Source organism: Oerskovia sp. Root918 (assembly GCF_001428945.1).
In the GTDB taxonomy this organism is placed as follows: Bacteria; Actinomycetota; Actinomycetes; order Actinomycetales; family Cellulomonadaceae; genus Oerskovia; species Oerskovia enterophila.
The window spans coordinates 57,216-98,979 of record NZ_LMJG01000003.1 but is presented as its reverse complement, the minus strand read 5'-3'; the positions used below and the strand labels follow the sequence as shown (position 1 = coordinate 98,979).

40 protein-coding genes (1 of these 40 running past the window's edge) are annotated in these 41,764 nt (G+C 72.6%); 21 read left to right on the top strand and 19 right to left on the bottom strand.

All coding sequences use genetic code 11. The features are described from left to right. Positions 1-253 precede the first annotated feature (253 nt). From ASE27_RS06055 to ASE27_RS06045, 3 genes are all read right to left on the bottom strand, one after another. Positions 254-1,525: an alpha/beta hydrolase gene (locus tag ASE27_RS06055; protein WP_082608602.1), complete on the bottom strand. Its 1,272-nt coding sequence runs from the start codon at positions 1,523-1,525 to the stop codon at positions 254-256. Next, positions 1,522-2,481 (bottom strand): zinc-binding dehydrogenase, encoded by a 960-nt coding sequence (locus ASE27_RS06050; protein WP_056647535.1) that lies wholly within the window; start codon positions 2,479-2,481, stop codon positions 1,522-1,524. The genes ASE27_RS06055 and ASE27_RS06050 overlap by 4 nt, the downstream gene beginning before the upstream one ends. Positions 2,482-2,599: 118 nt before the next feature. Then, complete coding sequence (locus ASE27_RS06045) at positions 2,600-2,905, bottom strand: hypothetical protein (protein ID WP_056647532.1); 306 nt, start codon at positions 2,903-2,905, stop codon at positions 2,600-2,602. A gap of 118 nt (positions 2,906-3,023) precedes the next feature. Between ASE27_RS06045 and ASE27_RS06040 the strand changes: the two genes are divergently transcribed. The 14 genes from ASE27_RS06040 to ASE27_RS05975 all read left to right on the top strand — a co-directional run bounded on the left by ASE27_RS06040 (position 3,024) and on the right by ASE27_RS05975 (position 17,256). After that, on the top strand, positions 3,024-3,536 hold the full coding sequence (locus ASE27_RS06040; protein WP_056647529.1) for an Rrf2 family transcriptional regulator: 513 nt from the start codon (positions 3,024-3,026) through the stop codon (positions 3,534-3,536). A 326-nt stretch (positions 3,537-3,862) separates the two neighbouring features. Further along, complete coding sequence (locus tag ASE27_RS06035) at positions 3,863-5,764, top strand: FAD-binding protein (RefSeq protein ID WP_200955900.1); 1,902 nt, start codon at positions 3,863-3,865, stop codon at positions 5,762-5,764. After that, positions 5,761-6,312: a ferredoxin family protein gene (locus ASE27_RS20575; protein ID WP_200955899.1), complete on the top strand. Its 552-nt coding sequence runs from the start codon at positions 5,761-5,763 to the stop codon at positions 6,310-6,312. The genes ASE27_RS06035 and ASE27_RS20575 overlap by 4 nt, the downstream gene beginning before the upstream one ends. Further along, positions 6,309-7,316: an ABC transporter substrate-binding protein gene (locus ASE27_RS06025; protein ID WP_056647526.1), complete on the top strand. Its 1,008-nt coding sequence runs from the start codon at positions 6,309-6,311 to the stop codon at positions 7,314-7,316. Before ASE27_RS20575 ends, ASE27_RS06025 begins: the two co-directional genes overlap by 4 nt. Continuing rightward, positions 7,313-8,218, top strand: coding sequence for an ABC transporter permease (locus ASE27_RS06020; protein ID WP_200955898.1), 906 nt, complete (start codon positions 7,313-7,315; stop codon positions 8,216-8,218). Before ASE27_RS06025 ends, ASE27_RS06020 begins: the two co-directional genes overlap by 4 nt. Next, positions 8,215-8,955, top strand: coding sequence for an ABC transporter ATP-binding protein (locus tag ASE27_RS06015; RefSeq protein WP_056647523.1), 741 nt, complete (start codon positions 8,215-8,217; stop codon positions 8,953-8,955). Before ASE27_RS06020 ends, ASE27_RS06015 begins: the two co-directional genes overlap by 4 nt. Before the next feature lie 312 nt (positions 8,956-9,267). Next, positions 9,268-9,909 (top strand): hypothetical protein, encoded by a 642-nt coding sequence (locus ASE27_RS06010; RefSeq protein ID WP_056647519.1) that lies wholly within the window; start codon positions 9,268-9,270, stop codon positions 9,907-9,909. A 65-nt stretch (positions 9,910-9,974) separates the two neighbouring features. Further along, a complete protein-coding gene (locus tag ASE27_RS06005) occupies positions 9,975-10,595 on the top strand; it encodes a hypothetical protein (protein WP_056647516.1) in 621 nt (206 codons plus the stop codon). Next, the gene (locus ASE27_RS06000; RefSeq protein WP_157257404.1) at positions 10,588-11,205 is read left to right on the top strand and encodes a hypothetical protein; all 618 of its coding nucleotides are present in this window, start codon (positions 10,588-10,590) and stop codon (positions 11,203-11,205) included. The genes ASE27_RS06005 and ASE27_RS06000 overlap by 8 nt, the downstream gene beginning before the upstream one ends. Next, positions 11,202-11,825: a hypothetical protein gene (locus tag ASE27_RS05995; protein WP_056647512.1), complete on the top strand. Its 624-nt coding sequence runs from the start codon at positions 11,202-11,204 to the stop codon at positions 11,823-11,825. The genes ASE27_RS06000 and ASE27_RS05995 overlap by 4 nt, the downstream gene beginning before the upstream one ends. Continuing rightward, positions 11,822-13,147 (top strand): hypothetical protein, encoded by a 1,326-nt coding sequence (locus ASE27_RS05990; RefSeq protein WP_056647509.1) that lies wholly within the window; start codon positions 11,822-11,824, stop codon positions 13,145-13,147. Before ASE27_RS05995 ends, ASE27_RS05990 begins: the two co-directional genes overlap by 4 nt. Then, positions 13,144-13,926: a hypothetical protein gene (locus ASE27_RS05985; RefSeq protein ID WP_056647506.1), complete on the top strand. Its 783-nt coding sequence runs from the start codon at positions 13,144-13,146 to the stop codon at positions 13,924-13,926. The genes ASE27_RS05990 and ASE27_RS05985 overlap by 4 nt, the downstream gene beginning before the upstream one ends. Next, positions 13,923-14,561, top strand: coding sequence for a signal peptidase I (locus ASE27_RS05980; RefSeq protein ID WP_082608600.1), 639 nt, complete (start codon positions 13,923-13,925; stop codon positions 14,559-14,561). Before ASE27_RS05985 ends, ASE27_RS05980 begins: the two co-directional genes overlap by 4 nt. Positions 14,562-14,685: 124 nt before the next feature. Next, on the top strand, positions 14,686-17,256 hold the full coding sequence (locus ASE27_RS05975) for a LuxR C-terminal-related transcriptional regulator (protein ID WP_056647501.1): 2,571 nt from the start codon (positions 14,686-14,688) through the stop codon (positions 17,254-17,256). 8 nt (positions 17,257-17,264) lie between these two features. On the opposite strand, the gene ASE27_RS05970 is transcribed toward ASE27_RS05975, so the two are convergent. From ASE27_RS05970 to ASE27_RS05960, 3 genes are all read right to left on the bottom strand, one after another. Beyond that, entirely contained in the window at positions 17,265-17,684 is a 420-nt protein-coding gene (locus ASE27_RS05970; protein WP_056647499.1) for a pyridoxamine 5'-phosphate oxidase family protein, read from the bottom strand. A 38-nt stretch (positions 17,685-17,722) separates the two neighbouring features. Next, a complete protein-coding gene (locus tag ASE27_RS05965) occupies positions 17,723-18,652 on the bottom strand; it encodes a carbohydrate kinase (RefSeq protein WP_056647496.1) in 930 nt (309 codons plus the stop codon). Positions 18,653-18,806: 154 nt separating this feature from the next. Further along, entirely contained in the window at positions 18,807-21,803 is a 2,997-nt protein-coding gene (locus tag ASE27_RS05960; RefSeq protein ID WP_056647493.1) for a carbohydrate binding domain-containing protein, read from the bottom strand. A gap of 193 nt (positions 21,804-21,996) precedes the next feature. On the opposite strand from ASE27_RS05960, the gene ASE27_RS20185 reads away from it, so the two are divergent. Then, complete coding sequence (locus ASE27_RS20185; protein ID WP_157257403.1) at positions 21,997-22,143, top strand: hypothetical protein; 147 nt, start codon at positions 21,997-21,999, stop codon at positions 22,141-22,143. Positions 22,144-22,198: 55 nt separating this feature from the next. Here ASE27_RS20185 and ASE27_RS05955 read toward each other — a convergent pair whose 3' ends face one another. Further along, positions 22,199-23,245, bottom strand: a complete 1,047-nt coding sequence (locus ASE27_RS05955; RefSeq protein ID WP_056647490.1) for a 5'-3' exonuclease — start codon at positions 23,243-23,245, stop codon at positions 22,199-22,201. 271 nt (positions 23,246-23,516) lie between these two features. Between ASE27_RS05955 and ASE27_RS05950 the strand changes: the two genes are divergently transcribed. Further along, complete coding sequence (locus ASE27_RS05950) at positions 23,517-24,572, top strand: 2,3-butanediol dehydrogenase (protein WP_056647487.1); 1,056 nt, start codon at positions 23,517-23,519, stop codon at positions 24,570-24,572. Positions 24,573-24,679: 107 nt separating this feature from the next. Here ASE27_RS05950 and ASE27_RS05945 read toward each other — a convergent pair whose 3' ends face one another. Beyond that, positions 24,680-25,858: an epoxide hydrolase family protein gene (locus tag ASE27_RS05945; RefSeq protein WP_056647484.1), complete on the bottom strand. Its 1,179-nt coding sequence runs from the start codon at positions 25,856-25,858 to the stop codon at positions 24,680-24,682. Between the two features lie 194 nt (positions 25,859-26,052). Here ASE27_RS05945 and ASE27_RS05940 point away from each other — a divergent pair, with 194 nt between their 5' ends. After that, positions 26,053-26,529, top strand: coding sequence for a hypothetical protein (locus ASE27_RS05940; RefSeq protein WP_056647481.1), 477 nt, complete (start codon positions 26,053-26,055; stop codon positions 26,527-26,529). Positions 26,530-26,580: 51 nt separating this feature from the next. Here ASE27_RS05940 and ASE27_RS05935 read toward each other — a convergent pair whose 3' ends face one another. The 8 genes from ASE27_RS05935 to ASE27_RS05900 all read right to left on the bottom strand — a co-directional run bounded on the left by ASE27_RS05935 (position 26,581) and on the right by ASE27_RS05900 (position 35,498). Beyond that, positions 26,581-27,261: a response regulator transcription factor gene (locus ASE27_RS05935; protein WP_056647478.1), complete on the bottom strand. Its 681-nt coding sequence runs from the start codon at positions 27,259-27,261 to the stop codon at positions 26,581-26,583. After that, complete coding sequence (locus tag ASE27_RS05930) at positions 27,258-29,348, bottom strand: sensor histidine kinase (protein WP_235535367.1); 2,091 nt, start codon at positions 29,346-29,348, stop codon at positions 27,258-27,260. Before ASE27_RS05930 ends, ASE27_RS05935 begins: the two co-directional genes overlap by 4 nt. A gap of 236 nt (positions 29,349-29,584) precedes the next feature. Further along, positions 29,585-30,277: a hypothetical protein gene (locus tag ASE27_RS05925; protein ID WP_056647475.1), complete on the bottom strand. Its 693-nt coding sequence runs from the start codon at positions 30,275-30,277 to the stop codon at positions 29,585-29,587. A 208-nt stretch (positions 30,278-30,485) separates the two neighbouring features. After that, positions 30,486-31,541 (bottom strand): alpha/beta hydrolase, encoded by a 1,056-nt coding sequence (locus ASE27_RS05920; RefSeq protein WP_157257402.1) that lies wholly within the window; start codon positions 31,539-31,541, stop codon positions 30,486-30,488. A gap of 95 nt (positions 31,542-31,636) precedes the next feature. Next, complete coding sequence (locus tag ASE27_RS05915; protein WP_056647467.1) at positions 31,637-32,077, bottom strand: universal stress protein; 441 nt, start codon at positions 32,075-32,077, stop codon at positions 31,637-31,639. Between the two features lie 141 nt (positions 32,078-32,218). Further along, positions 32,219-32,749: a GNAT family N-acetyltransferase gene (locus tag ASE27_RS05910; protein WP_056647464.1), complete on the bottom strand. Its 531-nt coding sequence runs from the start codon at positions 32,747-32,749 to the stop codon at positions 32,219-32,221. Positions 32,750-32,874: 125 nt separating this feature from the next. Further along, positions 32,875-34,173 carry an AI-2E family transporter gene (locus ASE27_RS05905; RefSeq protein ID WP_235535366.1) on the bottom strand — a complete coding sequence of 433 codons (1,299 nt, stop codon included), beginning with the start codon at positions 34,171-34,173 and terminating at the stop codon, positions 32,875-32,877. A 98-nt stretch (positions 34,174-34,271) separates the two neighbouring features. After that, the gene (locus ASE27_RS05900; RefSeq protein WP_056647463.1) at positions 34,272-35,498 is read right to left on the bottom strand and encodes a sodium:proton antiporter; all 1,227 of its coding nucleotides are present in this window, start codon (positions 35,496-35,498) and stop codon (positions 34,272-34,274) included. 151 nt (positions 35,499-35,649) lie between these two features. Here ASE27_RS05900 and ASE27_RS05895 point away from each other — a divergent pair, with 151 nt between their 5' ends. From ASE27_RS05895 to ASE27_RS05880, 4 genes are all read left to right on the top strand, one after another. Beyond that, entirely contained in the window at positions 35,650-36,075 is a 426-nt protein-coding gene (locus ASE27_RS05895; RefSeq protein WP_056647460.1) for a hypothetical protein, read from the top strand. Positions 36,076-36,103: 28 nt separating this feature from the next. Continuing rightward, positions 36,104-36,532, top strand: a complete 429-nt coding sequence (locus ASE27_RS05890; RefSeq protein ID WP_056647457.1) for a DUF6325 family protein — start codon at positions 36,104-36,106, stop codon at positions 36,530-36,532. Positions 36,533-36,606: 74 nt separating this feature from the next. Continuing rightward, positions 36,607-36,948 carry an SHOCT domain-containing protein gene (locus ASE27_RS05885; protein WP_056647454.1) on the top strand — a complete coding sequence of 114 codons (342 nt, stop codon included), beginning with the start codon at positions 36,607-36,609 and terminating at the stop codon, positions 36,946-36,948. Positions 36,949-36,958: 10 nt separating this feature from the next. Next, complete coding sequence (locus tag ASE27_RS05880) at positions 36,959-37,441, top strand: DUF1269 domain-containing protein (protein WP_056647451.1); 483 nt, start codon at positions 36,959-36,961, stop codon at positions 37,439-37,441. Positions 37,442-37,507: 66 nt separating this feature from the next. Here the strand turns inward: ASE27_RS05880 and ASE27_RS05875 are convergent, their stop codons facing one another. From ASE27_RS05875 to ASE27_RS05865, 3 genes are all read right to left on the bottom strand, one after another. After that, entirely contained in the window at positions 37,508-38,521 is a 1,014-nt protein-coding gene (locus tag ASE27_RS05875) for a sigma-70 family RNA polymerase sigma factor (RefSeq protein WP_056647448.1), read from the bottom strand. A gap of 43 nt (positions 38,522-38,564) precedes the next feature. After that, positions 38,565-40,751: a SpoIIE family protein phosphatase gene (locus ASE27_RS05870; RefSeq protein WP_056647445.1), complete on the bottom strand. Its 2,187-nt coding sequence runs from the start codon at positions 40,749-40,751 to the stop codon at positions 38,565-38,567. 192 nt (positions 40,752-40,943) lie between these two features. Then, positions 40,944-41,764, bottom strand: partial view of an RICIN domain-containing protein gene (locus ASE27_RS05865; RefSeq protein WP_082608597.1) — the 3' portion only. It continues 2,713 nt past the right edge of the window; only the last 821 of its 3,534 coding nucleotides appear in the window; the start codon falls outside the window, past its right edge; its stop codon occupies positions 40,944-40,946.

The window sequence follows — 41,764 nt, the reverse complement described above, 5'->3', positions numbered from 1 at the left end:
GCGCCGATGGTACTGCCCTGGAGACGGGGTGGGAGAGTAGGTCGCCGCCGGACAACCATTCACCAAAGGCCCACCCCACACGGGGTGGGCCTTTGGCACACCCCCGAACACCCAGCCCCGAGCACACCTGTGCCCGGGGCATCTCCATGCTCAGGCGTTCTCACGACCAACAGGCGCGCCTTCGCCGCCCGGGTGTCACCAGCGTTTCGAGGCTCGTCGAGCGCCCGGCGCGGCCGCGCGTCACCGAATCCGCTCAGCTCCACCCGTAGCCTGCGAGCCACCTCGTGATCTCGCGGTAGAAATGTGCCCGTGGCGCGTGACCTGACAGCGTGAGGTCATGGATCCCGCCGGCGATCCGCGCGATCGTCACCACGGGACCGAGGTGTGGAGCGCGTCGGGCGAGGAGCTCGACGTCGAGCACGATGTCCGCCTGGCGCATGTCCTCGCTCCAGCGAGGGCTGATGATGGTCCGGTCGGACATGAGGACGATGATCGGACAGCTCACGGCAAGTCCCGCCGCCACCGTCGCGTGCCCCTCGATGATCCCTCGGAGCCATCCCGCCCGCACCGGGAAGGACGGGACAGGACGCCACTCGGGGTTGAACTCCCACCCGCCGCTCTCGAGATCCCGGAGCGTCCTGGCGTAGTAGCCCGCGTCGATGTTCGGCAGCGGGGCCTTGGGCTGGAAGCGTGCGAGCTGCCGGATCGCCGGCGCCGACACGGTCCGCACGGTCGACGAGCCCTGCAGCTCGAGCCACGGGCTGTTGAGGACGAGACCACGGAGCCGTCCGGGGTTCCGGTTCGCCCAGAGGACGCCCGTCAGTCCGCCGGTCGAGTGTCCCAGCAGCATGACCGCCGCATGGGCCCCGAGCTCGGCATGGATCGTCGCGAGCGCCGTCTCGAGGTCCTCGTCGTACTCGGAGAGGTGCTCCATGTACCCAGGGGTCTGGTGGGGCCGCAGGCTGCGCCCGTACTTGCGCAGGTCGACGGCATAGAAGGCGGCTCCCTGGCCGTGCCAGTACTCGGCGAGCTCGGTCTGGAAGAAGTAGTCGCTCCACCCGTGCACGTACAGCACGGCGCGCGCAGGGCGCACGGCCTCCTCGGTCGGTGGGTCGTAACGGACCAGGGTCGCGACGACCTCGCCCTCGTCGTCGGGCGTGAGCTGGAGGGTGAGCTGCCGGTAGTCCGGCCCGAGGACGTCCTCCTGCCAGCGCCCGCGCTGCGGCCGGAAGCGCGGCTTCCGTGCTGTCGCGCCGCCGCGGCCGGCCAGGGGGGCAGGAGGTGAGGCGACGACCTCCGCCGCCTGGCGGAGCGCACCCAGGGAGACGGTCCGAGAGCTCACCGCCCGGGTGCGGCGTCGGACCGCGGCGATGCGTGGGGACCCTGTCCAGGCCTGGTCGCCGGCCGACCCGGACACCGCCCGTCCGGACTCCGCGCGCCCCTCGGCGGGCGTCCCGCCCCCCGACGTCGCGCCCGCGTCGCCGCTCGGAACGCTGCCCGAGCCGCCCCCGGCCTCGTCGCTCATGTCGTCAGCACGATCTTCCCGTACTGCTCCCCGGCGTCGAGCCGTGCGAGGCCGACAGCGGCCTGCGGCAGGGGAAGGACCTCGTCGATCGTCGGACGCACGTCGGTCCGCGCGAGGAACCGCAGCAGGGCGGCGAGGTCCTCGCGCGAGCCCATCGTGACGCCTCGGACGGTGATCTCCTGGAAGAAGATACGCGAGAGCTCGGCGGGGCTCGCGTCCCCGGAGGTGGCCCCCGCGACGACGACCGTCCCGCCCGGTCGGACCGAACGCATCGAGTGCGACCACGTGGCCTGACCGACGGTCTCGATCACGGCGTCGACCCGCGCGGGGAGCCGTGCCCCGGGTTCGAAGACCGCAGAAGCACCGTTCTGCAGGGCTCGCGCCCGCTTGGCCGACGAGCGCGAGGTCACGAACACCTCGACCCCGGCCGCGCTCGCGAGACGCGTCGCCGCGCTCGCGACGCCGCCGCCCGCTCCTTGCACGAGCACCCGGTCGCCCGGCGCGAGCCCCGCGACCGTGAAGAGCATGCGGTACGCGGTGAGCCACGCCGTCGGGAGGCACGCCGCCTCGACGAACGTGAGCTCGGGCGGCTTGGGGACCAGGTTCTTGGTGGGGACCACGACCTGCTCGGCGAGGGTCCCCGCGTACTTCTCCGACAGGAGCGTCCGGGACTCGGACGGCCCCACACCGTGACCGTCGGCGCCGATCACGCCGTGGACGACGACCTCGGTCCCGTCGGGCGCGATGCCTGCGGCGTCGGTGCCGAGGATCATGGGCAGCTGCTCGGCCCGGAGCCCGACGCCCCGCAGGGACCACAGGTCGTGGTGGTTGAGGCTCGCGGCCCGGACGTCCACCACGGACCAGTTCTCCCGCGCCTCGGGGGCGGGCAGGTCTCCCACGGTCAGTCCTGCGAGCGGGTCCTGCTGGTCGAAGTGCGTCACGTAGGCGGCAAGCATGTGTCCAACCTACGGTCTCCCCGCGTGGAGCGCGTCCGAGCCCGGGGCGGGTCCGCTCTCCGTCCGCCCCGTGAGAAGGCGGGGCCCCGCGCGGCGTGGCGCGAGGCGGCGGTGCAGGTCAGCGGTGGATGCCGCCCGGCACAGGATGCCACCGGGGCCCGTAGCGCCGGGTGAAGACCGCGCCGCTCACCTCGACGAGAGACCCCGCCGCTGCCCGCACGGCGCGGGCGGTCTCGGCGGCCTCGTCGTCGTCCTCGGCGAGGTAGCGCACCGTGACGCGGGCCTCGCCGCTCACGATCCCCAGGTCGTAGGACTCGACCTCGGTCCGCTCGCGCGCCGCGGCGGCGGCCGCCGGCAGCACGGCTTCCGGGGAAGCGCCTGGACGCAGCATCCCGACGACGAGGCTCACCCGGTACGAAGTCACCGCTGCACCTTCGCACAGGCGGGGCCCGGGGGCCGAACCCGCGGCCGGTGGCGTCGCGCACGTCACTTCACCCGATAATCCTGCGGGATCGGAAACACGGCCTCGGCATACTGTGCCCATGCGCATCACCGCCAAGATCGACTACGCCGTCCGTGCGTGCGTGGAGCTCGCCGTCGCCTACGACGAGGGTTTCGTGACCGCCGAGCGGGTCGGGAAGGCGCAGGGCATCCCGGGGTCGTTCCTCCTGGGCATCCTCAACCAGCTGCGCAGGTCGGGGCTGGTCGAGAGTCGCCGAGGTGCGGACGGCGGCTTCCATCTCGCGGCGGACCCGGCGCGGATCGCGGTCGCGGACGTCATCCGCGCGATCGACGGTCCGCTCGCGAACATCGCGGGGGTCCAGCCCGAGGACACGTCGTACGCGCCGTCCGCGGCGACGCTCCAGCAGACGTGGGTCGCGCTGCGCGTCGCGATGCGTTCGGTCCTGGAGCAGGTCACCATCGCGGACATCGCGTCGGGCGAGCTGCCCGACGACGTCGCGCGCCTCGTCGGGGACTCGGAGGCCTGGGTCACGCGCCCGTTCGGTGACGAGGTCGAGCTGCGTGGTGGGGGAGAGGCCGAGCATCGTGGGTGATGCACGCGCCTGCCGGGGGTGACGAGCAAGGCCGCCGGGGGTGACGGGTATGGCCGCCGGGGGTGACGAGCCGTCACCGTCGGCGGTTCGCGCGTTAACACTGCGCAACCTTGTCTCAGCCACCAGCCCAATCTGGACCGTTTCGGTCTAGTTCAGCTACCGTCGGTCTCATGCACACCGAGCTGACGCACCGCGCGCTCCGCGCCGCCGCGCCGGGCTGTTGCTGTCGTCCCGTCTGACCCGACGACACAGCCCCCGCGCCGACCCCACCGGCGCCCCGTGCACCCGCGACCACGTCGCGGCCCCCGAAAGCGACCCTCATGGTTGTGCCCTCTTCCGCACCCGCCACCGTGCGCGCCACCGCACCCGCTGGCCCGCCGTCCCCCCGGCCCCGAGCGACCCAGCGCGCCCCCCGTCCCACGCTCGTCGAGGACTCGGCCGAGCACCTGCTCCTGCACGCCGACGTCCTCGTGATCGGCGGCGGCCCGGCCGCGACCTGGTCCGCGATCGCCGCGACCGAGCAGGGCGCGAGCGTCGTCCTGGTCGACAAGGGCTACTGCGGCACGAGCGGCGTCGCGGCGACGGCCGGCGTCGGGCACTGGCTCGTCCCGCCCGACGCCGACCGCCGCGACGAGGAGATCACGCCGCGCGAGGAGCAGGGCGGCTACCTCACCGACCGCGACTGGACCAACGACGTCCTCGACGAGGCCTGGTACCGCACCGCGCTCATCGACGGCTGGGGGTACGAGCGCACGCGCCGCTCGCGCCCGGCGAGCACCGGCACCCGCGGCGGGGCCGGCGGTCCCGCACCCGCCCCGAACCCCTTCGCGCGCCGCCCCGGCGAGCGGTCCTTCTCGGGATCGTCGCCCGACTACCTGCGCTTCCTGCGCGGCAAGGTCAAGAAGAACGGCGTCACGGTCCTCGACCACAGCCCCGCGCTCGAGCTCCTGGTCGACGGCGCGGGCGTCGTCTCGGGCGCCCAGGGCTACCAGCGCCAGACCGGACGCGCCTGGCGGGTGGCGAGCGGCGCCGTGGTGCTCGCGACGGGCGGCACCACCTGGAAGTCCCACTCCCTGGGCGGCGACGTCGACACGGGCGAGGGCCACCTGATGGCCGCCGAGGTGGGCGCTCACCTGTCGAGCATGGAGTTCTCCAACTTCTACGGCATGGTCCCGTTCGGGACCTCGATGGACAAGAACGGCTTCTTCGTCACGGCCTCCTACTGGGACCACGAGGGTGTGCCCATCGCCTACGAGAACCTGCACAAGAGCCGCGCCGAGCTGCTCGGCGCCTCGCTGCGCGGCACGATCACGGCACAGTTCACCCAGTTCCCGCCCGAGGTCCGCTCGACCCTGCGCGCGGCCATGCCCAACTTCTTCATGGTCACGGACAAGCTGGGGGTCGACCCGTTCACCGAGCGCTTCCCCATGGACTGGGTCCAGGAGGGCACGGTGCGTGGCACGGGCGGGGTCCACGTGCTCGACCGCGACGCGTGGACGGGCGTCCCGGGCCTGTTCGCGGCGGGCGACGTCGCGGCGCGAGACCGTGTGGTCGGTGCGGCGACCGGCGCGGGCGGACCCAACCTGGCGTGGGCCGTGGCGTCGGGCACGTGGTCCGGCCGGGCGGCGGCCGCCCTGGCGGCGGACCGCGGCCCGTCGTCCCGCGGGCAGCGCCTCGAGCCCACGGGCACGGTGGGGCTGCGTCCCGACGACGGAGCGCACCTCCCACGGTCGACCCCGGCCGGGGAGGGGGCATGGCGCGAGATCACGGCCGCGGTCCGCGACGAGATGCTCCCGATCGACAAGTCGGTCTTCCGTCACCACCAGGGGCTCGTGCGGTCGCTCGACACGCTCGACGACCTGTGGGACCGCGCGGGCGCCGAGCTCGTGCCTCCGGACGTGCGGGGCGCCACGGCGATCCGCACGCGCGAGACCGCGGGGATGCTCGCGATGGCGCGCTGGGCCAACCGCACCGCGCTGCACCGCACGGAGACTCGCGGCATGCACACGCGCACCGACTTCCCCGACACCGACCCGCAGCAGGCCCGACGCCTGCTCACGGGAGGGCTGCGCGACCTGTGGGTGCTGCCGGACCCGGAGCCGCCCGTGACGGGCGCCGCCGGGGCGCCCTACCCGGGCAGCACGAGCGCCGGGGCGCCCGGGAGCGCGGTCGGCGCCGGTGCGCCCGGCCGGACCACCCCACCGACCAGGACCGAGGAGGCGTCATGATCGAGATCCTCAACGCCGCGCGCTGCACGTCGTGCGACATCTGCGTGCGGATCTGCCCGACCAACGTCTTCGAGTCCGTCGACGGCGGGGTGCCGACCATCGCGCGGCACTCGGACTGCCAGACCTGCTTCCAGTGCGAGGCGTACTGCCCCGAGGACGCGATCTTCGTGTCTCCGTCGCGCACGCCCGAGCCGGCCGGGTCGCCGTTCCTCGACGAGGCCGACCTGCTCGACCGCGACCTCCTGGGTCTCTACCGGGACCGGGTCGGGTGGCGGCGGGCGCCGCGCGGGAGCAGCTCCGGTGCTGCAGAGAGCGCCGACGCGCCGACCGACACCGTGGCCGGCGCCACCGCGCAGACCGTCCTGTCCTCCGACGTCGACTACCACCGCGCGGCCGCGCTCGCCCCGACCGCGCTCGCCCCGACCTCGGGGTCGCGCGACCACGCCGACGGCACGACACCAGCCGGCACCCCCGCCGACGGTGCACGCCCCCACACCTCCGTCCACACCGACAGCACCACGACCCACCTCCAAGGAGCCCCCTCATGAGCCGGAACCGCACCTTCGCCGCCCTGGCGTCCGTCGCCCTCGTCGCCGCGCTCGCGGCCTGCTCCACGTCCGAGGCCGCGACGCCGTCGGGCGACGGTGCGAGCGCGGGCGCAGAGCTCGCACCCCTCACGACGGGCGGCCCCTGGAACGGCGTGGCAGGCAAGACGCCCGTCGCGACCGGGCCGTTCGGGTACGCGGTCGAGACCGGGATCGCCGACGCGATCCTCGCCGAGCACGGGTACGAGTACGAGGGGTTCGTCGGGTTCAACAACGGGCCGCCCGTGGTCCAGGCCCTCCAGACGGGCGACATCCAGGTCGGCTTCATCGGCGACACCCCGGCGACGCAGGCCAAGGCGAGCGGCCTCGACGTCCCGGCGCTCGTCATCGCCAAGCCGTCCTCCGACATCTGGTTCCTCACCCGGACCGGCGGCGTCACGACGATCGACCAGCTCGCGGGCAAGAAGGTCGGGCTCCAGTTCGGCTCCAACTTCGACAAGTACGGCCGCGCGGTCCTCGAGCGCGCCGGGGTCCTGGGCGACGTCGAGCTCGTCAACCTCCTGTTCGCCGACGCCCTGCCCGCTCTCCAGCGCGGCGACATCGACGCCGTGCCGGTGCCCGCGACCACGGCCGGGATCTGGCGCCTGCAGAACGACTTCCCGGTCCTGTCCAAGGCGAGCGTCGACGACCCCGACCTGCTCGCGACGAGCGTCTCGCTCACCTCGCGCGAGACCTACGAGGCGAACCCCGAGCTCGCCGCGGCGGTCTGGGAGGTCACCGAGGCCGGCGTGGCCAAGATCGAGGCCGACCACGACGCCTACGCCCAGTGGGTCTTCGAGGCCACGGGCTCGCCCGTCGAGGTCGTCAAGGAGGCCGAGCTCTGGCAGTACGGCACGCAGGCGATCGACCCGGACGGGCTCAAGACCGTGCAGTCGACGCTCGACTTCCTCGTCAGCTCCGGCGCCGCCCCGAAGGCGTTCGACGTCAGCACGTGGGGTGTCGAGTGACCACCGGCACGACGACGTCGCGCGCCCGCGCGGAGGCGTCCCCGGTCAGTACAGCGACAGCCGTCGGTACGGTGCCGACCACGGCCCCGGGGGCGGCCGGCGCGCGGACCGGTGCGACGTCGTCGGGCAGGAAGCGGCGCTCGCCGCGCGACGTCCTGCTGCGCGCCTCGGTGCCCACCGCGATCCTCGCGCTCTGGTTCCTCGGCTCGGCCCAGGGGTGGATCGACGAGAAGCAGTTCCCCGCGCCCTGGCAGGTCGCCGACGCGTTCGTCGAGCTCGTGAGCACGGGCGTGCTGTGGGAGAACCTGTCGGTCTCGCTCGGGCGCGTGGCCGTGGGCTTCGCGATCGGCGGGCTGCTGGGGCTCACGCTCGGCGTCGTCGCCGGGTTGTTCCGCCTGGGCGACCAGCTCCTCGACCCCACGCTCCAGATGCTGCGCACCATCCCGTTCCTCGCGATCGCGCCGCTCCTCATCCTCTGGTTCGGGATCGACGAACGACCCAAGATCATCATCATCGCGGCCGCCGCGCTGTTCCCGCTCTACCTCAACACCCACAGCGGCGTGCGCAACGTCGACCGCAAGATCCTCGAGGCGGGCAAGGTGTTCGGGCTGCGCGGGCTGGGGCTCGTGCGGCACGTGATCCTGCCCGAGGCCATCCCGTCGGTCCTTGTCGGGCTGCGAGTGTCCCTGTCGGTGTCGCTGCTCGCGCTGATCGTCGCGGAGATGTCCAACGCGCCGCGCGGCATCGGGTTCCTCATGGTCTCCGCGCAGCAGTACTTCCAGATGGACGTGCTCGTCGTGTGCGTGCTGATCTACGCGGTGTGGGGGCTGTCGGTCGACCTGGTCGTGCGGCTCCTCGAACGCGTCCTGCTGCCCTACAAGCGACTCGGGAGAAAGCCATGAGCGTCCGGACCGTGCACGACCCTGCCGCGCCGACCGTCCGGGTGCAGGACGTCACCAAGTCGTACGGCGACCGGACCATCCTCGAGGACTTCTCCCTGACGCTGCGTCCGGGCGAGTTCGTCGCGCTGCTCGGGGCCAGCGGCTCCGGCAAGACGACGCTGCTGCGCATCCTCGCCGGGCTCGAGGAGCACGACACCGGGACCGTCGAGGCCCCCGCCGAGCGGACCGTGGTGTTCCAGGAGCCGCGGCTCGTCGCGTCCAAGCGGGTCGGGTCCAACGTGATCCTCGGGCAGCGCTCCACGCGCGACCGGCGCGCCGCGGCGTCGGCCGCGCTCGCCGAGGTGGGCCTCGGGGGCCGTGAGGCCGCCTGGCCCACGACGCTCTCCGGAGGAGAGGCGCAGCGCGTCGCGCTCGCCCGGGCCCTCGTGCGCAACCCGCGCCTGCTCCTGCTCGACGAGCCGTTCGCGGCGCTCGACGCCCTGACCCGCATCAGGATGCAGGCGCTCGTGGCCGAGCTGTGCCACGAGCACCAGCCCGCCGTGCTGCTCGTGACGCACGACGTCGACGAGGCGATCCTGCTCGCCGACCGCGTGGCCGTGCTCCAGGACGGGAAGGTCGGGGTCGAGCTCGAGGTGCCGTTCGACCGGCCGCGACGGCGTGGGGTGCCGGGTTTCGGGGACTTCCGGCGGCGGCTGCTGCTCGAGCTGGGCGTCGAGGAGGCGATCGGGACGGCGTGAGGCCGGCGCCCGGGCCCGGCGTCCGGGTGCCGGCCCCCGGGCCCAGGCCCGTGTCGCCCGGCCGTCCCCGAGGTCCACCGCAGGGCGCTCGAGGGGGTGCTCAGGGGCGTGCGTCCGCAGTACCCAGGGCGCTACTCAGGCGGTGCGTCCACCGGGCTGGGGGCCGGGTGAGAAATTGCTCAGCACCTCATCCTTACCGCGTGGTGAGTATTCAGTGCACTCCTAGCGTCGTCGTCATCAGCCCCCGGGACACCTCCCGGGACGACCCACGGGTCGACTGGCGACCACCCCGTTCCTGGAGGAGCACCCCTCGTGAGCACCACGGCCAAGAGCAGCACCCGGAAGAAGACCCTCTACTCGATCGGCGCCCTCGTCGGCATCGGCGCGCTCGCCACCACGGCGGCCTTCACCGACTTCGCCAACCTGAACCTCGGCGGCGGCACGGACGGTTCCGGGATCGGCGCCGGTGCGTTCAACATCCAGGTCGTCGGCACCGACGTGGACGGCATCCCCGTCCCGGGCACCTGGCAGGAGGCCGACACGGCCGAGGGCGTCGACATCGCCGTGCCCGGCGCCGACACCATCACGCCCGGCGACACGATCTCGGTCGCGCTGCCCTACAGGAACGACTCGGAGAAGCTCGGGGCCGACCTCCGGCTCTGGGTCAACGAAGTCCCGGGCAAGACGTCCGACCCCGCCTATCTTGCCGCGCTCCGCTTCTCGGTCGCGGGAAGCGACGGCGTCGCGATCGTCAGCGACCTGACGTTCGACCAGTTCGACGAGCTGGCCGAGTCCGCGGCCCTCACCCCCGTGACCCTGGCACCGGGCGCGTCCGACCAGCTGACGCTCTCGATCACGCTGGCCGACCAGGGCACGGAGGCCAACGCCGCGCTCAACGGCGGCGTGGCCTACGTGCAGGCGCACTTCGACGCCGCATCCGTCGTCCTCCCGTAGCGAGCCCGCACGACCGGCCGGTGGCGCAGGCCACCGGCCGGTCCGCTCTCGGAAGGAGGGTCACGATGCACCGCAAGATCTGGTCCTGGGGCGCGCTGCTCGGCGTGGTGACCCTTGCGACGTCCGCCATGGTCGTCGACTCCGACACGGTCGACGTCCGGTTCGCCCAGGGCGACGACTTCGACATCATGGTCGCGGGTTCGCTCGAGCCCGGCTGGACGCCCCACCCGGCAAGTTGGGGGCACGGCAACCCCGACGCGTACGACGTGGTCCTGGGGGCCGACCCCGGCTCCGGCGCACGTCCCGGTGGCCCGCAGGTCATCGGGCCGGGCGGGCAGCTGACGTTCCGCGTCGCAGCGCTCAACACGTCTCCCGGGCTGCCGGCCCGTGTCGCTCTCACGGTCACCGACCCCGACGACCGCTCGGGCGCGACGGACCCGGCGACGGGCCGCCCGGTCGAGCTCTTCAGCCAGCTCCGCTTCACGATCGTCGAGGACGGCGAGGTGCTGGTCGACGACCTCGACGGCCCTGCCCTGGCGGCCGCCACCCACGAGTGGACCGAGTCCTGGGCCCCCGACGAGATGCACCTCCTGGAGGTGACGGTCGCGCTGCCCGCCGACCTCGACAACCAGTGGCAGGACGCGACGTCCGCCATCCAGCTCCGATTCGAGGCCCAGAATGACTGACCGGAACGCATCAGGCGCGCACCGGGCCGCCGGTCGTCCGACCCGTCGTCCGCGTCCCGCCCTGATCGCGTTCGTGGGGGCCGGAGCCGGCGCGGTCCTCGTGGGCTCGATCGGCGGGACCGTCGCGGGCTTCACGGACGAGGCCTCGGCCGTGATCGAGACCGGCGGCTCCTACGACATCTCGCTCGAGACCCTCAGCCCCACGGGCGACGTGACCACCGGCCAGGGCAGCCCCGACGCGCTCGTGGTCGAGACCACGCACGGCACGTTGAGCCGGACGGTCCCTGTCGAGTGGCGCGTCGACGTCGTGAACGACGCGGCGCCCGGCGCGGTGCACCTCACGCTGTACGACCCCCTCGACGAGCCGTTCGTGCTGGGCGCCCAGCAGTACCCGGACGTGTACTCCCGCCTGCTCGTGACCGTCACCGTCGCGGGGTCCGTCGTGGCTCGCGACGTCCCTGCGGCCGACCTCGCGGTCGACCTGGGAGCGCTCGGGACCGACGAGCACCGCACCGTGCACGTCTCCGCAGTCCTGTCCCCCGACACCCGATCGGTCTACCACGGTAGGTCGACCAGCGTGGGCATGGCCTTCACCGGGAGCACCTCATGACCGGCAGACCTCACCGCACGATCCTCCTCGCCGTGCTCGCGTTCGTCCTCACCACGCTGTGCCTCGCCGTGACGTCGCAGCCCGCGGCCGCAGCCGGCGACCTGATCGAGGTCGACCCGGACAGCGTGGTCGTCGAGGCCCCTGCTCCGGGCCGCTCGGTCGAGTGGACCATGACCGCCCGGAACGTGACCGACCGCGCCGTACCGCTGACCCTCACGGCGGCCGGCCTCGGGGGAGCGCTCTTCGAGGGCGAGCACCCGCTCGACGTCCTCGTGGTCGGGCCCGAGGGCGACGTGCTCCTCGAAGGAGGCGACGTCGTCGGGCAGGGCGACCTGACCGTCGACCTGCCCGAGCTGCCCGCCGGGGGCGAGTACGTCGTCCACGGGCGGGCCGCCATGCCCGCCGAGGCGGGCGACGAGTACCGCGGCGCGGAAGGGAGCGTCACGCTCCGCTTCGTCGCGACCGCCCAGAGCGAGGGAGAGCCCGGGGCGCCCGGCATCCCCGGTGGCGGCCTGGCCTCGACCGGAGCGGGCGTCATGCTCCTCGCCACGCTCGCCGTCGTCCTGATCGGTGCAGGAACCACCGCCTACGTCTCCACCCGGAAGAGGAGGACCCCATGAACGCCGCCACCCGCCGCGTCGCCGCCGCCACCGGCGCGCTGACCTTGGTCGCGACCGCACTGCTCGGGACCGTCCAGCTCACCACGGCCGCCTACACCGACGAGGCGCGGGCCGAGATCGGTGCGCTCACTGCCGACGTCCCGCCCGTGGTCGCCGCGATCCGTCAGGCCAACGCGGTCGACACGACGGCCGCGATCGTCGAGGGACGGCTCTACCTGTGGGGCTTCCTCGGGGCAGGTGCGAACCCTGGGGGCGGTGCGCTCGGTGCAGGTGAGGGGGCCGTCCGGATGCCCTCGCTCTTCAGGCCGTTGACCGACGTGGTCGACGTGAGCGCCAACGCGTACGGCTACAAGGCGATCGACGCGAGCGGCCGGCTCTGGACGTGGGGCACGAACGGCTACAACGAGAACGGCGGGCTCCCGGGCGCCGTGCCCGCGTCGTGGACGCCGCTCGACACCGACGTCCGGTCCGTGGCGTCGAGCGAGTACGCCAACGCCTGGCTCAAGGCCGACGGCTCGGTGTGGACCACCGGGACGCCCGCGTTCGGCCAGCGCGGGAACGGCAACAGCCTGCCTCAGGTGAACCCGACGCGCGTGACCTTCCCGGCCGGAACGGGCGCGCTCGTCTACGTCGGTGCCGCCTACGAGGGCTTCTACGCGGTCGACGACGCGTCGCGCGTCTACTTCTGGGGTCGCGACTACCGCGGCGGGGCCGGCAACGGGCTCCACGGGGACCGCTACGTGACCACGCCCGTCGAGGTGCCCGCGCTCACCGCGCTGGTCGCCTCGGAGGGGCTCGCCTACCTGGGCGGCGGCTACGCGTTCGGGACCCTGCTCACCGAGAAGGGCGACGTCTACACCTGGGGCTCCGCCGAGAACAACGCGCACGGCGGCGCGCCAGGGAGCTGGACCGCGCTCGACGGTCGGGACCTGGGTGACCCCAAGCTCCTCCTGACAGGTGTCGAGGACGTCGCGGTGAGCTTCCAGACGGGCCGCGCCCTCATGGCCGACGGCACCGTCCAGGCCTGGGGGGCTCGGCTGTGGGGCGGAGCGTTCCGGCTCCCGAGCGGTGCGATCAACTCGACCAACGCCCTCGCGGTGGTCTACGACGGCGGCAAGGGCCCAGCGGTCGAGGTCGGCGGGTCCAAGGACGTCGGCTCGTACACGCTCGCGGACGGCACGCTGTGGACCTGGGGCGAGAACGGGTTCGGCGCCGCGTGCGGTGGGCTGACCTACGCCGCGTGCGCTCGCTCGGTCACGTCGACCGGAGCGACCAACGGCCTCTACGTCTGGCCCGCGCACCAGGTCGAGGTGACACCGTGACCGGCGTCGGGCGCACTGCGCGCACCTCGGTCGCCGGTGCGGCGACCCGTGCCGACCTCCGTGCCACGCGCGGTCGACGCCGTCGGGCCGCCCGCACGCTCGGCGCGCTCGCCGTCGTCGGTGTCGCCGGTGCTGGTGCCTTCCTCGTGGGTGGCTCGGTGGGAGCGACGGGCGCCTCGTTCCAGGACACCGCGAACCTCAACGTCGAGTCGCGCGGTGTCGGCAACCCCGAGGCGTTCGACATCGCGCTCGTCCGCGACGGCGTGCTGCGTCAGGCCGACGGCGACGGGCTCGCGTGGGCCGTCGACGGGGCCGGGACGTTCCTCCCGGGCACCGTCCTGGAGACGGTGGTCCCCGTGGTCAACAACGGGCCGTACGACGCTCTGGTCTCGTTCCGGGTCGAGGACCTGCACGACGAGGCCGCGACCGGGGGCAAGGACCCGATCGGCCTGTACCGCTGGACCGTGCTCGATGCCGACACAGGCGAGGTCCTCGCAGGCGACGGTGCGGACCCGATGGCCAGCGAGGTCACGGCGGACGGCCTCGCGGCGGCGACGGCCCCGTTCGCCCTGGCCGCCCGTGGCACGTCCGCTCTCGCGGACGGCTCGCCGTGGGCTCCGGGCGTCGACGGCAGCGTGCGCACCCTGCGAGTGCTCGTCGCGTACCCGGACACGCCGGAGAGCGAGGGCTACAACGGCGCCACGTCACGGATGCGCCTCGCGTTCGGTGCCGAGTCGGTCCCGGCCGCAGGTGCGGCCGGCCAGGAGGTCGCGCCATGAGAGCACTCGTGTGGTTGCGCGACGCGGTCCTGAGCGTCACCGCCGCGATCGGCGTCGTGTGCGTCCTGCTGCTGGGCGCGTCCTTCGCGTTCGACGTGAAGTCGCTCGTGGTCGTCTCGGGCTCGATGGAGCCCGGCATCCCGACCGGCTCCCTCATCCTCAGCCGGATGACCCCGGCGAGCGAGATCGTGGTGGGCGACGTCGTCACGGTCCCCAAGCGCACGGGCACCGAGCTCGTCACGCACCGCGTGGTCGAGGTCGCCGTCGTCGAGGGCGTGCCCGAGGGGCGCGAGCTCACGCTCCGCGGCGATGCCAACGACGTCGACGACCCGTACACCTACGGCGTCACGGTGGCCGGCAAGCACCTCCTGACGATCCCTGGCGGCGGCTACGTCGTGAGCTTCTTCCAGTCGCGGGACGGCGTGGTCGCCACGGGCGCCGCGATCCTCGTGGTCGTCGTCCTGCTCGTCGGGACGCGGGGCGAGACGCGGCAGTCGGTGCGGCGCGCGCGCCGGGGCACCACCCTGCCCGACGGCGCTGCTCACCCCTCGGTGCGGGCTTCCGGCCACGATGCTCACCCGGGTGAGGACGCGCGGTGCGCGTCCGACGACCCCGAGCGCGTGGAGTCACGGTAGTGCCGCTCGCCTCGCCCGAGGCGCGTTCGGGGGGCATAGTCCGAAGGGTGACGGTATCGACCCGTGCGCCCGCCGGGGTGGGGGCCGTCACGTCGTGACGGACCTGATCCCGAGGAGAGCCACCGTGTTCGACGACGAGGTGCAGAGCGCTGTCGACCACCTGCGGAGCGGGATGTCCGTCGAGGTCGTCGGGCAGCGCGGGATCGGCCGCACGACCCTGACCCGCCGGGTCGTGGCCGAGCTCGAACGGACCGGCGCGAGCGTCCTGTCGCTGACCGGGCTGACGAGCACCGTGCCCGAGCCGTACGTCTCGCTCCGGCTCGCCGGTGTCGAGACACCCAAGGACGGTCCGACGCTCTACGGGTTCGTCGACCGCGTGGCGCGCGAGCTCGCGCGCGGGTCGAGCGCGTACGTCGTCCTCGACGACGTCCTGACGATCGACGAGGACTCCCTCGCGGTGGTCACGGTCGCGCGCGAGCGCCTGGACGCTCCGGTGCTGGTGACGTCGTTGCCGTTCCGTCGTGGTCTGACCTCGGCGCAGCGCTGGTTCCCCGCCGAGAAGGGGGTGCGGATCACGCTGGGCCCGCTCTCCTACGAGGAGACGAGCGCGCTGGTCCACCGTCTGCTGGGCGGCCGCGTCGCGTCCGACGTCGTGGCGCACGTCTACGCGAAGTCCTCCGGGATCACGAGCCTCGTCCGCTCGATCGTGCACACCGCGACGTTGAGCCGAAGGATCGAGGAGACCGACGGCGTGTGGCGCATGGCCGGGGACACCCTGTGGAACCCGCACCTGCAGACCGTGATCGAACAGCTGCTCGCGGGGCTCGATGACGAGGACTTCCGGACCGTCTACGAGCTCGCGCTCCTCGGGTCGGCCACGATGGAGCAGATCACGGTCATCGACCGCGTCGCCTCGGTCGAGAGGCTCGAGGAGCGCGGGCTCGTGAGCGTCGTGGGGCAGCAGCCCCTCAAGGCGCTCGTCTCGCTCAACCCGCTCGCGATCGTCGACTACTTCCGTAAGCGCCCCCTCGACGTGGCGGGCATGGTGCACTCCCGGCGGCTCAGCGAGCTGCTCCAGGTGCCTGAGTCGAAGCTCTTCCAGGCAGCGCGGCAACGCATCGAGAGCTCGGCGGTCTCGGCGCTCCCTGCGCCGCCCGAACCCGGCGGCTTCCCGGTGCTCGCTCGCTACTTCACCGACCGGATGGCCCTCGAACGGGTGGCACACGAGGAACGGGTCGCGACCGACCCGTCCCTCGCGAACATCCTGTCCTACCTCGGCGCGCTCCTGGAGTGGCAGGACGACCCCGAGCGCATCGAGGCGCTGTTCGAGCAGACTGACCATCGCAGCGACGGTGCGACGCGCGGCGACCTGGTGCTCTACGGGGTGGTCAAGGCCCTCTGGTACGGGCTCGCCCGTCACGACGCCCGCGCCGTCGCACGTGCGCTCACGTGGATGGTCCAGGCCACGGGCGATGCCGACGGGGAGGCGCACGCGATCCAGGTCTTCCTGCGGGTCGTCAGCACGGGTGTCCGGCCCGACGACCTGGACTGGCTCCACCGGGAGGTCCGGCGTCGTCAGGACTGCTGGGTCTCGCACGTCGTCCTCGCCGCCACCCTGACGATCCACGGCGACCCCCGGGGGGCGCTCGCCGCGATGGAGGACAGGCCCGCCACCACGCCGGCCATCATCGAGCGCTACCTCGACTTCTTCCGCGCCGTCGCGCTGGTCGACGGAGAGGACGGGGCTCTCGCGACGCGCACGACCACCCGGTTCCTCCGGGAGTCGCAGCTCGAGCTCGACCGTCCTCGGGTGACGTTGTTCGCATACGCAGCCGCGCTCCGGACCTTCGTCGAGGGGAGGTGGGAGGAGGGTGTCAACCTGCTGAGCGAGATCTTCACGCTCGGAGCGCCCGGTGAGATCTCACGTGGTGTGCACGGAGCGATGCTCCGGCTCGGTGCGGACCTGATGTTCCGGACGGGCCGGGGAGACGTCGCCTCGTCGTTCCTGATGGAGACCGAGGGCGTCCCGGACGGGCCGCTGCCGTGGATGCAGCGCGGTGTCGACGACGCGATCCGTGCGCTCATGGCGGGCGACGTCGGGCAGGCTGCGGACATCCTCACGACCATCGGACGAGAGGCCGAGCCCAAGGGCTACTGGTCCGTCGTCCGGGCCGCGCTCCAGGTCGCGACGGCGCTCGACCCGACGCTCGTCCGTCTCGACGTGCTGGACCGGGCCTGCGGGCTGTCGCCCGAACCGCAGGCACTCTCCGGGTATCGGGCCACGGTGAGGCAGGTGCTGACGGACCCGCTCGGCGTCGAGCAGCACCTGGCCGCGTACGAGCACGGCCGGGACGACTACTTCCTGCTGCGGACCCTGGTGTCCTTCGCCCAGCGCAGCGACCCGGAGCTGAGGGAGCACGTCACCGCGGCCGCTCGGCAGCTCGAGGTCCGTCTCGGGCGGACGCCGCTCGTCGTGAGGCAGGTCGAGGACACGAACCCGTCGCTCACGGCTCGTGAGCTGGAGGTAGCCCTGCTGGTCGGCGCGCACACGAGCGCCGAGGTCGCGTCGGCGCTGGGGATCAGCCGGCGGACGGTCGAGAACCACATCTTCCGCGCGCTCAAGAAGACTGGTGCTTCGTCTCGGGCAGAGCTCGCCGAGATCGCGGTCAGAGCGCGGGTCGAGGTCGCCGGGTAGGCGCTGCGCTACCTGCTCGACGTACCCGAGGGGGTGCGTCCGGCCTCGGGCCGGTAGTCCCCGTAGCGTGCCCACGTCACCGTGACCCGGACGAGGACGATCCCGTCCTGCGCGAGCGAGCCGGCGAACTCGGGGAACCTCGCGGCGTACTCCGCCGCGCAGCGCTCACGCTCGCGCCCCTCGGGCAGGTCGGCGACCCCTTCGCACTGCAGGGTCGTCCCGTCAGCGCCTCCGACGGCCACCGCGATGCGCGGGTCACGGCGAAGGTTGGCGATCTTGCGTGAGCTCTCGCGGGCGTCGAGCACGAGCTCGCCTCGATCGGTCGCGGTGAGAGAGAGGTAGGCCGCCTGAGGGCTGCCGTCCGGGCCGAGCGTCGCGACGACTCCTGCCCCCTGAGCGCGGACGTACTCGACGAGCTGCTGGTCCATGGGGAGATCCTCGGGTGCCGTCGGAGCGTTGTCCAGGATCAGCGGTTCGCGAGCTCCGCACGCCGCGGCGGGTTCGCACCAGCGCGCGACACGGTGATCGCGGCCGCTGCGACGCACTGCTCGAGCACCTCGCTCAGCGAGGCGAGGTCGATCGCACGCAGCGCCTCGCGCCGGTCGGCACCCAGGAGGTCCTGCTCCCAGAGCCCGTCGATGAGCGCTCCCATGAAGGTGTCACCGGCACCGACCGTGTCGACGACCTCGACGCGCGGCGCGGCGACGCGGACCTCGCCCGCAGGGCACACCGCGACCGCGCCCTCGCCACCGAACGTGACGACCACGATCGCGGGCCCCCGCGCAGCCCACGTCCGGGCGACCTCGACCGGGTCGGCGCCGGGGTGGAGCCACTCGACGTCCTCGTCGCTCACCTTGACGACGTCGGCGGCCGCGACGAGCGGCTCGATCCGGGCGAGCGCGGCCTCGGCCGTGCCCATGAGGCTGGGCCGGGCGTTGGGGTCGTACGTGATGGTCGAGCGCTCGCGCGCCGCCAGCACCAGGTCGTGGACCGCGTCCGCGCCGGGCTCGAGGACGGCGGCGATCGACCCGGTGTGGACGGCGAGCGTCGTCTCGGTGGCCGCGGTGCCGGGGGCCACGTCCCAGGTGATCGCGAAGTCGTACGTCGCGGCCCCCGACGCATCGAGGACCGCTCGCGCCACGCTCGTGGCAGCTGCGCCGTCGGACCCCGGGGTGAGGGTGACGCCCGAGTCGGCGAGCCAGGCGCGCAGCGTCTCTCCGTGCTCGTCCTGACCGATGTGGGCCGCGAGCAGGGTCTCGCGCCCGAGTCGGCCGAGCGTCAGGGCGACGTTGGCCGGGCTGCCGCCGGGGTGCTCATCGGTCGTGCCGTCGGGGCGTCGGACCTCGTCGATGAGGGCTTCGCCGACGACGAGGACGTGGGGGGACCGGTGCGGCATGAGAGCTCCAGAGCAGGTGAGAGGTTGCGACGGTGCAGCGTCGTGAAGAACGATCCTGCACCGATGACAGCGTTGTCAACCGCACGGGCGTGCGGCTGGTGGCACGGGACGAGCGGGCGCCGCCCCAGGGCGGGCGGCACCCGCTCGTCGACCGCTACCTCAGGTACGGACCTGCTTCACCGACCTTGCCCGGCGCCGGGTTGCCCGGCAGCTCGAGCACGTAGGCGCGCATGTTGCCCTTGCCGCTCACGGACACCGCGAGCGATCCGCCGGTGACGACCTTGCGGTCGCCCGTCACGGCGTCCACGTAGGTGCCGTTCGGGATGCCCGAGAACGTCGCCGAACCGCTCACCGCGACCAGCACGAACGAGTCCACGGACCCCTCGGTGAACCGCTTCTTGTATGCGATCCCACCCGAGACCCCCTCGGTCGAGTACTGGCCCTTCTGGAGCGCCGGGATCGCCCGGCGGATCTGGTTGAGGCGCTGGACGTGCTTGACCAACGGCTGCTGGAGCGTCGTCGCGACGGCCCCGGTGGCCGACGTGACGACGCCGAAGTCGTTCGCCACCACTGTCCCCGCGAGGTGGTCGCCGTAGTAGGCGCGCCCCGTGGTGGCGAGCGGGCAGGTCGGACCGCAGTCGATCTTCTTGCCCGCCTGGAACTCGATCTCCGAGCCGTAGTAGAGCGTCGGGATGCCGCGGAACGTCCACATGAGGCTCATGTTCTCGGCCCACGCGTCGGTGCCCCCGGCGAACCGCGTCTGGGACTTGCCGGGCCCGTAGTCGTGGCTGTCCACGTAGACCGTGTTGTACGTCGCGTCGTTCGTGACGTCGTCGGAGTCCTTGCCGGACCAGAAGGCGTTCGAGGCGTCGTCGAAGTTCATGTGCATGCGCATGTCGATGATGTTCATGCCCGACGCCTTGGAGTGGTCGGGCGCGTGGTACGTGTTCCCGACCAGGGTCGCGTTGGTGCTCGTCGGCTGGTTCGCCGGCCCCATGAGGTTCTCGTACTGGAACTGCTCGGCCGCGGCGACGACGTCGTCGAGCGAGTACTCCTTGCGCTCGTCCCAGGTGTAGAACGGTGCGGAGTGGTTCACGGACCCGCGGTTCCACTTGTCGTGCACGAACTGCGCGACCTCCCCGAACACGTAGAAGTCCTTGCCCTTCTCGCCGTGCGTCGCGACCGCGTGCTCCTGGATCGCGGGCAGGAAGACCCGGTTCCACGTGACGCGGGGGATGTGGACCGCAGTATCGATCCGGAACCCGTCGACGCCCATGTCGATGTACTTGTTGTACGCGCCGATCAGGTAGTCCTGCACCTGCTCGTTCTCGGTGTTGAAGTCCGCGAGGTCCTCGTGGATCCAGCAGTCCTGGGCGTCCTTGCCCTCCCAGTTCCCGATCCAGCAGGGGTGGTAGAGGTTCGAGGGGAACATGCCCGACGTCGCGTTGGGCCACTGGCAGCTGTACGTCCGGTAACCCTCGGCCGAGTAGCCGACCGGGACACCCCAGCTGGCACAGTTCTGGCCAGCGGGCTGCGTCGAGGACCACAGGTCACCGTTGTACGTCGAGCCGTCGGCGTCCTCCTCGAGCGGGTCGTACTCCTTGCCCGCGACGGGCTGGTCGTAGTACCAGCTCCACTGCGCGTCGCGCGCGCCGTACACGGTCGGGGTGAACAGCCCCTCTGCTCCCCACCGGGACGAGTGGTTGTACACGACGTCCTGGTAGATCTTGATGCCCTTGGCGTGCGCCGCGTCGATCAGGTCCTGGTAGCTCGCGCCCTCCGACTCGAGCCGCGGGTCCACGCGGTAGAAGTCCCACCCGTGGTAGCCGTGGAAGTCGTAGTCGGACCGGTTGAGCACGACGGGCGTGATCCAGATCGCCGAGAACCCGAGGCCCTTGATGTAGTCGAGCTTGTCGACGATGCCCTCGAAGTCGCCCCGGAACATGGGGTCGTCGTTCGCGGCGTTGCCCGACTTCACGTGCATCGAGCCGCCACGGTTGTTGGTCGCGTCGCCGTCGTTGAAGCGTGCGGTCATGACGAAGTAGATCGAGTCCTCACGGGGGTCGCCGCCGAGCGGCTCACCGGTCGTGGCGGGGGGCGTCGTCGGCTGGGTACCGGTCGTCCTCGAGGCCGTCGTGCTCGCCGCGGAGCGGTTCCCGGCCGCGTCGAACGCGGTCACGGAGTACGAGTACGCCGTGTTCTCGAGGAGGTTCGTGTCGGTCGCGGACGTGCCCGTGACGTCGCGCGTGACGGTGCCCGCGCCGCCCGTGCGCGTCACGGTGTAGCCCGCGACGGCCGTGTCGTCGGTCGACGCGGTCCAGCTCGCGGTGAGGCCGATGCCCGTACCGGTCACGGTCAGGCCCGAGGGGACCGACGGGGCCGTGGTGTCGGGCACCTCGGGGACGACGGGCGGGCAGGGGTCCGTGGCGTTCGCCGTGAGCGCCCCGTTCTTCACGGTCGAGATCCCGGGGCCGTAGGCGTAGTCCTTGCCGCCGTTGTTGTCCCAGGTGCCCGAGCCGTTGGTGAAGACGACCTTGCCGCCCGTGGCGGCTCCCAGGTCGATCGTGAACCGGAACCACCCGGTGCAGGCGGCCTCCATGGCCTTGCCCGGTGCCGTGGTCCAGGCCGCGGTCGTGGTGTTGAAGTGGATCTTCGGCGCGGTCCACGTCGTCGCGTAGTAGAGGGTCGCGGCGCCCGCGGGAGCCTCGGTGGGGGTGGAGGTGGGTTCGGGGTCGGGCGTGGTCGCGCAGGGGGAGGTCCCGGTCGTGACGGCACCGTCCTTGACGACCACGACGCCTGCACCGACCGCGTAGTTGCGGCCGCCGTTGTTGTCCCAGGTGCCCGACCCGTTGTTGAACGTGAGCTGGGCCCCGGCGGCCGTCCCGAGCGGGATGGTCCGGCTGAGCCAGCCGTCGCACGCGGGCGCCATGGCGACGCCGGGGACCGTGGTCCACGCGCCGCCCGTGACGCCGTAGTGGACGTTGGTCGTGGTCCAGCCGGCGCGGGCCGGGTAGTAGACCGTGGTCGAGGCCTCGCCGCTGGTCGCGCCGGCGGCCGTGGCCACCGAGGTGACGGCGAGCGGGCCCAGGAGCCCGAGGCCGAGGAGGAGGGCGACGGGTCGTCTCCACCGTGCGAACGTCGTTGATCGCATGATCTTCCTTCATCAAGGGGGCACCGCCGAGAGTCACGACGGTGTGACTTCTGCAAGGTTGCGTAACGTTGCAGCCTTCCTTGCGGGAACATACAGGACATCCCGAGGGCTGACCAGAGGTGTGGGAGGCTCGACCGGGCGTACCGAGGCGCGACGGGAGGACCCGGCACCACGGGTGCCGGCAGGAGGAACGATGGACATGATCAAGCCGTGGCAGCTCGTCACGGTGGTCTGCGTGCTCGCGCTGCTGACCTATGTGGTGATCGTCGTGCGGGCGTTCCTCGGTGGGATGCGTGGCGAGGAGCGCGGGCGGCGTCGCCGCCGACGTCCGCGCACCTGAGCTCCGAGGTCGGCACGGCGCTGCTGACGTCTCAGCGCACGGACGCGGACGCCTCTCAGCGCACGGACGCGAACGCCTCCAGGACCCGGTCGACGCTCGACCGCAGTCCCCAGCGCGAGGCGAGCGCGTCGAGGGCCGCAGCGTCCGCGGGGGCGGACGGGACGTCGTCGGGCACTGCGGGCAGGGGGGCGTCGCGCGCGACCTGGACCACGAGCGGGGCGACGTCCAGATAGTCCGCGGCCTCGGTCAGGCGGCGTCGCTGCGTGGGGCTCAGGCCGGGGTCGCCCTCGTCGCGTGCGCGCAGGATGCCCGCGAGGTCGCCGTAGCGGGCGAGCAGCCCCGCGGCCGTCTTCTCGCCGATGCCCGCGACGCCCGGCAGGCCGTCGCTCGGGTCGCCGCGCAGCGCGGCCATGTCGGCGTACGCCTGGCCCGACGTCACGCCGTAGCGCTCGGCCAGGCGCTCGACATCCACGACGTCGAGCTTCTTGAGACCCCGAGCGGTGTACAGCACGCGCACTGGCACGTCGTCGTCGACGAGCTGGAACAGGTCGCGGTCTCCCGTGACGACCTCCACCGGCCCGACATCAGGCCCACGGGAGTCGCTCGCACCGATCCCTTCGCCCGCCTCGCGCAGGGCGCGCCGCCGGGCCGACTCGCGCTCGACGAGCGTGCCGATCACGTCGTCGGCCTCGTAGCCCGGGCAGCCGACGCGCGCGATCCCGAGGGCCGCGAGGACCTCGACGATGACGGGGACCTGGGTCGTCAGAGCCTCGGGGACCTCCTCGATGCCCGTGGTCCCGGGGACCTCGGTCGCGACCCGGTGGGCCTTGTAGGACGGGATCGCGTCGACGCGGAACGCGGGGCGCCAGTCGTCGTCCCAGCACGCCACGAGGCGCGCGGGCCGGCGCTCGGTGACGAGCACCGCGATGGTGTCGAGGAAGCCGCGCACGGCGTTGACGGGCGTGCCGTCGGGGGCCCTGACCGAGTCCGGGACCCCGAAGAACGCACGGAAGTACTGCGACGCGGAGTCGAGCAGCAGCAGGCCGCCGTGGCCGGGGAGCTGGGTGTCGCGCAGGGGAGCGGGCGTCGCCGGGTCCGTCATGCCACCCAACGTACCGGCGGCCGCCCACGCGGGCCGGTCCACGGCCCGGGTGCCGCGCGCCCCGACCGGTGCGACACCCCGACGCCCGGCCGCGGAGGTCCCTGATCTGACGCTGCGAGGAGGGATGTGTCACATCCGATTCGGGACCTTTGGCCGGGCTCTTCCGCAGGTCACGTGCCTAGGGTGGAAGTTGCCCCGGGCATCGAGGCGACCCGTCCGGGGTCGCCTGTCAGGAACCCAGCGACCAACGAGAGAAGGCGTGGCGAGGATCATGAAGGCTGCACGTTTCCACGGACGAGAAGACATCCGCATCGAGGACGTCCCGGCCCCCGAGCTGCGGCCGGGCGCGGTCGCGATCGACATCGCCTGGTGCGGGATCTGCGGTTCGGACCTGCACGAATACCTCGACGGCCCCATCTTCACGCCCGCCAAGGGCCGCCCGCACCCCCTGTCGCACGAGGAGATCCCCGTGACCATGGGCCACGAGTTCTCCGGGACCGTGACCGCGCTGGGCGAGGGCGTCGACGACCTGACGATCGGCGAGTCCGTGGTCGTCGAGCCCTACTTCGTGTGCGGCGAGTGCGCGCAGTGCGAGGCCGGCAACTACCACCTGTGCGTCAAGATGGGCTTCATCGGCCTGGCCGGTGGTGGTGGCGGACTCTCCGAGAAGGTCGTCGTCGACCGTCGTTGGGTCCACCCCGTGGGCGACATCCCCCTCGACCAGGCCGCGCTCATCGAGCCGCTCTCGGTCGGCCACCATGCGGTCGTCCGCTCGGGCGCCCAGGCCGGTGACGTCGCGCTCGTCGGAGGGGCGGGACCCATCGGGCTGCTCACGGCCGCGGTCCTCAAGGCGCGCGGCGTCACGGTCATCATGTCCGAGGTCTCCGAGGCCCGGAAGACCAAGGCCCGTGAGACGCACGTCGCCGACCACGTGGTCGACCCCACGCAGGACAACCTCATCGCCCGCGTCCGCGAGATCACGGACGGTCGTGGCGTCGACGTGGCCTTCGAGTGCACGAGCGTCAACGCGGTCCTCGACCAGCTCTTCGACGCGGTCCGCCCCGCGGGCGTGATCGTGGTCGTGTCGATCTGGGGCAAGCCTGCCGCGGTCGACATGCAGAAGCTCGTCCTCAAGGAGATCGACCTGCGCGGGACCATCGCTTACGTGCGCGACCACGCCGAGACGATCAAGCTCGTCCAGGAGGGCAAGATCGACCTCGCCCCGTTCATCACGGCGAAGATCCCGCTCGAGGACCTCGTGACCGAGGGCTTCGACACCCTGATCCACCGCAACGAGACCGCGGTGAAGATCCTCGTCCACCCGTGACGGGCTCCCGGCCCGACGCCGGAGCGCACCCTCGACGCGGAAGGTGCGCTCCGCCGTCGGGCCGGGTTCTTCATGCACTCGGCGGAGACCGGACGGCCTGCCGCCGCTCAGCGGACCGTCGCGAAGAACTCCCGCACGTCCGCGACGAACGCCTCTGGTTCCTCCATCGCCGCGAAGTGGCCCCCGCGACCCTCGACGTCGGTCCACCGTGTGATCCGGTGCTGGGCCTCGGCGTACCGGCGGATGCCGACGTCGTGCGCGAACACGATGACGGCCGTCGGGACGCCGGTCGGGGGCTTGGGCGCGTCCCACGCGCTCTCGCTCGCGTACGCCATGTACGCCGACGACCCGGCCGTGCCGGTCAGCCAGTAGATCATCACGTCGGTGAGCATCCGGTCCCAGCCGAGCACCTCGTGCGGCAGCTCGTCCGCGGGGAACGTCCAGGCCTTGAGCTTGTCGAGGATCCACGCGAGCTGCCCGACGGGCGAGTCCGTGAGTGCCGCGCCGATCAGCCCGGGGCGCGTGCCCTGGATCGAGACGTAGCCGAGCTCCTCGGTCATGAAGCGCCCGATCCGGCTCAGACGGTCGCGCTCGAGCTCCGTGAGGCTCGCGAGCTCGTCCTCGCCGATCTCGTGGAACGCCATGCCGATGTTGCCGTTGAGGTGCACGCCCACGACCGGTCCTGTGGTGCCGTCGCTCCCGGTCGCGCGCGCGACCTCGGGCGAGACCCCCGCGCCCACGTCGCCGCCCTGCACGCCGTAGCGCTCGTAGCCGAGCTGGCGCATGAGCTCGGCCCACGCGACCGCGATGCGTGCACTGTTCCAGCCGGCCTCGGTGGGTCCCGAGAAGCCGAAGCCCGGGAGCGAGGGGATCACGACGTGGAAGGCCTGCGCGGGGTCGCCGCCGTGCGCGCGCGGGTCCGTGAGCGGCCCGATCACGTCGAGGAACTCGGCGAACGACCCCGGCCAGCCGTGCGTGAGCAGCAGCGGGAGCGCGTCGGGCTCGGGCGAGCGGACGTGCAGGAAGTGGACCCGCTGCCCGTCGATCTCGGTGAGGAACTGCGGATGGGCGTTGATGGCGGCCTCCTGCGCGCGCCAGTCGTAGGACGCGCGCCAGTGCTCGACGACCTCGCGCAGGTAGGAGACAGGGACTCCCGTGTCCCAGCCGTCGCCCGGCAGCGGGGCGGGGAACCGGGTCCGCGCGAGACGGTCGGCCAGGTCGTCGAGGTCCGCCTGCGGGATCTCGAGGCGGAAGGGGCGGATCGTGGAGCTCGTCGTCGTGTCCATGTCCTCGACGCTACGCGCGGTAGCGGTCAGCCTCTGTCCGCTATTCCTGCCCGACGGCGGAGCTCGCCTTGCCGCGTGAGGGGGCGCTCCGGCGTCGGGCCGGGTTCTCGGGCGTTGAGTGCATGATTGCGCTGCGAAACGCCCGGCGAGTCGCAGCCGAATCATGCACTCAGCGGGGCTGCCAGACTCACCCCATGACCGACCTGCGCTGGAGCGACGTGATCGATGCCCTCGACCCGGAGTGGAACGGGTACCTGCCGGACGTCGTGGTCGGCGAGATCGGCCTCGAGGACTGGCAGTCCCTCCTGGACCTCGTCGAGGAGCAGGGGTGGCCCCACGAGGTGGCGCACGCCAAGGGGGCTCCCTGGCCCCGCGCGGCAGCGCTGTTCCCCGACGGGCGCCCGCTGGACGAACCCCCGACCCTGAGTGTGCGGCCGTTCGCGGGCGTCCAGGTCAACGTCTACCCGCACGCGGTCGACGAGATCGCGTTCGACGTCGACCTGCGCGAGCTCGAGGGGCAGGTGGGGATCGACCGGTTGTGCGGGCTGCTGCGGCTCGTCGGCAGTCGGCTGTCGCGCGACGTCCCGCTGTACGCGGAGGGGGACCTTGCTGCTCCCGTCCTGCGCTACGACCTCGCGACCGACACGTTCTGGCACGTCGAGGCGCGGTGAGTGCGGAGCAGTTGTCGTCGATCGGGCCCATCGACGACAACTGCTCCGCACTCAGCGGGAGGCCGCCGCCCGCGCCGACGACCCGTCGTCGTCCACCAAGCCCTCCTCGCGCGCCCGCACGATCGCCGCCGCCCGGTCGCGCAACGACAGCTTGGCGAGCACGCCCGCGACGTAGTTGCGGACCGTCTTGGTGCTCAGGGACAGCCGCCGCGAGATCGCGGTGTTGTCGAGCCCCGCGGCGACGAGCGCGAGCACCTCGCGCTCCCGGTCGGTGAGCTGCGGGAACGGCACGGCCGTCCGCGAGCCGCCCAGCACGTTGGCCACGGCGCGTGCCACGACCCCCGGTGCGAGGATCAGCTCGCCGTTCGCGACGGCCCGCACCGCCCGCTCGACCTCGTGCGGCGACGCCGACTTCACGAGGTACCCGCGCGCCCCGGCGCGCAGGCAGGCCGCGACCGAGTCGTCGTCCTCGTGCATCGACATGACGAGCACGGGCACGTCCGGGCGGTCACGCGCCAGGTCCCGCGTGAGCTCGACGCCCGACCCGTCACCCAGGTCGAGGTCCATGACCACGACGTCGAGCCCCTCCGGTGCGCCCAGCACGGCTCGGGCCTCCGCGGCGCTCGCGGCCTGGGCCACGACGCTCACGCCCTCGAGCGAGTCGAGCAGCGCCGCCATCCCGATGCGGAACACGGGGTGGTCGTCGACGAGGGCCACGCGGATGGGGCTCACAGCACGACCTTCCGGGGGAGGACGGCCCGCACGCGCGTGCCGCGCGGTGCGAGCGGGGTGATCTCCAGCGTCCCACCGAGCTCCTCGGCGCGCTCCCGCATGGACCGCGTCCCGACACCGGCCTGCGCGTCCTGCCCGACGCCGGAGCCCGCGTCGTCGCACGTCACGACCAGGTGCGTCCCCGGCTCGGGGACACCGGGCGGGTGCGCGGCGACCTCGACGCGACAGCCCGCGGCCCCGCTGTGACTGGACGCGTTGATGACCGCCTCGCTCGCGATCGCGTAGGCAGCGGCGGCGATGCGCGTGTCGAGGTCGTCGCACGGCCCGCACAGGAGCTCGACCGCGAAGCCGTCGGCGTCGTGGTGGTCGGCGAGGTCGTGCAGCGCGGCCTCGAGACCGGCCTCGTCGAGCGCGGGGGGCAGCAGGCTGCGCGAGAGAGTGCGCACGTCCCCGACCCGCTGCTCGACCTCGTGCTGGAGGGCCTCGAGCACCGCGGCCGCGGCGGCGGGGTCGGTCGCGAGCGTGTTGCGCGCACCCTGCAGCCCGAGCCGCAGCCCGTTCAACCACGGCCCGACGCCGTCGTGCAGCTCCCGACGGATCAGTCGCCGTTCGGCGAGACGCGCCCGGGTCACGGCGTCCTTGGCGCGCTCGAGGTCGCGCGCGCCGCTCGCCAGGGCGAGGCCCGCTGCGACGACCGGCACGAGCTGGGCGAGCGCGTCCCGGGTGCGTGCGTCGAGGCGCTCGCCGGCGCGGGGTGTCACGGCGAGGTCACCGAGGACCTGGCCGCCGTGCTCGACGGGCACGTGGGTCACGTGGACCGAGGTGGGGGAGCCCCACGACGCCTCGACCGTCCCGGGTGGCGCCCCGGGGACCGTGCTCGCCGACCCGGAGCCCGTTCGTGCGGCCGGGGCGCCGCCCGTGAGCGAGGCGGTGCGGGAGGACGCCGCCGCGCCCGCTGGGCCCCCGCCGCTCGTGAGCGTGACCGACTCGAGCCTGAGCGACTCGCCCGTCGAGGCGACCAGTCCGTGGAGCAGCTCGTCGGCGGTCGCGGCGACCCCGAGCTGGCGTCCCATGCGCAGCACGGCCCGTCCCGGGTCGGTCGTCTCGCCGTAGACGAGCGTGCGGACGCGCCGCCGGAGCCAGGTGCGGGCGGGCTGGACCGCGAGCACGACGCCGACCGCGGCGAGCACCTGGGCGAGCGGCCGGTTGCCGACGAGAGCCGTCACGGCGACGACGAGAGCGACGTAGACGACGACCAGCGCGAGGGTCAGGAGCGCGCCGATCGTCGCGCGGCTCAGCGCGAGGTCCAGGCCCCAGAGCCGGTTGCGCAGGACCGAGACGAGCAGCGCGGCAGGGAACAGGGCCTGGCACGCGAGGTGGGTCAGGGGCAGCGCGAGGATCGCGTCCGGCGAGTCCCACGTCCCGAGAAGAGGGAGGAACGACAGCGCCATGATCGCCGTGCCCAGGGCCAGGAGCCCCAGGCCGCGGCGTTCCTCGGGAGGCCCGTGCCGGTGCCGCCACCACGTCGCGGCCGCGGTCACGAGCCCCATGACGACGACGCCGAGGATCGCCGGCCGTGGGTCGTCGACCGGTGCGAGCAGGAAGAAGAGGATCGAGCCGACGCCGCCCGCGACCCCGAGCCACGCGCCCACGGACAACGGGTGGTCGCGCACGAACCACGGCACGAGCACGAACAGCCCGATCGTCCCCGGGACCCACGCGAGACCGTACGCCGCGGCGAGCGGTTCGAGCGGCGGCAGGTCCGGGTGCGTGCTCGCGAAGCTGCGCCACGCCCCGCCGAGCGCGGCCAACCCTCCGCCGATCCCCGCGAGCGAGACGAGCCAGCCGACGACGTGCTGCCGGCGCGACAGGATGATCGCCCCGACCGAGCCGTAGACGAGCGCGACCATGGCGTCGACGACCACGAACAGCAGGTCGCCGAGCAGCACGCCCACACCCGAGGTGAGCTGGAGCACGAGCGCCGCGATGCCGAGGAGCCACGAGACGATCGCGATGGCGAGCGCCGTCCGGGGCAGGCCCCCGGTGCCCAGGCTCGCGCGACCGAACGCCGATCCGCGCGAGGGCACGGCCGGACTGCCGGAGGACTCCGGTGGAACGTCCCCTGCGTCTGCGCCCACAGCGCCACGGTAGGGGGCGGGTCCGGCCGCGCGACAGAGGGCGGGAACGATTCCACCCGCACGCCGGGCTGCACGGCCGCGACCGGCCCCGCCCCCGGAGAGGGGGACGGGGCCGGTCGCGCTGCCCGGGACGACCCGGGCGCTCGGTGGCGTGACCACGACGGTGGGCTGCGCCGTCGGGCAGGTCAGCGACGGTCGCCCAGCGCGAAGCCGAGCGCCGCGACCGTGAGCCACAGCGGACCCACGAACCCTGCCATGTACTGCAGGGGCGAGACGCCCACGAGCAGCGTGATCCCGCCCAGGAGCAGGCTCACGACCCCGATCCAGCGCGGTGCGGCGCCGTGCCGCAGCGACGCCACGGCCACGGCGACCGCGGTCAGGCCCGCGCCGACCCACAGCCAGGGGATGGTCGCGGTCCAGTCGGCGTAGAACGCGCCCGACTCGGCGACGATCTTGTCGAGCTCGGCGAACCCGAACATGAACTGGGTGTCGAGTCCCGAGCCCATGAGCGCCGCGACCGAGGTCAGGACGAGTCCCGAGCCTGCGACCGTCGGCAGGAGGCTGCCCGCCGGGGCCTGGACGTCGAGGCGTCGCTTGAGCCCTGCCGCGAAGACCAGGACGAGGATCGCGACCAGGACGGTCGCGGTGTGGAAGACGAGGAGCGTGGACGTCTTGCCCGCGAGGTCGGCGACGATCGCGTCGGCATCGCCTGCCGTCTGCTCCCAGTCGGCGCCGAGCGCCATGGAGGCCTGGATCGAGACGATGCCCAGGACGCCGGCCGCGACGCCGGTCCACGCCCAGGCGCGGGACGTGCGGGCGGGGTGCCCGTGGGCGAGGGCGGCGTCGGAGGTGACGGGTGCTGTCGGTCGTGCGGTCATGGTGGACCCCTGCGTGTCGGAGGGCCGGCCCGGCGGGCGGCGGCCGTGGGTGGTTGACACGACGAGCGTGGGGCGGGGGGCGTCCCGGGCGGCAGGGGCGGATGTCCTGGGAGGCTGGGCGGTTCGGCGGGCGCCGAGTGCATGTTCGTGCTGCGACACGCCCGGCGAGTCGCGGCCGAATCATGCACTTAGCGGGAAAGGGCTGGGCTCAGCCCGACGTGTGCTTCGCCAGGAACTCCAGGCTCCGGTCGAGCGCGACCTGCCCGGCCTCGGTCGAGAGGTCGAACTGGTACTCGTGGCCCAGGCCGGGCTCCTCGCCGTCGGGCTGGAAGATCGCGTCGACCTCGACGCCCGCCTCCGCGAGCCGCGCGACCAGAGCCCTGCCCTGCGGCGTGAGCGGGTCGGCGTTGCCACCCGTGAGGAAAGCGGGCGGGAAGTCCGCGGTCACGTGGCCCGTGACCGACGCGGCCGCGAAGCGCGGGTCGTCGGCGAAGTCCTTGGTCCCCGAGTACGACCACAGCACGGTCTCGAGGAACCAGGCGCTCGCGCCGCCCTTCGAGGTGTCGACGAGGCCGATGTCGTACGCGCCGCAGTGCAGCACCACGGCTGCGAGCTGGTCGGGCCCGATCGCAGGTTCGAGACCCAGCTCCCGCGCGTACGCCGGGCTCGTGACCGCGCCCGCGACCTGCGCGCTGATCTGGGACCCCGCCGAGTCGCCCGCGAGGACGATCCGCCCGGGGTCCACACCCAGCTCGTCGGCGTGCTCGGTCACGTAGGCGAGCGCGTCGTTGAGCTCGAACAGCGGCGTGGGGTAGGTCGCGCCGGGCGCGATCGAGTAGTCGATCGCGACGACCGTGTAGCCGTGGCTCGCGACGATCTTCGCGTAGCTCGCGACCTGCTCCTTGCTGCCTGAGACCCATCCGCCGCCGTGCGTCCACACGACCGTGGGCAGCGGTCCCTCGGCGCTCGCGGGACGGTGCACGTCGAGGAGCGCGTCGGGGTCGTCGGCGCGGTAGGCGACGTCGGTCGTGCTCACGACGCCGGACGGCACGAGCGCCGCGAGCTTCTGGTCGGTCTCGTGGCCGCCCTTGTCGAACGCGTACCGGATGAGGAGGGCAGAGGGCCACGGGCTGACCTGGAACGCGACGAACGTCCCGATCGCCACGACCCCGAGCGACGCGCCGACCCAGGCGAGCACCCGGGGCCAGCGGCGACGCCGCACCGCGGGGCTGTCGGCCGGGGACGCCGGGGAGGGGGAGACCATGCCCGGAGCCTAGCCAGAGGGACGGGTCGCAGCGCGGCAGCGCACGTGCCCTCCCGGGTGATCCGGGTCCGGCGCAACCCTGCCGCCGGGACGCTTCAGTCCCCGGCGGTGTCCTCGGTGCTCTCCTGGCTGGGCGGCGGGAGCACGGGCAGCACGACCACGGGCCGGTGCTGCAGGTGCGAGAGCCGACCGGCGACCGAGCCGCCGAGGGCCTCGTTGCGCCACCCGTCGGCCCCCGAACGATGGGCGCCGACCACGACGATCGCGGCGTCGTGCGTCACCGCGGCCTCGTCGAGCTGCCGGGCCACGTCGCCGTCGCCCGCGACCACGAGGCTCCACGCGACGCCCGTTCCGCGCAGCGCGCGGTCGAGCTCGGTCGTCAGGCGTCGCTCTCCGGAGCTGTCGTCCGCCACGGGCCCGACGTCGACCCACACGCACACGAGCGACGTCCCCAACGCGTGGGCGAAGCCGGCGGCACGCTGGACGATGTCCGGGTGCTGGCCCGGGTGCACTCCGACGAGCAGGGGTCGGATCATCTGTCCATCGTGCCACGGGCGCGCGGATCGGTCGTGCCACGGGCGCCACGGGCGCGCGGATCGGTCGTGCCACGGGCGCCGACGTGCACAGGCCCGACGGCGCCGCTCACCTCGCGCTCCCGGGTCCGCCCGGGCGCGGCGTCAGCCGAGCGAGCGTTGGAGCAGCACGGTGTCGAGCCACCGGCCGTGCTTGAAGCCGACCCGTTCGAGCCGACCGACCTGTCGGAAGCCCAGCTTCTCGTGAAGGACCACCGACGCGGGGGACTCGGCGTCGCTCACGACCGCGACGACTTCCCGGACCCCGGCCTCACGCGCCTCGTCGAGGAGCCTGGACAGCAGCGCTCGGCCCAGGCCTCGGCCCTCGCTGCCCGGAGCGAGATAGATGGTGTCCTCGCCCGTGGCCGCGTAGGCGGGTCGCTCGCGCCAGGCGCCCACGTACGCGAACCCGGCGACGTCGTCGGGCAGGCCGGGGCCCTCCGCGACCGTGACGACCAGGAACGGGCGGCCCGCCGCCCGCAGCGACTCCCACCGCTCCTCCCAGCCCGCGAGCGTGAGCGGCTCGGTCTGGAAGGTCGTGACCGTGTGCAGGACGTAGTGCACCGCGATCTCGGCGATCGCGGGCAGGTCCTCACGGGTCGCGCGGCGGACGGTCACGGTGGGTGCGTGGGTCATCCCGGCACGGTACAGCGTGCGCGGCGACGCACAAGGCCCCGCCCGTCCACGTGGCACCGCTGCCGAGCCTGCCGGTCACGGAGCCGACGTCGTCGGGATCCTCACCGGCCCGTCCTGTGCGAGAGCTACTCGATGCCGTCGGCGTGGCGCTCGTCGACCGTGCGCGCGGCCTCGCGCGCGGCCTTCCGGTTGGCCCGACGACGTCGCGCAAGCCCGCCGCCCCCGTCGCCCTCGTCGTCGGTCGCCTCGTCCTTCTCACGGCCCGGGTCGTGCAGCATGTGCGAGTCGACCAGCTCGTGCCGCTGGAGGTAGGTGTTGGCGACGGCCTGGATGGTCGCGGCGATCGGGAGCGAGAGGAACGCGCCCAAGGCACCGAAGACCGCGCCGAACGCGAGGACCACGACGAACGACACCGCGGGGTTCATCTCGAGGGCCCGGGCCGAGACCTTGGGCGAGAAGTAGAGGTTCTCGAGCTGCTGGTACGCCACGATGAAGATCAGGACGGCGAGCGCCTGGGGAAGCCCCTGCGACGTGAGGGCCACGATCACGGGCAGCGCGCCACCGATGTACGTACCGATCGTGGGCACGAACTGGGACACGACGCCCACGAACACCGAGAGCGGCAGCGCGTAGTCGGTGCCGAGGATCAGCAGGAACACGAACGTGAAGACGCTCGAGAGCGCCGCGAGGACGATACGCGAGTTGATGAAGTCGGAGACCTTGACCTGCGTGATCTCCCAGAGCCGCAGGACCTCCTGCTGGCGGTTCGGGGTCAGCCACCGGCAGATCGCGGCGCGGAACTTGGGTCCTGCGGCCAGGAGGTAGTAGGTCACGAGCATGATCGTGAGGAACGCGAAGATCCCGCCGACGATCGTCGTCCCTACGACGAGCGCGCCCGACGCGACGTCCTCGCCGAACTCGTTGAAGCCCTGCTTGAGCAGGACGTCAGAGCTCGGCATGTCGATGTCGAACCGCTCCTGGACGAACTCCTGGATGTTCGTGTAGAGCGCCGGGATCGACTGGACGAGCTGGACGAGCTGCTGCACGAACAGGTTGCCGAAGAGCGCGAAGATCCCGATCACGACGACCAGGCCACCCAGCAGAGCCGTGGCCGCTGCCCCGCCGCGCTTCCAACCGTGGCGGACGAGCCAGACGACGATCGGCTCGAGCGCGAGCGCGATGAAGAACGCGATGAGCACGTTGACGCCCAGGCTCTTCAGGGTGCCGAGCGCGTACCAGACGAAGATGCCGACGAAGATCGTGACCACGATCATGAACAGCGCACGGGGGAGCCATCGCGGGGGCTTGCGCGGGTCGTCGGGGGCGAGCGCGACGAAGTCACGGGGCGCGACCGTGTCGGCGCTCAGGGGCGGCGGGGAGTACGGGCCGGCGTGGTCGCCCGGCGTGGTCGCGTCGCTCGTCATGCGCCGAACGTAGCGAACGCCTGGGCGCTCAAGGTGAGCCCACGCCGTCGGGCCCGAAGGTGCACGTCACACGCCGGCGCCGCGCCCGGGCCGACCGGTCACCCGGACGTGCGCTGCTCGGCGAGCGGGACCCCGTCGTCGTCCAGGTGCTCGGGGCCCTCGGACCGCACTCCCAGCCGCGCGGCGACCCACGGACCCGTCAGCCCGTAGATCACGGCCGTCAGGAGGATCACGCCGAACACGACCGGCACGAGCTGCTCGAACGGCTGGCCGTCCTGCTCGAACCGCAGCGCGAAGACCGACGCGGTCGAGGCCGCGACGATCCCGCGTGGCGCCATCCAGCCGACCATGACCCGTTCTCGGCTCGACAGCACGCTGCCCGTGGTCGCGATCGACGCGACGAGCGGGCGCAGCACCAGGACGAGCAGCGCCACGATCGCGAGCGTCGACAGGGCGTAGGTCGCGAGCGCGTCGAGGTCGACCCGAGCCGTGAGCAGGATGAAGAGGGTGCCGATGAGCAGGAGCCCGACGTGGCTGCCGAACTCGTGCAGGGGCTCGATCCGGGCCCACCGCTGGTTGGCCAGGACGATCCCGAGCGTCGTCGTCGCGAAGAGCCCGGCCTCCTCGTGGAACGCCTCGGCGATCGCGTACGTGGCCAGTGCCGTCGCGAACGCGAGCGAGACCTCGGCCGCGGCGGGCACCCTGCCCCAGCGCACGGCCACGACGTAGACGGCCGCGGCGACCGCTCCCGTGAGGATCCCGGACAACGCGGTCGCGCCCAGGTGCTCGGGGGCGGCGTGCAGCGCGACGTTCGCCATGGCGAGCGCGACCGTCGCGCCGATCGGGTCGATGAAGATCCCCTCGAACGCGAGCACCGACTCGAGGGGCTGCTTGGGACGGATGATCGCGAGCAGCGGCCCGACGACGGTCGGTCCCGACACGATGAGGATCGCCCCGATCACGGCCGCCCGCGACAGCGGCAGGTCGAGGACCCACCAGCAGATGGCCGTGGCACCGATACCGGTCAGGACCGCACCGACCGTCACCAGCAGCGCGACCGGTCGCCGCGCCCCGCCCTTGAGCCGGGTCATGTCGAGCTTGAGGGACTCCTCGAACAGCAGGATGCCCACGGCCATCGAGACCAGGGGGAACAGGTCCTTGCCCAGGAGCGCGTCGGGGTCGACGAGGCCCGTCACGGGCCCGGCGACCAGCCCGAGCGCGAGCAGCAGCAGGATCGACGGCACCTTGAGCGCCTTGGCCGCGACCTGACCGACGACCCCGAGCAGCACGACCAGGGCGATCCCACCCGTGAATCCCAGTTCCATGGACCCATAGTGGTGCGGCCCGAGCGTTCGCGCAGCGGATGCCGTGACGAGCGGGCGGTGCCACGATCAGGGGAGCACGACTTCCGGGACGGCTCCGGGCCGACGACGACGTCGGGCGATGCCGTCCGTCCACCGCGCGCGAGGAGAGAACATGGCACGGTCATCGCAGGTCACGGCATGGGTCGGCTGGGTGTGGTTCGCGGGCGTCGTCCTGCTGGTGCTCGGGCTGTTCAACGCGATCAGCGGCCTGGTCGCGGCGTTCTCCCCGGAGAAGCTCGTCGGGCTGGGAGAGCAGGGGATCGTCGTCCTCGACGTGTCGACCTGGGGATGGGTCCACCTCGTGGTCGGGATCCTGCTCGTGATCGTGGGCTTCTCGGTGCTCTCCGGCCGGGGTTGGGCGCGCCTCGTCGCGATCGTCCTGGTCGTGCTCAACGTCCTGACCCAGTTCGTCGCCCTGCCCGCCAGCCCGTGGTGGTCGATCGTCACGATCATCCTGGGGCTGTTCGTGCTGTGGGCGCTCGTCGTCCACGGCGACGAGGCCGAGCGCGCGTCCGCCTCTGCGTCCCACCTGCCCTGACCTCACCTACCAGCAAGGAGCGCCACACATGCCCTCAACCACCTTCGGTCCGGTCGAGTTCGTCGCGATCGCCTTCCCCGAGGAGCGCGTGCCCGACGCGGTCAAGATCGCGATCGTGGACCTCCTGGGGTCCGACGTCGTCAGGCTCCTCGACCTCACGGTCGTCCGCAAGGGTCTGGGCGGGGAGATCGACGTCGTCGAGGTCGAGGACCTCGGTGACGAGCTCGACATCACCGAGACCCAGCTCGGCAGCTCGGGCCTCGCCGGTCAGGAGGACATCGACGACGTCGCCGCGAACCTCGAGCCCGGGACGTCGGCGCTCGTGCTGATCGTCGAGCACTCCTGGGCCCGCGAGTTCGTGGGGGCGGTGCGCGACGCGGGGGCCGCGGTGATCGCCCAGGAGCGGATCCCGGCCGAGGTCGTCAACGAGATCGTCGAGCTCGCGGAGCTCGTCTGAGCGGACACGAGTCACGTCGCACCGCACTTCCCAGCACAGCACGCACACGGACTGCACGACGAACGGAGAACACCATGCCACTACGACGCGTAGGACGCCCCGGCCTCCTGGGGACGATGGCCCGCACCGCGGTCATCGCCGGGACGGCATCTGCCACGGCGGGCGCCGTCCAGCGACACCAGCAGGGCAAGGCCGAGCAGCAGGCCGAGGCCCAGCAGTACCAGGCTCAGCAGCAGGCCGAGCAGCAGCAGATGTACGCGGCGCAGGCCGCCCAGGCGCAGGCTCCGGCCGCCGCGGCACCCGCAGTCGGCGAGAACGATCTCCTGGCCCAGCTCGAGAAGCTCGGTCAGCTCAAGGCGGCAGGCGTGCTCGACGACGCCGAGTTCGCCGCCGCCAAGGCCAAGCTGCTCGCCTGAGGGAGGAATCATGGCTACTTTCACCGTCTGGTCGTTCGACACCCCGGGGGGCGCCGAGGTGGCGTCCGGCGTCCTGCGGGACGCGGCCTCCGAAGGCCTCATCAAGATCGTGGACCGTGCGATCGTGAGCTGGCCCGAGGGCGCCAAGAAGCCCACCACGCGCCACACGCACGAGGACGAGTGGCGAGGCACGGGATGGGGTGCGTTCTGGGGGCTCCTGTTCGGGGCGCTCTTCTTCGTGCCGGTGATCGGGGTCGCGGCAGGCGCGGCGCTCGGTGCGATCCACAAGTCCATGGAGGCAGTGGGGCTCAACAAGGACCAGCTGGACCGCATCCGCGCGCAGGTCACCGAGGGGACCTCCGCGCTGTTCGCCGTGACCGAGGACGGGAACCTGGACCGTGTCGGCGAGCGGTTCCACGGCCTGCACGGCGATCTCATCGCGACGAACCTCACCGACGAGGAGCGCCGGCTGCTCCTCGAGACGTTCGACTGACCTCGTCCAGGGACGTGAGCAGCGGGGTGGGCCGGTTCGCCGGCCCACCCCGCTGTGCGTGGGGCGTCAGGCGTCCAGGTGGAGCGGCAGGCCGAACAGCGGGTACCAGGCCTCGACGTCGAGGAACGCGTTGATGCCCGTGACCTTGCCGTCCACGGTGTCGATGACCTGCAGGGCCCACGCGTCGTAGCCGCCGTCGGGGGACACCCGGTACTGGCCGAACCCGAACGTCCCGTTGGCCTGCACCGGCACCATGCGCGAGCCGCGGCACTCTGCGCCAGGACCGACCATCCACCTCTCGATCTCGACGGGGCCCTGCATCCACAGCGCGTAGGGCGGCATCGAGAGCGTGGCCTCGTCGTGGAGCAGCGCGACGAGCGCGGGCATGTCGTAGCGCTCGAACGCGTCGAGGTACTTCTCGAGGAGCTCGTTCTTCTCGTCGTCGGCCGGGACGGTGGGGAGGTTGGCACCGTCGGCTCCCGGAGCCGAGCCGTAGTGCGCCTGGGCAGAGAGGGTCGCGCGCGCCCGCTGGAGTGCGCTGTTGACCGACGGTACCGACGTCTCGAGGAGCTCGGCGACCTCTGACGCCTGCCAGCGCAGGACCTCGCGCAGGATGAGGACCGCCCGCTGCTTGGGCGGCAGGTACTGCAGCGCCGCGACGAACGCGAGCCGGATGGACTCGCGCCCCACCGCGACGTCCGCGGGGTCCCCGTCCCGAGGCAGCACGCGGTCGTCAGGGATGGGCTCGACCCACGTCTCCTCCGAGAGCTGCTCGCCCAGGTTCCGCTCCTCGGCGGACTGCGCAGCGCCCAGGCCCATGGGCCGCTCGCGCCGCTTGCGCTGCGCGAGGTGGTCGAAGCAGACGTTGGTCGCGATCCGGTAGAGCCAGGAGCGCAGCGCGGAACGTCCCTCGAAACGGTCGTAGGACCGCCAGGCACGGACCATGGTGTCCTGGACCGCGTCGTCGGCCTCGAAGGACGAGCCGAGCAGGCGGTAGCAGTAGCCAGTGAGCTGCGACCGGTACTGGTCCAGCAGCTCCCCGAGGTCCTCGTCCGCGACGGTCGCTGTGCGTTCGGTCATGGTGTCCTCTCGTGGCACGCCGCTGTGCGCGCCGTGTTCCACGTTAGCGTGACCCGCCGACACGTTCAGGGGAGAGGGCGTCGTCGCGTGCGAGCTCGAACCACACGGTCTTTCCTGGGCCGTCCGCTGCACGGTGCTCGACGAACCAGCGGTCCGCGAACCGGTCGAGGAACTGGACGCCTCGGCCTCCCGTCTCGTGCGGCGCGGGGTCGTGGAGCGTCGGTTCGTCGGGCGACCCGTCGCGGACACCGACCCGGACGAGCGTGTTGCTGACCTCGACGATCGCCTCGAGCGGTCCCACCGCGTGCTGGACGGCGTTGGTGAGGGTCTCGCTCGCGAGCAGCATGATGGTGCGGCGCTGGTCGCGGCTGATACCGCAGCTCTCGAGGATGTCGTCGACCCAGCGGCGGGCGGGCGAGATGGCGCCGGTCGTGTGCTCGACGCTGCGGGAGACGCGGGTGGGGCACGCGGGCGTGGGGTGCGAGTTCACCGCAGCGCGGACCCGCACCGCGAGGACCGCGATGTCGTCGCGCTGGTCGCTGCCGACCAGGCGTTGGACCAGGGCGTTGGGCAGCGCGAGGGTCGAGCCGTGGCGCAGCGCGACGAGCGCCTGGGCCAGGCCCGCGAGCCGCGTGCTCTGGGCGACGCCGCGCCGCTCGATCAGGCCGTCGGTGTAGAGCAGCAGGGTGTCGCCCGGCCCCAGGTGGGTCATGTGGTCGCTGCGCGGGGCGTTGGGGACGAACCCGAGCATCATGTCCGGCCGGGCGTCGAGCATCTCGACGCTCCCGTCCGAACGGAGGACCAGAGGCGGAGGGTGCCCGGCGTTCGACCACGACAGGTCGAAGAAGTCCCCGCGACGGTCGAGCCGGGCCACGACCGCGGTCCCGCTCGCGTGGAGCGCGAGCCCGGAGTTCGCGCGGTCGAGCAGCCGCAGCAGCGCGGACGGGGACTCGTCGTGGCTCCACGCGAACGTGCGCAGCATCGAGCGGAGCTGGCCCATCTCGGCGGCGGCCCGCATGTCGTGACCCGTCACGTCGCCGATCATGAGGACCGAGGCGTCCTCGTCGTGCACCACCGCGTCGTACCAGTCCCCGCCGACCTGGTCGGTGAGCGTCGCGGGCGAGTAGGTCGAGGCCAGCTCGAGGTGCGGGATGTCGGGGAGCTCGGTGAGCATCGCGGCCTGGAGCGTGGTCGCGGCGTCGCGGCGCTCCTCGAGCAGCCTGACGCGTTCGAGCGCGTGCGCGACGAAGCCCGCGAGGCCGGCTCGGGACAAGGACTCGTCGTCGGCGACCTTGCCGTGCTCCCACGCGAGGAAGATGACCGCGAGCAGCGAGGTGCCGGAGACCACGGGCAGGAGCGCGCGCGAGCCGACCGTGTCGTCGATCGCGTCCGAGACCGTCGGGAAGGACGCCAGGATGTCCGCCTGGTCACGGAAGAAGAGGGCCTCCTGGGTGCGCGCCACGTACGACACGACCCGGTCCGGGTCGTCGATCCGCGCGTAGCGGTAGGAGGGGGCGAGCCCGGGCTCGAGGTGGTCCATGCTCGTGTACGTCAGGCTCTTGCGCGACGGGTCCACGACCGCGAGCCCCGCGTACCGGGCTCCGATCGCCGAGGAGGCGACGTAGGCGAGCGTCTCGCCGACGTCCTGGACCGAGGTCGCGTCCGCGAAGGCCTCGCTCAGCATGAGGAGCAGGCGGTTGCGACGCGTCGCCTGGATGGCGAGGTTCTGCATCCGGGTGGCCCGCTCGTGCGCGATGCGCAGCCGCAGCTCGGACGTGCAGGCGGCCGTGAGGTCGGCGAGGGTCGCGAGGTCCGACTCGGTCCAGTCGTGCGGTTCGTCGTCCATGGCGCACAGGGTCCCGACGACGCGGCCGCGCTGGTCGAGGATCGGGAAGCCCGCGTAGGCCAGGACGCCGAAGTCGGGGATCGCGGGGTTGTCCCAGACCCTGCTGTCCTTGCGGGTGTCCGGCACGACGAGCGGTTCGCGGTCGTTCGTCACGTGCTGGCAGAACGAGTGGGTCAACGGCATGCGCCGGCTCGCCTGGATGTCCTCCGGCAGCCCGTGGGCCCCGGGGTAGACCTGTTCGTCGGCGAGGACCAACGACACCGCGGCGGTCGGGACGCCGAGCTGGCGCATGGCCAGGCGCGCGAAGCGGTCGAAGGACTCGTCGGCGGTCGGGGAGCCGAGCCCCGCCTCGACCAGCTCGAAGATCGCCTGGGCCTCGGTCACCGCTTCAGTATTCCTCGGGGCCCGCTCCACGTCGCGGTCTAGATGGGGTGAATCGGGCACGGCGGGCATGTCGTCGAGCATCCCACGGGTGCACCGGCGACGCTGAGCGTGTCGCATGGTCGGGGTGCGGGTGTGCGCACGGCGCGCCGCCCGGGGTGGGTGGCGCGCCGTGGTGGGTGGGGTGGGGTGGGGTCAGCAGGTGGTGGTGGGGTGGTCGATCTGCTGGGTGTGGGTGGTGCCGTCGGTGCGGGTGGCGGTGACGGTGGTGGTGCCTGCGGTCAGGGTCTGGGCGCGGGCGGAGAAGGTCTGGCTGGCGGACTTTCCGGGGGCTACGGCCTGGAAGGTCTTGGTGCCGAGGGGGGTGGTGAGGGTGATGTCGAGCGGGACGTCGCTGGTGTTGACGGCTCGGACGGACAGGGTTGCGGTGCGTCCGGTGCACTGGGCGCGCACGGTCGACTCGACCCCCAGGTCGGCCTGGGTCACGAACGCGATCGTCGAGGTCGACGTCGTCCCGTCCTCGGCCGTCACGTCGACCGTGGCGGTCGCGGTCGAACCGGCCGCGACCTCGCCGGGCTGTCGCACCGTGACCACGGCGTACGGGTCGGCCGCGACCGCGGCCACGACGGGCGTCGCGCCGGCCTCGGTCAGCACCTGGTAGCTCGTCGTCGCGGGGTCGAACCCGGCGACGGCCTCGCCGTCGACCGTCAGGCCCGACAGCGCGGCGTCCGAGGACGTGCCCGGCGCCTTGGCGAGGACCTGCACCTCGCTCACGACCATGTGGGTGTTGGGCCGCGCGGTCATGACGACCCGCACGGCCGAGGTGCGCACGTCCACGGGGACGTCGACCACGGGGGCGCGGCTCGTGTCGCCGCTGACCGCGACCGACGCGCTGACGTCCTTCCAGACGCCGTCGACCAGGGCCTGGACCCGAAGGCTCTGGGCCCAGCTCGCGGTCGAGCCGTCACGGTAGAAGGTCGTGACGACGTGCGTGACGTCGCGGTCCGCGGGAAGCG

Excerpts from the sequence above, each read along its gene's own strand:
- ASE27_RS05955 (WP_056647490.1), bottom strand. The coding sequence starts at position 23,245 with ATGACGGACCCGGCGACGCCCGCTCCCCTGCGCGACACCCAGCTCCCC.
- ASE27_RS05940 (WP_056647481.1), top strand. The coding sequence starts at position 26,053 with ATGACCGACCTGCGCTGGAGCGACGTGATCGATGCCCTCGACCCGGAG.
- ASE27_RS05900 (WP_056647463.1), bottom strand. The coding sequence starts at position 35,498 with ATGGAACTGGGATTCACGGGTGGGATCGCCCTGGTCGTGCTGCTCGGG.
- ASE27_RS05920 (WP_157257402.1), bottom strand. The coding sequence starts at position 31,541 with ATGGTCTCCCCCTCCCCGGCGTCCCCGGCCGACAGCCCCGCGGTGCGG.
- ASE27_RS06015 (WP_056647523.1), top strand. The coding sequence starts at position 8,215 with ATGAGCGTCCGGACCGTGCACGACCCTGCCGCGCCGACCGTCCGGGTG.
- ASE27_RS05995 (WP_056647512.1), top strand. The coding sequence starts at position 11,202 with ATGACCGGCAGACCTCACCGCACGATCCTCCTCGCCGTGCTCGCGTTC.
- ASE27_RS05990 (WP_056647509.1), top strand. The coding sequence starts at position 11,822 with ATGAACGCCGCCACCCGCCGCGTCGCCGCCGCCACCGGCGCGCTGACC.
- ASE27_RS05950 (WP_056647487.1), top strand. The coding sequence starts at position 23,517 with ATGAAGGCTGCACGTTTCCACGGACGAGAAGACATCCGCATCGAGGAC.
- ASE27_RS20575 (WP_200955899.1), top strand. The coding sequence starts at position 5,761 with ATGATCGAGATCCTCAACGCCGCGCGCTGCACGTCGTGCGACATCTGC.
- ASE27_RS05905 (WP_235535366.1), bottom strand. The coding sequence starts at position 34,173 with ATGACGAGCGACGCGACCACGCCGGGCGACCACGCCGGCCCGTACTCC.
- ASE27_RS05925 (WP_056647475.1), bottom strand. The coding sequence starts at position 30,277 with ATGACCGCACGACCGACAGCACCCGTCACCTCCGACGCCGCCCTCGCC.
- ASE27_RS05965 (WP_056647496.1), bottom strand. The coding sequence starts at position 18,652 with ATGCCGCACCGGTCCCCCCACGTCCTCGTCGTCGGCGAAGCCCTCATC.
- ASE27_RS06055 (WP_082608602.1), bottom strand. The coding sequence starts at position 1,525 with ATGAGCGACGAGGCCGGGGGCGGCTCGGGCAGCGTTCCGAGCGGCGAC.
- ASE27_RS05895 (WP_056647460.1), top strand. The coding sequence starts at position 35,650 with ATGGCACGGTCATCGCAGGTCACGGCATGGGTCGGCTGGGTGTGGTTC.
- ASE27_RS05890 (WP_056647457.1), top strand. The coding sequence starts at position 36,104 with ATGCCCTCAACCACCTTCGGTCCGGTCGAGTTCGTCGCGATCGCCTTC.
- ASE27_RS05875 (WP_056647448.1), bottom strand. The coding sequence starts at position 38,521 with ATGACCGAACGCACAGCGACCGTCGCGGACGAGGACCTCGGGGAGCTG.
- ASE27_RS05915 (WP_056647467.1), bottom strand. The coding sequence starts at position 32,077 with ATGATCCGACCCCTGCTCGTCGGAGTGCACCCGGGCCAGCACCCGGAC.
- ASE27_RS06005 (WP_056647516.1), top strand. The coding sequence starts at position 9,975 with ATGCACCGCAAGATCTGGTCCTGGGGCGCGCTGCTCGGCGTGGTGACC.
- ASE27_RS05910 (WP_056647464.1), bottom strand. The coding sequence starts at position 32,749 with ATGACCCACGCACCCACCGTGACCGTCCGCCGCGCGACCCGTGAGGAC.
- ASE27_RS05970 (WP_056647499.1), bottom strand. The coding sequence starts at position 17,684 with ATGGACCAGCAGCTCGTCGAGTACGTCCGCGCTCAGGGGGCAGGAGTC.
- ASE27_RS06025 (WP_056647526.1), top strand. The coding sequence starts at position 6,309 with ATGAGCCGGAACCGCACCTTCGCCGCCCTGGCGTCCGTCGCCCTCGTC.
- ASE27_RS06050 (WP_056647535.1), bottom strand. The coding sequence starts at position 2,481 with ATGCTTGCCGCCTACGTGACGCACTTCGACCAGCAGGACCCGCTCGCA.
- ASE27_RS06000 (WP_157257404.1), top strand. The coding sequence starts at position 10,588 with ATGACTGACCGGAACGCATCAGGCGCGCACCGGGCCGCCGGTCGTCCG.
- ASE27_RS20185 (WP_157257403.1), top strand. The coding sequence starts at position 21,997 with ATGGACATGATCAAGCCGTGGCAGCTCGTCACGGTGGTCTGCGTGCTC.
- ASE27_RS05945 (WP_056647484.1), bottom strand. The coding sequence starts at position 25,858 with ATGGACACGACGACGAGCTCCACGATCCGCCCCTTCCGCCTCGAGATC.
- ASE27_RS05980 (WP_082608600.1), top strand. The coding sequence starts at position 13,923 with ATGAGAGCACTCGTGTGGTTGCGCGACGCGGTCCTGAGCGTCACCGCC.
- ASE27_RS06040 (WP_056647529.1), top strand. The coding sequence starts at position 3,024 with ATGCGCATCACCGCCAAGATCGACTACGCCGTCCGTGCGTGCGTGGAG.
- ASE27_RS05960 (WP_056647493.1), bottom strand. The coding sequence starts at position 21,803 with ATGCGATCAACGACGTTCGCACGGTGGAGACGACCCGTCGCCCTCCTC.
- ASE27_RS05880 (WP_056647451.1), top strand. The coding sequence starts at position 36,959 with ATGGCTACTTTCACCGTCTGGTCGTTCGACACCCCGGGGGGCGCCGAG.
- ASE27_RS05885 (WP_056647454.1), top strand. The coding sequence starts at position 36,607 with ATGCCACTACGACGCGTAGGACGCCCCGGCCTCCTGGGGACGATGGCC.